We start from the raw sequence: 57,671 nt of genomic DNA, 5'->3' as shown, positions 1-57,671 counted from the left end.
GCCCGGCTTCAGGTTGATCAGGCCGACATGGAACGGGGCAACCGACTTGTGCCAGATGATTCCGTTCTCATCGTGGCTGGCCTCGATCAGCGCACCGAGAAGACGTGAGACCCCGATACCATAGGACCCCATGTGGACGGGCACTTCGGTACCGTCCGCCGTCGCGACCTTTGCCCCCATGGGCTCGGAATACTTGGTGCCGAAATAGAACGTCTGGCCGACCTCGATACCGCGCGCGACAATGCGCTTGTCTTCCGGAACGGCTGCCTCGAACTCCGCCTTGTCGACAACGTCTTCCGTCGCCGCGTAATGCGACGTCCAGTCGTCGACGATGGGCCGCAGGTCGGCGTCGAAATCGACTTCCTCGCCCGGCGTCGCCTTGCTCAGATAATCGGCATGGCAATAGACCGCGCTCTCGCCGGTCTCCGCCAGCACGATGAACTCGTGGCTGAGATCGCCGCCGATCGGTCCGGTTTCCGCCCGCATCGGGATAGCGGTCAGGCCCATGCGCTTGTAGGTGCGCAGATAGGCGACGAACATGCGGTTATAGGCCTCCACGGCCTTTGCCTGATCCAGATCGAAGGAATAGGCATCCTTCATCAGGAATTCGCGGCCGCGCATGATGCCGAAACGCGGACGCGTCTCGTCGCGGAACTTCCACTGAATGTGGTAAAGGTTCAGCGGCAGGTCCTTGTAGGAGCGCACGTATCCACGGAAGATGTCGGTGATCATCTCCTCGTTGGTCGGGCCGAAGAGCATGTCCCGCTCGTGCCGGTCCGTGATGCGCAGCATCTCCTTGCCGTAGGCATCGTAGCGCCCGCTTTCGCGCCACAGATCTGCGGACTGGATGGTCGGCATCAACAGCTGAATGGCCCCGGCGCGTGCCTGCTCTTCTTCCACGATCCGTTCAATCTTCCGCAAGACCCTGAATCCCAGCGGCAGCCAGGAATAGATCCCTGCCGACTGCTGGCGGATCATGCCGGCCCGAAGCATCAGGCGGTGGGAAACAATTTCTGCTTCCTTGGGAGTTTCCTTCAGGATGGGTAGAAAATATCGGGAAAGACGCATGAAGTTTCTCTCAATTTTGGCAACGCCAGTTTGATGCGCAGTCAAAGCGCAAGCCACGCCCAAAAACAAGCCCCCGTCCCGCATTTCTCATATTCTGTGCCACGCTTGGATAATGAGCGCTCGCCCGGCCTCACCCCGTGCCTGTCTGGTCGCTCTATCCCATGGGTGGCGGGGCACTTCCCGGGCGCACAACTTGCAGGAAAAAGAAGCCGGAAAATGGAAAGCGAACCGCTTTGCCGGCTCATTTTAGACGGTTAAACAATCGAGCCTTGAGTACAATCGCCAGCATACAAACTAGGCAGGCAAAAAAAATAGGCGAACCGCGACAAATAGGTGACAATCCTGATTCAATCGGCTAGTTTCCATTCTCATAAAAAGAAGATGCCTTGGCAGAAATGCTAAGAAGCTCAAGGACATCGCGGTCTGAGTCTTGGGAGGAAGGACCCTCAGGCGCACCTTTCGGTTTGCAGCCGCCCAGCCAGATTGAAATATCAGTCGGTAAGGGATCAGGGTCAATTTAGACGCGGAACTTTATAAAGGCAGAGCTTGGCTCTGCCTTTTTCTTTTGTAATACTCCGGCCGAATGGCGGGCTAATTTCCAGGACTGTTGTAGCTGTTCGCGGGCGGCTTGAGGAATGGAATATCGTCCAGCCCGAACCCTGACTGCCGAAGCGCCACATAGCTGGTGAAAATCACGGTTGTGACGATGGTTGTCAGGATGATCACTCTGAGGAATTGCGGTCTGTCCGGAGCGCTTGGCTCGGAACCCGGCACGACTTCGCCTGCCTCCTCCTGTGTCCGGCGCAGGCCGAACGGCAGGATCGCGAACAGAATGATCCACCAGATCATGAAATAAACCGCCAGGCCGAACGCCACGGACATTGCCTTAAGCCTCTTCCAGTTCCGTCAGTGTGCCCAGGAAATCCTTCGGATGCAAAAACAGCACCGGCTTTCCATGGGCGCCGATCTTGGGTTCCCCGTCGCCCAGAACCCTGGCGCCGCTTGCCACCAATCGGTCGCGGGCCGCGATGATGTCATCGACCTCGTAGCATACGTGATGGATGCCCCCGGACGGGTTCTTTTCCAGAAACTTCACGATCGGCGAATTGTCGCCGAGCGGCTCGAGCAGCTCGATCTTCGTATTCGGCAGGGTGATGAATACCGTGCTGACACCGTGATCCGGCTGTTCTTCCTTCGCCGACACTTCGGCCCCGAGCGTATCCCGGTATACCGCCGCCGCGGCCTCGATATCCGGCACCGCGATTGCCACGTGATTAAGCCGTCCGATCATTTGCACACTCCTCCGCGTGGGAAGCACCGACACTTCGACGTCGACCCGTTGTCGGACGTCCAGCCGCTCCCGGTCGAACGTCCGCCGATCCCGCCCCCGAGGCCAACTATAGTTGGGTCACCATCACCTTGCAGAGCGGCTTTTTGCCCCAGACCTCCAGGATACCGGCCCGGGCACCGCGCCGCGCGGCTTCGGCGATAACGTTCTTGTCCTTCCGCCGGGCTTTCGGAATGCTCGTCACCGCACCGGTCACCGCCTTGGTGACGACGTCTTCCATCGGCACGCCGTCATCGTCCGTGTCCGGCAGTCCCATGAGCGTCACGTCCGGATCGGCGAGCAACGCCCCTGCCCGGTCGACGACCAGGGCAATCACGGCAGCACCTGCAAAGGACAGCTTGCGCCGTTCCTTGACACCGGTAACCTCCGGATCGTCCAGGATATCCCCGTCCTTCACCAGAATGCCGGACGGCGCTTCATCGATGATCGCGGCCCTGCCCGCATTCAGGCGGATGATGTCGCCGTTCTTGCCGCGAACCACTTCGGGAATGCCGTGTTCCTTGGCAAACGTGGCATGGGCGGCAAGATGCAACGGTTCGCCATGGACCGGAACCAGGACTTTCGGCTGAAGCAGCTTGTAGAGCTGCGCCAGTTCCCCGCGGCGCGGGTGGCCGGAAACGTGGACCAGCGCATCCCGGTCGGTGATGATTTCGACGCCCTTGTCCGAAAGGTTGTTCATGACCTCGCCGACGGCCTTCTCGTTGCCGGGAATGGTGCGCGAGGAAAAGATCACCATGTCGCCCGACGAAAGGGCCACATTGCGGTGTTCGCCGGCAGCGATCCGCGCCAGCGCAGCACGGCTTTCCCCTTGCGACCCCGTACACAGCAACACCGTCTTCTCCCGCGGAAGGTAGCCGTAGGCTTCCTCCTCGTGAAACGCCGGCAGGCCCTCCAGGTAACCGAGTTCGCGTGACACATCGATCACCCGGTGCATCGACCGGCCGACCACCACCACATCCCGCTGGTTGAGGGCGGCGGCGGCGGCAATCGCGCGGATACGGGCGACGTTCGAGGCAAAGGTCGTCACGGCGATCCGGTGTTTGGCCCTGGCCATCACCTTGCCGAGTTCTTCCGCCACTTCCGTTTCGCTCGGGCTGACGCCGTCGCGCACCGCATTGGTGCTGTCGCCGATCAGCGCCATGACGCCTTCCCGGCCGAGCGCGGCCAGGCGGTCCATGTTGATCGGCAGGCCAACGCCCGGCATGTTGTCGATTTTCCAGTCGCCGGTATGGAAGACCAGTCCGGCCGGCGTGCGGATCGCCAGCGCACAGGGTTCCGGAATCGAATGGGCCATCGCGACGAACTCGACATCGAACGGCCCGATCTTGTGCCGCTCACCCTGTTGGACGATCGTTACCGGAACCTCTTCCGCGCCTGGCTCGCTTTCGATTTTCGATGCAAGCATGGCAGCCGTGAAAGGTGTTGCATAAACAGGCACCTTCAAGAACGGCCACAGATGCATGATGGCCCCGTAGTGGTCCTCATGGGCATGAGTGATCACCATGCCGGCGATGTTGTCGACTTCCTCTTCCAGGAACTTGATGTCCGGCAGGACGAGATCGATGCCCGGAAGTTCCGGCCCGGCGAAACTGACGCCGCAATCGACGATCAGCCAGGTGCGATCGTCCTCCGGGCCATAGCCGTAGAGAGCCAGGTTCATGCCGATCTCACCGACACCACCCAACGGCAGAAACACTATGTCATTTTTATTGGCCGAAGCCATTGATTGCTCCTTCAAAACCTGTTCTCAGGCCCGCAGTCAGTCCCCGGTCAAAAACACGTCGCCTGCGTAAATCGTACGCTGGCGGCCATCATTCTGTTTCAACACCAGATGTCCGCGGGCATCCAGATCGGCAAAAACGCCGGTAATCTCTTCCTGGGCGGTTTTGATCGTGATCGCCTTGCCCAGGTGTGCCGCCCGGCTCAGCCAGGTACGGCGAATAGTCTCGAATCCGCCCGGCTGCCCCCAATGGGCGAGTTGTTCCGCCATGGCGGCCGCAAGGGCATCGAACAGTCTTTCAGCGGTCACCTGAAAACCAAGGCTCCTGAGGTCCGTTGCCTCATACAGCGAAAGCGGCGGGTGGGAAACACAGTTGACGCCAAACCCGATGACCACCGCCTGGCGGCCATCGCCCAGGGTTTCGGCCTCCAGCAGGATGCCGGAAAGCTTTGCCCCGTCGACCAGAAGGTCGTTGGGCCATTTCAGCGATACCAGTTGCAGTGTACCGGCCGATTTGTCAACGGCTTCCGACAGCGCAACAGCGGCAACAAGCGGCAGTTCGCCTATTCTGTCGGCCGGTTGCGGGTCGATCAGCAGCAGACTGGCAAACAGATTGCCCCTGGGCGACTGCCAGTCCCGTCCCCGGCGCCCGCGGCCCTCGGTCTGCATCTGTGCGCGGATCCAGAGCCCTCCCGCATGTCCGCTGCGCGCCCGCTCAAAACAAAGATTATTGGTCGAGCTGACGCTCTCGTGCTCTTCAATGCGAAAGTCCGGCGCACCCGGCGCCGGACGTTCAAGACCCTTCTCGCTCATGCCCGGCGTCAGAACAGCGACTGCGCCGCGGCACTGGCGGCAGTGACCACCTGGCCGGGCGCAAGCCAGAAGAAGACGACAAGGAGGCTGGAAAGTCCCAGCACGACCCGCAGTTCCATTGGCATCTTCTCAAAGGCTTCCACGGGCTCGTCAAAGAACATCACCTTGACGATGCGCAGGTAATAGAAGGCCCCGACCACCGACATGACGATACCGATGATCGCCAGCGGATAAAGACCCGCCTCGACCGCGGCCGCGAACACGTACCACTTGCCGAAGAAGCCGATCAGCGGCGGAATTCCGGCCAATGAGAACATCATCAGTCCGAGAAGGATCGCCATCGGCAGGTTGGTCTGCGAAAGGCCAGCAAGATCGGTGATTTCCTCCACCATGCCGTCCTTGCGGCGCATGGACAGGATGCAGGCGAAGACGCCGAGCGTCATGCCGAGATACGCGATCATGTAGAAGATGACGCCCTCGACGCCGGTCTGCGTGCCCGCGGCAAGGCCGACAAGCGCGTAGCCCATATGACTGATCGAGGAATAGGCCATCAGCCGCTTCAGGTTTCTCTGGCCGATCGCCGCGAATGCGCCAAGCGCCATGGAGGCGATGGATACGAACACGATGATCTGCTGCCAGTCGCTGGTCACCGGCTGGAAGGCTTCCACGACGATCCGCACCAGCATGCCCATGGCAGCCACTTTCGGTGCGGCGGCAAGGAAGGCCGTAACCGGCGTCGGTGCGCCTTCATAGACGTCCGGCGTCCACATGTGGAACGGTACCGCGGATATCTTGAAGGCAAGGCCGGCCAGAATGAAGGTCAGGCCGATAACGAGGCCGATCGTGGCGCCGCCTGCGGACAGGGCTTCGGCGATCTCCCCGAAACCGATCTGGCCGGTGAAGCCGTAGACCAGGGACATGCCGTAGAGAAGCATGCCGGAGGAAAGCGATCCGAGAACGAAATATTTCAGGCCCGCCTCGGTGGAGCGGACGCTGTCGCGGTTGATTGCAGCCACCACGTAAAGCGCAAGGCTCTGCAGCTCGAGGCCCAGATAGAGCGCGATCATGTCGTTGGCCGACAGCATCAGCATCATGCCGAGCGTCGCCAGGACGATCAGGATCGGATACTCGAAATGATCGAACGACTGGCTCTTTGCGTAGGCCCAGGACATGGCAATCGCAAAAAACGAGCCGGCCAGGACGAGCAGCTTGAGGAGATAGGCGAACTCGTCGAGAATGAAGGAGCCGCCAAAGGTTTCGCCGTAGGTTGGCACCAGCAGCAGCACCATGAAGGTGCCGCCGAGCAGGCCCATCGCACCGCCGAATACGGCATAGCTGACGCTTTTGCCGCCAAAGGCGCCGACCATCAGCAACGTCATGGCTCCGAGGGCAAGGATGATCTCCGGCAGGACCGGCATGAGATCTGGCAATTGGGTCATATCTGACATAGCTCTGTCTCGTCCTCGAAACCTTAGTGAGACACGGCGGCGGCAGCCGCGTGCTTGGTGATCCCGGCAGCATCAAGGGCCGCAGTGTATTGCGTGATCAGATTGTCGACCGCTCCCTGGGTCACATCCAGGATCGCCATCGGATAGAAACCGAAGAAGACGGTCAGCAGCACCATCGGGATCAGGATGGCCTTCTCCCGGAAATCCAGGTCGAGGATCGACTTGAGGCTTTCCTTCTCCAGCGCACCGAAGATCACGCGGCGATAGAGGTAGAGCGCATAGGCGGCGGACAGGATCACGCCGAAGGTCGCAAAGAACGCAACCCACGTATTCACCTGGAACACACCCATCAGCGTCAGGATTTCGCCGACGAAGCCGGACGTGCCGGGCAAGCCGACATTGGCCATTGTGAGAACCAGGAATACCACCGCGTATTTTGGCATCCGGTTGACCAGACCGCCATAGGCGGCGATCTCCCGGGTGTGCATCCGGTCGTAGATCACCCCGACGCATAGGAAGAGCGCCCCGGACACGATACCGTGGGAGAGCATCTGGAAGATGCCGCCCTGCACGCCCTGATGGGTCATCGTGAAGATGCCCATGGTCACGTAGCCCATATGGGCGACGGAGGAATAGGCGATCAGTTTCTTGATGTCTTCCTGCGCCAGCGCCACCAGCGAGGTATAGATGATGGCCACCACGGACAGCGTGTAGATCATCGGCGCGAACAGGTCGGATGCGATCGGGAACATCGGCAGCGAGAAGCGCAGGAAGCCGTAGCCTCCGAGCTTCAGCAGAACGCCCGCCAGGATCACCGAACCGGCCGTCGGCGCCTCCACGTGCGCGTCCGGCAGCCAGGTGTGCACCGGCCACATGGGCATTTTCACCGCGAAGGACGCGAAGAACGCCAGCCAGAGCCAGGTCTGCATGCCTGCCGGGAACGAATGCGCCAGAAGCTGTTCGATATCCGTGGTGCCCGCGTTCCAGTACATCGTCATGATCGCGATCAGCATCAGAACCGATCCGAGCAGCGTGTAGAGGAAGAACTTGTAGGACGCATAGACGCGCCGTGCGCCGCCCCAGACGCCGATGATCAGGAACATCGGGATGAGGCCGGCTTCGAAGAACACGTAGAAGACCACCAGATCCAGCGCGCAGAACACGCCAATCATGAGCGTTTCCAGCACCAGGAACGCGATCATGTATTCCTTGACGCGCTTCTGAACGCTTTCCCACGACGCTAGGACGCAGAACGGCATCAGGAAGGTCGTCAGGATGACGAACAGCACCGAAATGCCGTCCACGCCCATCCGGTAGGAAATATTCCCGCCCAGCCAGTCGCGCTGTTCGACGAACTGGAAGCCGGGGTTGGTATAGTCGAAGAACGCCCAGATCGCCAGCGACAGCACGAAGGTGACCCCCGTGGTCACGAGCGTGACCATGCGGATGTTCTTCTTGCTGCCCTCATCCTCGCCCGGAACAAGCAGAATGAAGAGCACGCCGAGCAGCGGCAAAAAGGTAGTGAGTGACAGAATTGGCCAGTCAATCATTAGTGTGCACCCCCGCCGGTGCCGGCACCGGTGAACATCGACCAGGTGATAAGCAAAGCCACACCGATCAGCATCGCAAATGCATAGTGATAGAGATATCCGGTCTGCAGTCTGACGACCCAGGTCGTCACGTTCTGGACGCGGGAGGCGATCCCGTCGGGGCCGTAGCCGTCGATGACGGCGCCGTCGCCCTTCTTCCACAGCACGCGGCCGAGCCGCATTGCAGGACGGACAAAGAGGAAATCATAGAGTTCGTCGAAGTACCACTTGTTGAGCAGGAACTGGTAGAGCCCGGAATGGCGCTCGGCCAGCCGCTTCGGCATTTCCGGCGAGCGGATATAGAACTGATAGGCGACCAGGAGACCGAGCACCATCATCACGAACGGCGACACCTTCACCCAGGCCGGCACTTCATGCATGTCGTGCAGGATATGGTTGGCTTCGGACGTGAACAGCGAAGCCTGCCAGAACTCCGCGTATCCTTCGCCGAAGAATGGCCCGTAGAACACCATCCCCGCGAAGATCGCACCGATCGACAGCACCAACAGCGGAATTGTCATCACCAGCGGCGATTCGTGCACGTGTTTCATGACATCGACGGGCGCGCGCGCCTTGCCGTGGAAGGTCATGAACGCCAGGCGCCACGAATAGAACGATGTCAGTCCGGCTGCGATCACCGTCAGCCAGAAGCCGTAGATCGCCATCGGGTTGGGATGTTCGCCCATCGATCCGGCAAAGGCGGCCTCGATGATCGCATCCTTGGACACGAAGCCTGCGAAGCCGAGATGGGTGAACGGAATGCCGACACCGGTAAGCGCGAGCGTGCCGATGATCATCGTCCAGTAGGTGATCGGGATGTGCTTGCGAAGCCCGCCCATCTTGCGCATGTCCTGTTCGTCGGAGACCGCATGGATCACGGAGCCGGCACACAGGAACAACAGCGCCTTGAAGAAGGCGTGCGTGAACAGGTGGAAGATGCCGATGGAATAGGCACCGACACCGAGCGCCACGAACATGTAGCCAAGCTGCGAACAGGTCGAATAGGCGATGACACGCTTGATGTCGTTCTGGACGAGACCGACGGTTGCGGCGAAGAACGCCGTGGTTGCGCCGAAGAAGACGATCACCGTCAGGGCGGTGGGCGACAGTTCCATCAGCGGCGACAGGCGCGCCACCATGAACACGCCGGCGGTCACCATGGTGGCGGCATGGATGAGCGCGGAGACAGGCGTCGGGCCTTCCATCGCGTCCGGCAACCAGGTGTGCAGCAGGAACTGGGCGGATTTGCCCATCGCGCCCATGAACAGCAGCAGGCAGATGGCCGTCAGCGCCGCTTGCGGATCAAGGTGATAGCCGAGGAACGTCATGGCTTCGCCCTGGCCTTCGACGAAGGACGGCGCGTCATTGAAAATGGTCGTGAATTCGATGCTCTGGAAAACGTAGAACACGCCGAAGATACCGAGCGCAAAGCCGAAGTCGCCGACACGGTTGACGACGAAGGCCTTGATGGCCGCCGCGTTCGCGGACGGCTTCTGATACCAGAAGCCGATCAGCAGATAGGATGCCAGGCCGACACCCTCCCAGCCGAAGAACATCTGCAGTAGGTTGTCGGCCGTCACCAGCGACAGCATCGCGAAGGTGAACAGGGACAGATAGGCAAAGAAGCGCGGCCGGTGCGGATCGTGATGCATGTAGCCGATGGAATAGACATGCACCAGGGCCGAAACCGTGTTGACCACGACGAGCATGACGGCCGTCAGCGTGTCGACGCGGATCGACCAGGAAACGTTCAGGTTGCCCGTGTCTATCCAGCGGAACAGTTCGACGATCTGCGCCTCGGACCCGCCGAGCCAGAAGCCGAAGAAGGTTATCCAGGACAGGAGAGCCGCCAGCAGCAGCAGGCCGCTGGTAATATATTCACAGGCCTTGGCTCCGATGGCGCGGCCGAACAGGCCGGCGATCAGGAAGCCGATAAGCGGCAGGAACAGGATTGCGGAATACATCAGCTCCTACCCTTTCATCATGTTGATGTCTTCAACCGCGATCGAGCCGCGGTTCCGGTGGAAGACCACCAGGATTGCCAGGCCGATCGCCGCTTCGGACGCGGCCACGGTAAGCACCAGCATCGTGAAGATCTGCCCCATCATGTCGCCGAGGAACGACGAAAAGGCGACGAAATTGATGTTCACCGACAGCAGGAGCAGTTCGATGGACATCAAGATGACAATCACGTTTTTCCTGTTCAGAAAGATCCCGAAGATCCCGATCGTGAACAGGATCGCCGCGACCGACAGATAGTGCGACAGACCGATTTCCATGGGCGCCTCGCCGTGCTCCCCTCGTTTAACCCCAACCGGAAACCGCACGGAGGAGCGTGCCGGTATCCGGACTATCTCGACAAACGCAGACGTCCTGCGTCAGATACCCTTGCCCGTCTCCACCTTCCGGACCTCGATCGAAGTTTCGCGTGACCGCGCAATCTGGGTCGGAATGTCTTGACGTTTGACATTCGGCTTGTGGCGCAGCGTCAGGACGATCGCCCCGATCATCGCCACCAGCAACACCAGGCCGGCGACCTGGAAGAAGTAGATGTATTTCGTATAAAGGACGGACCCGAGCGCCTGGACGTTGCTCATCGTGCTGAGCGCCGGCGTCGGCTCAGCACCTTGCCCCAGCATTTCCGGCGCGATGACCCAGGCTCCAAGACCCATCAGGATTTCGACCAGCAGAATGAGCCCGATCAGGGCACCGATCGGCATATACTGCAGGAAGCCCTGCCGAAGCTCCGCGAAATCGACGTCCAGCATCATGACGACGAACAGGAACAGCACCGCCACCGCGCCGACATAGACCACGATCAGAATCAGTGCCAGGAATTCCGCCCCCAGGAGAATGAACAAGCCGGCGGAGTTCACAAAGGCCAGGATCAGGAACAGAACCGACGCCACCGGATTGCGCGACGCGATCACCATGAAGGCGGACGCCACCGTGACGCCCGCGAACAGGTAGAAAAAGAGGGCTTCCAGGATCATTTCAAAGACCTGCCTGTCGTGTGGCCGGTTCCGGCCGGAAATGCGGGGCCCGGCCGAATTGCCGGGCTGAATTCGAAGTGTTCGATTAGCTCCTAGCGGTAAGGAGCGTCCATTTCAATGTTGCGGGCGATTTCACGCTCCCACCGGTCGCCGTTGGCGAGCAGCTTGTCCTTGTCGTAGTAGAGCTCTTCACGGGTTTCCGTGGCGAATTCGAAGTTCGGCCCTTCAACGATCGCATCCACCGGGCAGGCCTCCTGGCAGAAGCCGCAATAGATGCATTTGACCATGTCGATGTCGTAGCGCGTGGTGCGGCGGGTGCCGTCGTTGCGGCGCGGACCGGCCTCGATCGTGATCGCCTGCGCCGGGCAGATGGCTTCGCACAGCTTGCAGGCGATGCAGCGTTCTTCACCGTTCGGATAGCGGCGCAGCGCGTGTTCGCCCCGGAAACGCGGGCTTACCGGGCCCTTTTCAAACGGATAGTTGATCGTCGGCTTCGGCTTGAAGAAGTAACGCATCGCCAGAAAGAATGCCGAAACGAACTCCTGCAGAAACAGCGATTTGACGGCTTGACTAAGTCCCATCGCTTTTTGCCTCTCTTTCCTCAGCCAGCCAGCGCACTGGCGGCCCAATAGCCGATGATCGGAAAGCCGATCACCGGAACCACAAAAATCACCGCGCTCAACAGCGCCTTGTATTTCGCGGCGGCGCCACCGTCGCCGCCCGCCTGTCTGTTTTTCGTCTCGGCCGCCTGAAGCATGCCCTTCAGGATCCTGTAATCGAGCCAGCCGACGTAGAGCCCGATGGCTGCGCCGATCACACCGGCGAGCGAGATACTCACGCCGCGCCCGGCGCCCAGCCCATGACCATCAGCACGGCAGCGACGACCACGACCATCCCCAGCGACAGCGGCAGGAACACTTTCCAGCCCAGGCGCATCAGCTGGTCATAGCGGTAACGCGGCACCATTGCCTTCACCATGGCGAACATGAAGAAGCCAAGCAGGCACTTGAGCAGGAACCAGACCACGCCCGGCACCCAGGTGAACGGTGCGAAATCGAACGGCGGCAGCCATCCGCCCATGAAGAAGATGGTCATCAATGCGCACATCAGGGAAATGGCGACATATTCCCCGAGCATGAACATCATGTACGGCGTGGAGCCGTATTCGACCATGAAACCGGCAACCAGTTCCGACTCCGCTTCGGCCAGATCGAACGGCGGACGGTTCGTCTCTGCGAGCGCGGAGATGAAGAACACGACGAACATCGGGAAAAGCGGTAGCCAGTACCAGTTCAGGAACGACAGCCACGGCACGCCGAGCAGGTCCGCAAGACCGGTCTGCTGTGCATTGACGATACCGGAAAGGTTCAGCGTTCCGGCGCACAGAAGCACGGTGACGATCACGAAGCCGATGGAGACTTCATAGGACACCATCTGCGCGGCCGAGCGAAGCGCCGAAAGGAACGGATATTTGGAGTTCGAGGCCCAGCCACCAATGATCACGCCGTAGACTTCAAGCGAGGACACCGCGAAGACGAACAGCACGCCGACATTGATATTGGCAATCACCCAGCCGTCCGCGACCGGGATCACCGCCCATGCCGACAGGGCAAGAAGCACGGACACCAGAGGCGCCAGCAGGAACAGGATCTTGTTGGATCCGGCCGGGATCACCGGCTCCTTCAGCACGAACTTCAGAAGATCGGCGAAGCTCTGCAGAAGGCCCCAGGGGCCGACGACGTTCGGGCCGCGGCGGATCTGGACGGCGGCCCAGATCTTGCGGTCGGCGTAGAGAATGTAAGCGACGATCACCAGAAGCACGACCATCAGCAGAACGCTCTGGAACGCGATCCAGAGGAACGGCAAGCCGTAGGTCGTCATGAACTCAGCCATATCGGTCCCCTACCCCCTATTCTGCTGCTTCTGCCGCTCGCGTCCGGGCGAGCGCCGAACACTCGGCCATTACCTTGGAAGCGCGAGCGATCGGGTTGGTGAGATAAAAGTCCCGGATCACATTTGCAAATCCGGCACTGTTCGTTTTGGCCGATCCCTTGCCCAGCTTTCCGAGATCGGCCGCATCACCGGCCTCGATCTCGTCGATGGCGGCCATATGCGGGACAGCTTTGAACAGTTTCGCACGGAGCTGGCTGAGCGAGATCGTAATCCAGTGTCGCGCCGAGGCTGGCAGACAGTGCCCTGAGGATCGCCCAGTCTTCCCGGGCATCGCCCGGCGGAAACGCCGCGCGTTCGCACATCTGGACCCGGCCCTCGGTATTGACGTAGATCGCGGATTTTTCCGTATAGGCTGCCCCCGGCAGGATGACGTCCGCACGGTGCGCGCCGCGATCCCCATGGGTGCCCTGATAGATGACGAATGCGTCCTCCGGCACCTCGACCTCGTCGACACCCAGCAGGAACAGCACGTCGAGCGCACCCGGCTCCAGCATGGCGCCCGTGTCCTTGCCGCCCTCGCCCGGTACGAAACCGATATCGAGAGCGCCGACCTGGGAAGCTTCCGTGTGCAGGATGTTGAAGCCGTTCCAGCCGTCCTTGACGACCCCGAGCGCCTTGGCAGCCGCTGCGGCCGCGGCCAGGACCTGTGCCCCGTCCGGACGGTTGAGCGCGCCCTGTCCGATGATGAACATCGGGCGCTCGGCCGTGACGGGCATGTGGTCGGCCAGCTGTTTCAGGCTTTCCGGGCCGGCACCGATATAGTTCACCGGATAGGTCAGTTCGGCCTTCTCGCCAACGACACCGATCTGAATGTCGCCGCGCGTCCAGCGCTTGCGGATGCGTGCATTCAGGATCGGCGCTTCCTGGCGCGGATTGGTGCCGATCAGCATGATCGCATCGGCATCTTCAATTCCCTGGATGGTGGAGTTGAAGATGTAGCTGGCGCGGCCTTTGCCGGGGTGCAGCGGCGAGCCCGGGAAGCGGCTGTCGATGTTGGCGACGCCGAGCTTCTCCATCATGCTCTTCAGGGCGAACATTTCCTCAACGCCGGCCAGTTGCCCGGCCAATGCGCCGATCCTGTCGGCCGAAACGTCTTTCACCTTGTCGGCTATGATCTGGAAGGCTTCGGCCCAGGAGACCGGCTGGAGCTTGCCGTCCTTCTTCGCATAGGGCCGATCGAGACGCTGGGTCTTCAGCCCGTCCCAGATGTAGCGGGTCTTGTCGGAGATCCACTCTTCGTTGATCTCCTCGTTGAGCCGCGGCATGATGCGCATGACTTCCTTGCCGCGCGTGTCGATGCGAATCGCGGATCCGAGCGCGTCCATCACATCGATGCCTTCGGTCTTGGTCAGTTCCCACGGACGCGCATTGAAAGCATAAGGCTTGGAGGTCAGCGCGCCGACCGGGCAAAGGTCAACCACGTTGCCCTGCAGTTCGGACGAAAGCGCCGCTTCCAGGTAGGTAGTGATCTCCGCGTCTTCCCCGCGGCCGACCAGGCCCATATCCGAAACACCCGCGACTTCCGTGGTAAAACGGACGCAGCGCGTGCAGTGGATGCAGCGGTTCATGATGGTTTTGACGAGCGGACCGATTTCCTTGTTTTCGACCGCACGCTTGTTTTCGGCAAAGCGCGACGCGTCGACCCCGTAGGCCATGGCCTGATCCTGCAGGTCGCACTCGCCGCCCTGGTCGCAGATCGGGCAGTCCAGCGGGTGGTTGATGAGCAGGAACTCCATCACCCCCTCGCGGGCCTTCTTGACCATTTCGGACCTGGTTTCCACCACCGGAGGTTCGCCGTTCGGGCCGGGACGCAGGTCCTTCACGCCCATGGCGCAAGACGCGGTCGGCTTGGGCGGTCCGCCCTTCACTTCCACAAGGCACATGCGGCAGTTGCCGGCAATCGACAGCCGTTCGTGGTAGCAAAAGCGCGGAACCTCGGCGCCCGCCTCTTCACAGGCCTGAAGCAGCGTGTAGTCCGCCGGGACATCCACTTCCTTGCCGTCGATGATGAGCTTCGTCATCCGTTGCTCTCCAAATCCCGTTCCGCTCACTCAGCCGCCACCATGGTCGAAGGTGCCTTCGACTTGGTGACATAGTCATCGATGCGTTGCTCGATGACCGGCCGGAAATTCCTGATCAAGCCCTGGATCGGCCAGGCGGCCGCATCCCCGAGCGCACAAATCGTGTGGCCTTCAATCTGCTTGGTCACGTTGAACAGCATGTCGATTTCCTCATAGGAGGATTCGCCCTTGACCATGCGTTCCATGACGCGCCACATCCAGCCGGTGCCCTCGCGGCACGGCGTGCACTGGCCGCAGCTTTCGTGCTTGTAGAAGTAAGCCAGCCGCGCGATCGCCTTGATGACGTCGGTGGACTTGTCCATGACGATCACCGCCGCCGTGCCGAGGCCGGAGCCCATGCCGCGCAGCGTGTCGAAATCCATCGGCGCTTCCTTGATCTGCTCCGCCGTCAGGCACGGAACGGAGGAGCCGCCCGGGATTACCGTCAAAAGATTGTCCCAGCCGCCGCGGATACCGCCGCAGTGTTTCTCGATCATGTCGTCGAACGGAATGCCCAGCTCTTCCTCGAAGGTCGCCGGCTGATTGACGTGGCCGGAGACGCAGAAAAGCTTCGTACCGGTGTTGTTCGGCCGGCCGAGTGCGGAAAACCAGGCCGCGCCGCGGCGCAGGATGGTCGGCGCCACTGCGATGGATTCGACGTTGTTCACCGTGGTCGGGCAGCCATAGAGGCCGACATTGGCCGGGAACGGCGGTTTCAGCCGCGGCTGACCCTTCTTGCCTTCCAGGCTCTCCAGCAGTGCGGTTTCCTCACCGCAGATATAGGCGCCGGCGCCGTGGTGAACGTAGATGTCGAAATCGTAGCCGTTCTTGTTGTTCTTGCCGATCAGACCGGCATCATACGCCTCGTCGATGGCGGCCTGCAGGCGCTCCCGCTCGCGGATGAACTCGCCGCGCACATAGATGTAAGCTGCAATCGCCCCCATCGCGAAACCGGCGACCAGACACCCTTCGACCAGCGTGTGCGGATCGTGGCGCAGGATTTCGCGGTCCTTGCACGTGCCCGGCTCCGATTCGTCGGCATTGACGACGAGATAGGCCGGCCGGCCATCGGATTCCTTGGGCATGAACGACCATTTCAGGCCGGTCGGGAAACCCGCGCCGCCACGGCCGCGCAGTCCGGAATCCTTCATTTCCTGAATGATCCAGTCGCGCCCCTTGTCGAGCAGACCCTTGGTGTTGTCCCACTGGCCACGCTTTTGCGCGCCCTTGAGGCCCCAATCATGCAGACCGTAGATATTGGTGAAGATCCGATCCTGATCCTTCAGCATCTCTTCCCCCTACTCTTCGCTCTTGCTGGAGGCCACATCGCCGGCTTCCACGCGCTTGGAAAATTCCGTTTCCCCGCCGGAAGCGAGGGTCTTTGCCTGCTCGATCCAGCCGTCACGCTCGATCCTGCCCTTGAATTTCAAGCGGCTGTCGACCCAGGTGATTTCCTGCGGTCCCCAGCTCGCCACCTGGTCGAAGTGGAATATGCCGAGCTCGTTCAAGGTGGCTTCGAGCTTCGGACCCACGCCCTTGAGCATTTTCAAATTGTCCGGATTTCCGCCGCGGGCTTTCTTCAGAAGCTCCGGCTCTTTTTCGTCCGCGCCGGACTGAGGTTCACCGGCCGTGGGCGCACTGGCCTTGGACGGGGTGCCGGCATCCGGCTTCGACGCCTTTTTCTTTGCTGCGGCGGGCTTCTTCTCAGATTCGGCTTCGGCCTTCTTGGGGGCCGGTGCGACCGCTGGCGCCTTGGCCGCCCTTGCGCCAAACGCCACTCTCACCTTCTCGACGGCATCTTCAGCCGGGGTCGGCACACCATTGAAATCGTGGCCGCCCGCGTTAATCGCGGCTCCGGCGAAGCTGTGCGACGCATTCTCGGCACCGTCGACGACCTGTGGGACGGGCGTTTCGCCCTTGGTGTTGTCATCAATTTCGGTCAGCGTCGTCTGTCCGCCTTCGGCCATCGCAAAACGGCGGCCGTTCTGCGGACCGGGCGTGACTTCCTTGCCCGCGGCAATATCGTCGATCAGCTGATTGAAGCTTTCTTCGGTCAGGTCTTCGTAGGTGTCCTTGAAGATCTGCACCATGGGCGCGTTCACACAGGCGCCCAGGCATTCGACCTCTTCCCAGGAGAAGTTTCCGTCTTCCGAAATCTCGTGCATGTGCTGGGCGATGCGCGACTTGCAGATCTTGATCAGATCTTCAGAACCGCGAAGCTGGCACGGCGTGGTCCCGCATACCTGGATATGCGCCTTCTTGCCGACCGGCTGCAGCTGGAACATCGTGTAGAAGGTCGCCACTTCCAGCACGCGGATATTCGGCATGTCGAGCAGGTCCGCGACGTAGCGGATAGCCGGCTCGCTTACCCAGCCTTCGTTCTGCTCCTGGGCACGCCACAAGAGCGGAATGACCGCGGAGGCCTGACGGCCTGCCGGATAGCGGTCTATCACTTTCTTCGCCCACGCGAGATTGCGCTCGGTGAACTCGAAGCTTTCTGGTTGTTCCGCGGCAAGTCGGCGAACTGCCATGGTTTTATCCCCGTTCTGTCAAAGTGACCGGAGCCGGACAGGCGGCTGCCAGGGTCGAAAATTGGTGGCGGGCCGCCCGCATCAGCGGTCGACCTCGCCGAACACGATGTCCAAGGAACCCAGCACAGCCGAGACGTCGGCGAGCAGGTGACCGCGGCAAAGGAAGTCCATCGCCTGGAGATGAGCGAACCCCGGCGCCTTGATCTTGCAGCGATACGGCTTGTTGGTGCCGTCGGAGACCAGATAGACGCCGAACTCGCCCTTGGGCGCCTCGACCGCGGCATACACCTCCCCGGCCGGGACGTGATATCCTTCGGTATAAAGCTTGAAGTGATGAATAAGCGCTTCCATCGAGCGCTTCATTTCGCCGCGCTTCGGCGGCACGACCTTGCCCTGGGCCGATGACACGGGTCCGGTTTCGACCGTCAGCTTTTCCAGGCACTGCTTCATGATCCGGACCGACTGGCGCATTTCTTCCATGCGGAGCAGGTAGCGGTCATAGCAGTCGCCGTTCTTGCCGATCGGAATGTCGAAATCGAGCTCGGAATAGCATTCATACGGCTGCGACTTGCGCAGGTCCCAGGCGGCACCGGAACCGCGGACCATCACGCCGGAAAAGCCCCAGGCCCAGGCATCGTCCAGATCGACCACGCCGATATCGACGTTGCGCTGCTTGAAGATGCGGTTTTCGGTCAGAAGGCCTTCGATGTCGTCGAGCGTGTGCAGGAACGGATCGCAGAAATCCCAGATGTCATCGAGCAGATCACGCGGCAGGTCCTGGTGCACCCCGCCCGGGCGCACGAAAGCGGCGTGCATGCGCGACCCTGAGGCGCGCTCATAGAACACCATCAGTTCCTCACGCGGCTCAAAGCCCCAGAGCGGCGGCGTCAGGGCGCCGACGTCCATGGCTTGGGTGGTCACGTTCAGAAGATGGGACAGCAGGCGGCCGATTTCGGAATAGAGCACCCGGATCAGCTGGCCGCGCTTGGGCACTTCGATGCCGAGCAGGCGCTCGATCCCCAGGGCGAATGCGTGTTCCTGGTTCATCGGCGCCACGTAGTCGAGGCGGTCGAAATAGGGAATGGCCTGCAGGTAGGTCTTCTGTTCGATCAGCTTTTCCGTGCCGCGATGCAGAAGGCCGATATGCGGGTCGACACGGGTAACGACTTCGCCGTCCAGTTCCAGAACTAGGCGCAGCACGCCGTGCGCAGCCGGATGCTGCGGACCGAAGTTGATGTTGAAATTGCGAACCTGAGCCTCAGCCATGTTCAGGATCCTGCTGTTGTGCGAAATAGGCAAAGACTTCCGGGCCGGTCATTTTGCTCGTGTCATTGGCAAATGCGTAATTGGCCGGCTGTTCGTCGACGAATATTTCCGAGGTGAACTTGAAGATGGACGGGTCGTCGAAGGCCTGGGCGGAAACGCTGGTGTGGGATCCGTCGGCCATACGCCAGAACAGGGTCGATCCGCACCTGCTGCAGAAGACGCGCTCGCCGTAATTTGAGGACTTGTAAACGCCCAGGGCATCTTCTCCGTCGACTTCGACGCTTTTGCCACAGCCGACCGCCATGAAGGTGCCGCCGGTCCAGCGCCGGCACATGGCACAGTGGCAGACGCCCATTTCGGTCTTCTCCGGCACTGCCGTGAATTTCACCGCACCGCAAAGACAGCTGCCTGAAAGCCGTTCGTTCATCCCTGCCCCGCCCTAACTCGTCGTTGCCTTCTCGTCGCCCGGAAGCACGTAGTCCGTGCCCTCCCATGGCGAGAGGAAATCGAAATGACGCATCTCCTGGGTCAGACGGACCGGCTCGTAAACGACGCGTTTCTTCTCGTCGTCGTAACGCACTTCCACAAAACCGGTGACCGGGAAATCCTTGCGCAGCGGATGGCCGTCGAAACCGTAGTCGGTGAGAATGCGGCGCAGGTCCGGATGACCGGAAAACAGGATCCCGTACAGGTCATAGGCTTCCCGCTCGAACCATTCAGCGCCCGGAAACAGAGGCGTCAGCGAGGCGACCGGTGTCGTCTCGTCGGTCGCGATCTTGACCCGGATGCGCTGGTTCTGCACTGGAGACAGGAAGTGGTACACCACTTCGAAGCGCCTTTCGCGCGCGGGATAATCGACGCCGCAAATGTCCGTCAGATTGACGAATTTGCACGAGCTGTTGTCGCGCAGGAAGCGGACCACGTCGAGAATTCCGGTCGCGTCCACGGTCAGCGTCAGCTCACCATATTCGATCTTCCAGGACACAAGGGACTCACCCAGGCCGAGCTCGATATGCTCAGCGAGTTCCTTCAAAGTCTCGTCCATCGTGTTCGACCTCACTCCCCTGGAGCCAGTTTGCCGGACGCCGGGCGTCCAATTCGTAGTAAATCCACCGCCTCTCCCGCGGCAGATTTTTACCGTTCGATCGTGCCCGTGCGGCGGATCTTCTTTTGCAGCATCAGGACGCCGTAAAGAAGAGCCTCGGCGGTCGGAGGGCATCCGGGGACGTAGATGTCGACCGGAACAATGCGGTCGCAGCCGCGGACCACCGAATAGGAATAATGATAGTACCCGCCGCCATTGGCGCAGGACCCCATGGAAATGACGTAGCGCGGTTCCGGCATCTGGTCATAGACCTTGCGCAGGGCCGGCGCCATCTTGTTGGTCAGCGTGCCGGCGACGATCATCACGTCGGACTGGCGCGGAGAAGCGCGCGGCGCAAAGCCGAACCGCTCGGCATCGTAGCGCGGCATCGACATCTGCATCATTTCGACGGCGCAGCAGGCCAGGCCGAAGGTCATCCACATCAACGAACCCGTGCGGGCCCACTGGATCAGGTTGTCGGTCGAAGTGACGAGAAAGCCCTTGTCGGCCAGCTCATTGTTCACTTCGAGGAAAAACGCGTCATCGGCACCGACCGGCTTGCCGGTGTTCGGGTCCACAATGCCTTTGGGCTGTTGCGTGACGAGCGGTCCTGTCGTGGTCAATCCCATTCCAGCGCTCCTTTTTTCCATTCATAGATGAAGCCGACGGTCAAGACACCAAGGAAGACCATCATGGACCAGAACCCGTACCAGCCCAGTTCCCCGAACACCGTTGCCCAGGGGAACAGGAACGCCACCTCGAGATCGAAGATGATGAACAGGATCGAGACCAGATAAAAGCGCACGTCGAACTTCATGCGCGCGTCATCGAATGCGTTGAACCCGCATTCATAGGCGGTCAGCTTTTCCGGATCCGGGTTCTTGTAAGCCAGGATGAACGGGGAAACCAGCAGCGCGAGGCCGATCACCAAGGCAATGCCGACGAACACGGCAATCGGGAGATATTCCCGCAAGAGTTCTTCCATGTCTTTCGCGTCCTTGCATATGGAGGCGGATCGGGAGGTGATCCGTTGCCGGGGCCGCAGACCCCGTGGCCACATCGCCAACCGGTCACGCTCGGCCCGTCGGCCAATGAAACCAACATGCGAGCGCACGCTTATCTTACGACCTGCTGCAACGCAAGACCCCAAGCCAGCCAAACTCTTGCCATCGTTGGACCAACTTCCGGCCTCGCACCAACAATTCCTTCATTTCAGCCGCTTTGCGGCAAGGTATTTTCTTTGCACAAAGTGCCCGGAAATATGCCGCACCCGAGATGGAAATCCACCTCCAGGCTAGAATCGTTTTCGATCAACGAAAACTGCAAAAAACAAGCGATTTGAAGACGCTGCGCCGATCCGCATTCACATGCCGGATCGGGTGCGTCAATGGGAAGCATACCGCGTCAAGCATGCCGCTCAATCAGCCGGTAAGCTTACATTCTGCTTTAACTGTTCAAGATAAGGGCTTTACGCCAAAGATCAATCCGTGAGTGGCGCGAGTGACGGGGCTCGAACCCGCGACCTCCGGCGTGACAGGCCGGCACTCTAACCAACTGAGCTACACCCGCACATTCACGGTATCTTGCACCATTCCACGGTCACATGCCAAGAACGTCTTGGTCAAGGGCGACTGGGGAAATGGCGCGAGTGACGGGGCTCGAACCCGCGACCTCCGGCGTGACAGGCCGGCACTCTAACCAACTGAGCTACACCCGCTTCGCAAGGCGACGTGCTGTCGCCCTGAAGTGGCGCTGATGTACGGCGGCTGGATTGCGAAGTCAAGCACCCTGGAGGCTTCGAATTGCCGTTTTTTGACAAAGCGGCAAGCATGCTTGGTTTTCCTCTTCAAAGAGCGCGCCGTTCAATGTGGATAACTCACTGTTTCCCAACGTCAATAACGGTGCCTTTCGGCAACGCCTGCACTGTCTGGCAAGGTACCCGACCCGTTTTGCGATCGACTCCGGCACCCCGGCCCGGCACTCCGGGGCTGCGTCGCCTGCCGCCCTATTCGGCCGGCACCAGCCGCGTATCGCGCAGCAGGCCCTCGCGGGCCAGTATCGGCACCGCCACGGCGGCGAACAGCGAATTGATCTCCTTGAGGCTCCGCACCACTTCCAGGTGGGCGTTGCTGGTCTCCATGCTTTCCGGCGTTCTTGATTTGAGCCGCTCAAGATGCCGGTTGTGACATTCGCGCTCCATCTCCCGCATCTTGTCCTTTTCGGCAATCAGTTCCCGCGCCGACGCAACGTCCCCTGACACCAGGACGTTCAGGGCCAATTGCATGTTCGCCAGGACACGATCATGCATCCGTGCCAATTCTTTCAGCCCCTGCTGGGAAAAACTGATCTTCCTCTGGTGAAGCTCCAGCGCCTGTTCCAGCAGGTTTTTGGCAACCAGGTCCCCCGCCCGCTCCAGGTTCACGGCAAAACTGACCAGTTCCATGCTCCGCTCCGCCTGGTCGGCGGTAAGCTCACCCCGGTTCACCTCGGCGATGTAGAGCTTTATGGCCGAGTGAATCGCATTGACGTTGCGATCCATCAGTTGCAGGCCCGTGATTTCCTCCGGGCTCCCTTTCTCCAGCATGATGACGATCGGCCTTGTCATTGCCTCGACCAGCTCTCCCATGCGCAGCAGTTCACGGGTCGCACTGGCCAGCGCAAGCCGGGGATTGCCGACGACGCGCTGATCCAGCGCACTTTGCGGCATGAGGCGCGCCTCGCCCTCCGCCCGGCGGTCTTCCGGCACCACCTTTTCCACCAGCCATGCCAGAGGTTTTGTCAGCGGGAGGCAGCACACGACCAGCAGGACATTGAAAAGGACGTGGACGGCCACGATCAGCAGCGCCGGCTCGGCGTCAATTCCTGCAAAAGGATTTTCAATCGCGCTCACCGCAAGCAGCACCGCTACCGCGCCAACCGTTCTGAAGACGAAATTTCCAAGGGGCAGAAGCTTGGCCTTCCGGTCCATTCCGCGCGTCAGCCAAATGGCGACCAGGCCGGCGCCCACATTCGCCCCCAGGACGAGCGGAACGGCCGCCTCCATCGACAGGCCCGCTTGTTGAACGAAGGCGGCCACCATCAGCACGGTGGCGACACTGGAATGCAGCAGAAAAGCCAACAACGCTCCCACGGCAAGCGCGGTCGACGCATCCTCGGCCAGATAGCCGGCCACCTGCGGCATGAAGCGCGCCTCCTTCAAAGGCGCTGTCGCCTCGCCGATCATCTGCAGTGACAGCAGTATCAGCGCGATCCCGATCATGATCTCGTCCCGCCTGTTTCGCCATGCGAGCTTCTATCTTCAGGAACAGCCAGGCTCCGGCAGCCAGCAGCACCGGGATCAGCCAGCTGAGGTCGAAGACCAGGAACTGTACAACGAGGGCGGAACCGAGGTCGGCGCCGAGCAGGACGGCGAGTCCGGACGCGGTCGTGATGAAGCCGGATGTCGCGAAGCCGGCGGCAAGGATCGCAACGGCCGTGGCGCTCTGCAGCAGGATGGCAACCAGCATGCCTGAGACCGCCCCTGACAGCGGACCGGACGAGGCCTTGCCTATGGTTCTGCGCAGCGCTGACCCCGAAGCCCGTTCGAAGCCCGTCCGAACCATGCGGACCGCATAAAGGAGCAGCATCACTGCCCCCAGCATCTTTATCAGAACCAGAATAGCCATCGACGTAAGCTTTTACCTTGCAACGGTTTTTTTGTTTAGCCGAGCAAGTGTATCGAAGCGATCGAAGAAAGGAAACCAGGCGCTCCGTGTTGCCGGGCCAAGCCATCACACTGCCCCAAAATTGTGGCAAAGCGCCAGTCGTCGGCCGGAAAACACACAGCATGCTCCGTGCGCACGCCGGCAAACGTCAACCACGACCTGCGGCGCTCGCCGAAGCAGAGGGCACACGGCACATGCACGCAGACCCGAATCTGCGGCGCAAACCGGCCGTCAAAGACACGGGCCATCCGCCAAGCGGCTGCATTCGTTCAGGATTTTTGGGAGAATGGTGGGCGATGAGAGACTCGAACTCCCGACATCTTCGGTGTAAACGAAGCGCTCTACCAACTGAGCTAATCGCCCTCAACGAGGTGAGACGCCTTTTAGGTGGTCCCATTCCGCTTGGCAAGTGCAAATCGAAAGAAAATCCTCTCGCTCAGACCGGCCTGTGGATGATGGAAACCGCCAGTGTTTGAAGGCCCGGGGCCACGTCTGTCCGAGCCCTGCCCGGCCGTTACGCGGAACCGAATTCAGAGCGCCGCAAACAATACCGGACAACCGCAAAGGCCAGCCCGCCATGCCTCTTGCAGAGGCCTCTCGGCCTATTGAAAGCGGTATGCAAATTCCAGCATCTCCGTCAGGCCGCGCTGCGGGTTGTCCGCTGCCAGGCCATTCCGATTGAAAAACTGAACGAGCCGCGCGATGCCATCGTGGTCTCCTGGTCCTCGCGGCGGTGACTGCTCCATGAGCTTGGCGGCAATGATCCAGGACATCGTCCGCCGGAAACGCTTTTGATTTGCGCTGAAATCCGGATTGCTTGCCGCCCGTTCGAACAGGCGGCCCCAGTCCTGATTGACCGCGTCGTTAATCGCCTCGATCCGGATGAAACCGGCCTTGTCCGGACTGCGTGCCTTGTTGAGCAGGTGATCGATATTGTAGCCGGCGAGATCGTTGGCTGTCGCCTTTATGCCGTAGACCTGTTCGACGAATCCCAGCCAGGCCTTCTGATAGGACGAATAGCCCGCCCGGACCCAGACGCTGGTGTTCACATCGGGATTGCCGGGTTTGTTGACGATGGCGACGTTCTTCAGGCTTCGCCTCCCCGCCTGCGCGGTTTCTACGGTGTCATCGAAATCGCCCAGAAAAACCAGGCGGCCGAGATACTCCGGATGTTCCACCTGCACCTGAACCAGCGGATTGCGCACCCAGGCCTCGAACAGCGCCCGCTGGCGGCGTTTGATGAGAGCATTCAGCGTCATTCACCACTCCCGTCCATCGCGTCGGAACACGGATTGCATTTTACAGCGCACCGGCCAACTCGAACGATAGAATGCAATACGGACAAGGAACAACCAAAAGCTGATTCTGCTCAAGAAAAAACCCCGCACCTGAAATGCAGGTACGGGGTCCTTGTCGAAACTGTCTTCGAACGATTAAGCGTTCACAGCGTCTTTCAGGCCTTTACCAGCCTTGAACTTCGGCGTCTTAGAAGCCGGGATCTGGATCGTTTCGCCAGTCCGCGGGTTGCGGCCTTCGGTTGCAGCACGTTCAGAAACCGTGAAGTTGCCGAATCCGATGATACGGACTTCATCGCCGCCCTTCAGGGTTTCTGTGACAGCTTCAAAGGTTGCGTCAACTGCTTCGCCCGCCTGCGCCTTGGTGAGGCCGGTCTTTTCTGCAACAGCTGCGATCAAATCGTTCTTTATTCATAGCAGATACCTTTCTAAGAAACGGCAGAGTGCCGACGATTCCTGTCAGCGCCGTTGCGCGAAATTCGTGCGAATTGAACTGAAACGCAAGTGGTTTTTTCGCAGAAAACCGCCATTTTGACCGATTATTCAAAAGAAAAGCCCCGGATTTCCCGGGGCTTGACTTCTTTTGCAGTGCAAAATGGCCGTCAGTGGGCCAAAAGGCCTGCCTTTTCGTCGTCCGACTCACGTGCCTTGGCGGCTGCCTCGGCGGCGGTTTCATCCCATTCGATCGGGTCCGGCAGCCGGACGAGAGCATGTTTCAGCACCTCTTCCATGCCGGAAACCGGGATGATTTCGAGCGAGTTTTTGACCGAGTCCGGAATCTCTGCCAGGTCCTTGGCATTGTCTTCCGGGATCATCACCAGCCTCATGCCGCCACGCAGTGCAGCAAGCAGCTTCTCCTTCAACCCGCCGATCGGAAGGATGCGGCCGCGCAGGGTGATCTCGCCGGTCATGGCCACATCACGGCGTACCGGGATGCCGGTCAGGGTCGAGATCACCGCGGTCGCCATCGCAATACCGGCGGACGGACCGTCCTTCGGCGTTGCGCCCTCCGGCACGTGGACGTGAATGTCCTTCTTGTCGAAGGTCGGCGGCTCGATGCCGAAGTCGATTGCACGCGAGCGGACATAGGAGGCCGCTGCCGAAATCGATTCTTTCATCACTTCCTTCAGGTTGCCGGTCACGGTCATCTTGCCCTTGCCCGGCATCATCACGCCTTCGATGGTCAGGAGCTCACCGCCAACCTCGGTCCAGGCAAGACCGGTGACAACACCGACCTGGTCCTCCAGTTCCGCTTCACCGTAGCGGTAGCGCGGAACGCCGAGATATTTCTCGACCACTTCCGTCGTCACCGTGACGCTTTCCTTGTCGCTCATCAGGATGTCCTTGACCGCCTTACGGGCCAGGGTCGCCAATTCGCGCTCAAGGTTACGCACACCGGCTTCGCGGGTGTAGCGGCGGACGATGAACTGCAGGGCCTCGTCCTCGATGGAGAACTCACCTTCGCGCAAACCGTGATCCTTTTCCGCTTTCGGAATGAGGTGACGGCGGCAGATTTCCACCTTTTCCTGTTCCGTGTAGCCGGCAATGCGGATCACTTCCATACGGTCCATCAACGGACCTGGAATATTCAGCGTGTTGGCCGTGGTCACGAACATCACGTCCGAAAGGTCGTATTCGACTTCCAGATAGTGGTCCATGAACGTCGAGTTCTGTTCCGGATCGAGCACCTCAAGCAGAGCCGAAGACGGATCGCCGCGGAAATCCATGCCCATCTTGTCGATCTCGTCGAGCAGGAAGAGCGGGTTGGATTTCTTGGCCTTCTTCATCGACTGGATGACCTTGCCGGGCATCGAGCCGATATAGGTGCGGCGGTGACCGCGGATTTCCGCTTCATCGCGCATGCCGCCAAGCGACATACGGACGAACTCACGGCCGGTGGCCTTGGCGATCGACTTGCCGAGGGAGGTCTTGCCGACGCCGGGAGGACCGACTAGGCAGAGGATCGGGCCGCGCAGCTTGTTCGCCCGGCTCTGGACCGCGAGATACTCGACGATCCGCTCCTTGACCTTTTCGAGGCCGTAGTGGTCGGTGTCGAGCACCTTCTCGGCATAAGCCAGGTCGAGCTTGACCTTGGACTTCTTGTTCCACGGAATGCCGACCATCCAGTCAAGGTAATTGCGTACCACGGTCGCTTCCGCGGACATCGGGCTCATCTGCTTGAGCTTCTTGATCTCCGCAGCCGCGCGCTCGCGGGCTTCCTTGCTCAGCTTGGTCTTCTTGATCTTTTCCTCAAGCTCCGCGATTTCGTCGCGGCCGTCCTCGCTGTCGCCGAGCTCCTTCTGAATGGCCTTCATCTGCTCATTCAGATAGTACTCGCGCTGGGTTTTCTCCATCTGCCGCTTGACGCGGGAGCGGATGCGTTTTTCCACCTGCAGGACGGAGATCTCGCTCTCCATCATGCCGAGCACGCGCTCCAGCCGTTCGGCAACGGAAACGATGCCGAGGATCTCCTGCTTTTCAGGGATCTTGATGGCAAGATGCGACGCGATCGTATCGGCCAGCTTGGAGTAATCGTCGATCTGATTGATGGCTCCGAGCACTTCCGGTGAAACCTTCTTGTTCAGCTTCACATAGTTCTCGAACTCGGAAACGACGGAGCGCGCCAAAGCTTCTATTTCAATGTTCTCGCCGTCGCGTTCAGGCAGAACCGTTGCCGAGGCTTCGAAATAGTCGGCCCGGTCGGTGTAGTCACCGATCTGCGCGCGTGCGCCGCCCTCAACCAGGACTTTCACGGTATTGTCCGGCAGCTTGAGCAATTGCAGAACGGTGGCAAGCGTACCGACATTGTAGATCTGATCCGGATTCGGATCGTCATCCGCCGCATTCATCTGGGTCGCCAGAAGGATGTGCTTGTCCGTGGTCATCACCTCTTCCAGCGCCTTGATCGATTTTTCGCGGCCGACAAACAGCGGCACGATCATGTGCGGGAAGACGACGATATCGCGCAGGGGCAATACGGGATAGACAGCGGTGCTGTCCGAGTCGGTGGCGCGGGTTGGTGCGTCGCTCATGTTTTTATCCTTTCTCGACGTGCCCTGGCCCCACTCGATAAAAGGCAGCCTGGACACTGGATAACGGCTTTCGGTTCAGAAGTCCCGATTGGCCGGACCGCAGAACCCCAATTGGGCGTACTGACGATCCGCACGAGCCGTCCTTTCGGTCTATTAGGTGGACACCTGAACTGCCCGTGTCAAGGTAATGCGGCGCAATAGAGAGGTCTTGTCTGTTGACGACTCGCAACGCTGGTGGATATCGCCGCCGGCACCGCACAAACCTGCCAGGAAGGCAAAATGCCGCTCACAGGGAGCGGCATTTATTCACTTCTCATATCAGGACCGGATGGATCAGCCTCAGGCGCTGGTCGCGGAGGTTTCTTCCCGGTCCTCGTAGATATAAAGCGGGCGTGCCTCGCCTTTCACCACTTCCGGCGAGATCACGACTTCCTTCACGCCTTTCAGTCCCGGCAACTCGTACATGGTGTCGAGCAGGATCGACTCCAGGATGGACCGCAGGCCGCGGGCACCGGTCTTGCGGTCGATCGCCCGGCGGGCAATGGCCTTGAGGGCTTCGTCGTGGAAGGAAAGCTCCACCTGTTCCATTTCGAAGAGACGCTGATACTGCTTGACCAGGGCGTTTTTCGGCTCGGTCAGGATCGTCACCAGGGCTTCTTCGTCCAGGTCTTCCAGCGTTGCGATCACCGGCAGACGGCCGACGAATTCCGGGATGAGACCGAATTTCAGCAGATCTTCCGGTTCCAGCTCCGCGAACAGCTCGCCGATACGGCGGTCTTCCGGGGCATGGACCTGGGCCTGGAAGCCGATGGAGGTCTGGGTACCGCGATCGGAGATGATCTTGTCCAGACCGGCAAAGGCGCCGCCGCAGATGAACAGGATATTGGTCGTGTCCACCTGCAGGAATTCCTGCTGCGGGTGCTTGCGGCCGCCCTGCGGCGGAACGGAAGCAACCGTGCCTTCCATGATCTTCAGGAGCGCCTGCTGCACACCTTCGCCGGACACGTCCCGCGTGATCGACGGATTGTCGGCCTTGCGGCTGATCTTGTCGACCTCATCGATATAGACAATGCCGCGTTGCGCGCGTTCGACATTGTAGTCGGCGGACTGCAGGAGCTTCAGGATGATGTTTTCAACGTCCTCGCCCACGTAGCCTGCTTCGGTCAGCGTGGTGGCATCGGCCATGGTAAACGGCACGTCCAGGATGCGGGCAAGCGTCTGCGCCAGAAGCGTCTTGCCGCAACCGGTCGGTCCGACCAGCAGAATGTTGGACTTCGCCAGTTCGACATCGTTGTTTTTCGATGCGTGGTTCAGGCGCTTGTAGTGGTTGTGAACCGCGACCGACAGAACCTTCTTCGCACCGCCCTGGCCGATGACATAGTCATCGAGAACATCGCGAATTTCCTGAGGGGTCGGGATCCCGTCCCGTGACTTCACCAGCGAGGATTTGTTTTCCTCGCGGATGATATCCATGCACAGCTCGACACATTCATCGCAAATGAAAACAGTCGGGCCGGCGATCAGCTTGCGAACCTCATGCTGGCTTTTGCCGCAGAAGGAGCAGTAGAGCGTATTCTTGGAATCGCTGCCGCTGGCCTTTGTCATGTAGTCAACCTCGCGTTTACGGGGAGTATATCCCCTTATCTTTCCGGTTGGGGCCAAATTATGACCGAACCGGCAATGAAGCGACGCAACGGCGCGCCACTTCAAAGTCTGATGTCACCATGCTTCGCCATTAAAAATCAATATAGGTTTAAGGCGAAGATGAAAACCCGGCACCAACCTTGGTTTTTCCGGCGTTTCCCCCGGAATCTCAATCCATGATTAAGACCGGGTTTCTCTGTTCAGTTTAGCTGTCGTCGCCAAGAGTTGCTCGGTCGGTGATCACTTTGTCCACGATTCCGAATTCCTTGGCCCGGTCAGCAGTCATGAAGTTGTCGCGTTCGAGCGCTTCTTCAACCTGGTCGAGGGTCTGACCGGTATGCTTCACGTAGATGTCATTGAGCCGGCGCTTCATTGCCAGGATTTCCTGTGCATGAAGCATGATATCTGCGGCCTGGCCGCGGAACCCGCCCGACGGCTGGTGCACCATCACCCGCGCATTCGGCAGGCTGAACCGCATGCCCTTTTCACCGGCGGCCAGAAGCAGCGAGCCCATGGAGGCAGCCTGACCGATACACAACGTCGACACCGCCGGTCGAATGAACTGCATCGTATCGTAGATCGCGAGCCCGGAGGTAACAAGACCGCCCGGGGAATTGATGTAGAGCGCGATCTCCTTTGACGGGTTTTCGGACTCCAGGAACAGTAGCTGCGCGCATACCAGGGTCGCCAGGTGATCTTCGACCGGACCGGTCATGAAGATGATGCGCTCCTTCAGCAGGCGCGAGTAGATATCGAAGGCCCGCTCGCCCCGGTTTGTCTGTTCGACAACCATCGGCACGAGTGTGTTCATATAGATATCGACAGGATCCTTCATACCTCATCCATAAGCTTGAGATGACGCCCGGCATTCGGCCGGACTGGACACAGGCCCTGAGCGCATCGATCAGGGCCTGACTCGAAAAAAGCGACATCCCGTATATACGGGATGTCGCCCTCAACGCAATGACATGACAGATGCGGCATGAAGGCAAAGTTAAATCTGCCACCGCATCCGGGGATTTCGGGGAGAACGCGATTACGCGTCGTCCTCATCCTCCGCGACCAGCTTTTCCAGCTCTTCCTTGGTCACCGTCTTGTCGCTCACCTTGGCAAGCTCCAGAATGTAATCGACGACTTTTTCCTCGTAGATCGGTGCCCGCAGGGACGCAAGGGCCTGCTGGTTGTTCTTGTAGAATTCGAACACCTGCTGCTCCTGTCCCGGGAACTGGCGGACGCGATCGTAAAGAGCGCGCTGCAGTTCTTCGTCGGTGACCTGGATGTCGTTCTTCTCACCGATCTCGGACAGCACAAGACCGAGGCGGACACGGCGCTCGGCGATCTTGCGGTATTCCGCCTTCGCCTCTTCTTCCGTGGTCTCTTCGTCCTCGAAAGTCTTTTCGTTGCGCTTCATGTCTTCTTCGACCTGGCGCCAAACGACGTCGAACTCGGATTCGAGCAGTTTCTCCGGCAGGTCGAAGGAATAGTGCTCGTCAAGCTTGTCGAGCAGCTGGCGCTTGACGCGTTGGCGGGTCAAGGCGCCGAACTGGCTTTCGATCTGGCCGCGCACGATTTCCTTCAGCTGGTCGAGGGACTCAAGGCCGAGCCCTTTCGCGAAGTCATCGTCAACGGTGGCTTCGCCGGGCGCCGCAACGTCCTTGACGGTCACGTCAAAGGTGGCTGCCTTGCCGGCGAGATGCGCCGCCGGGTAGTCTTCCGGGAACGTCAGTTCGACGACCTTCTCGTCGCCGGCCTTGAGGTTGATCAGCTGATCTTCAAAACCCGGGATGAACTGGCCGGAGCCCAGTACCAGCATGCCGTTTTCGTCGGCACCGCCCTCAAACGGCTCGCCGTCGATCTTGCCGACATAGGACATGGTGATCCTGTCGCCGCTTTCGGCGGGACCATCCTTCGTGTCGAACGGCGTGTTGTTCTTGGCGATTTCGGCAATCTGCTGGTCGACTTCCTCGTCGGCGATTTCGACGACCGGGCGCTCGATTTCAATGCCGGAGAAATCCATGATCTCGAATTCCGGCAGCACGTCGTAGGTCATCGTGAAGGACAGATCGGCGTCGCCGGCCAGGATCTTTTCCGCATCTTCTTCCGGCAGGTCGATTTCCGGCGTCAGCGCCGGGCGCTCGGAGCGCTCCTCAACGGCCTTCTGGGTGGATTCCTGGATCGTGTTCGACAGGATCTCGGCCATGGCCTGGCGGCCATACATCTTTTTCAGGTGCCCGACCGGAACTTTGCCCGGGCGGAAGCCCTTGATGTTAGCCTTGGTTTTAAGCTCGTTCAGATAGTCATCGAGCTTGCTGGCGAGATCGTTCGCCGGAACATCGATTTTGAGCTCTCGCTTGAGGCCCTCGGCGAGGGTTTCGGTTACCTGCATGGGTTTTGTCGTCCTCGGTCCCGAGCGGCAATCCGCCCCGGAGGTTTTGTTTTTAGAATTCCGTGTGCCGCATTGCCAGCACTTCCCTTTTGCCGGAAGCGTTCAAACGGCAATGCATCGCCCTGGGAAAGCTCCAAGACGCACGATGGGAGCGCGATAAAGCTTGGGCCCCAAAGTGTCAAGGGGATTAGGGGATTTGGCGCAAAATCGCTGCCGGGACCCGGAACGCCTGCAACGGAACATGAACAACGCTGATGGTGCGGATGGAGGGACTTGAACCCCCACGCCTTGCGGCACCAGAACCTAAATCTGGCGTGTCTACCAGTTTCACCACATCCGCATCTTAAGGGCACGGGCAGGCCCTGTATTTGAAGCGGGGCCTCTATAGCACCGCAGATTTCCCCGTCAAAGGAAAAAGCGGCAAGGTGCTCTCAAGCCTCCCCGGATTTGTCCACAAGTGCACGGATCGGCGCCATCAGGGCGGGCGCCAGGTCTTCCGCCGTCAGGCCCGGACCGGCTGCGTTGCCGGCTTCTCCGTGCAGCCAGACGGCCTGGCAGGCAGCCTCGAAGCCGGGAACGGCCTGCGCCAGCAGGCCGGCAATGATGCCGGCAAGAACGTCTCCCGCCCCGGCCGTCGCCAGCCAGGGGGCGCGTTGCGGTTGATCGCGGCCCGGCCGTCAGGCGCGGCGACAACCGTGTCCGGCCCTTTCAGAAGGACCACTGCTCCCGAACGCACTGCCGCCTCACGGGCGCGCTTGAGTTTGTCGCCCTCGATGTCGGGAAACAGCCGGGCGAATTCTCCATCATGCGGCGTCAAAACGGCCGGCGACCGGGCCGCCTTGATGCGCGCGAATAGCGCATCCGGATCCGCCGCAAAACTTGTCAGTGCGTCGGCATCGAGCACCACGGCCCTGCGGCATTCCAGAATGGCAGCGATCGCCGCACAGGTTTCATCGCCTACCCCGTAGCCCGGCCCGATCAGGACGGCGTTGAGCCGCTTGTCGGCAAGAAATCCGGGGATGGCATCCACATCCGCCACTTTATTCAGCATCACCACCGTCAGGTGGCTGGCATTCACCATCATCGCATCGGGGGTGATGCCAGGGTGACCAGTCCGGCTCCGGCTCTGAGCGCTGCCCCCGCCGCCAGCCTTGCGGCCCCGGTTCTGGCCATCGGCCCGCTGAAGACGACCGCATGGCCCCTGGTATATTTGTGACCCGCCGGATCAGGGCGCGGCCAGGAGCTCAACCAGAGGTCCGGGCAATTGTGAAAGGTCGCGGGCGCGATCTGATCGAGCACGTCCGGCCGGATGCCGATATCGGCAACGCTCACCCTGCCGCACAGGCCCCGGCCCGGAAAGAGCAGATGCCCCGGCTTTTCGCGGAAAAACGTTATCGTCGCGCGCGCCTTTATCGCCCCGCCCAGGATCGCGCCGTCCGCTCCATTGAGGCCTGAAGGCAGATCGACGGCAAGGACAGGAACGCCGGACCGATTAACCGCTTCCACAAGCGCAAGCACCGCTCCCGACAGCGGCCTGTCCAGCCCTGCACCGAACAAGGCGTCGATGACGAGTTCCGCGCGTTCAAGCGCCGGGGTCAAATCGCTTGCGACACCATCGCCCTCCAGCGCCGCGGCGTACGGCAACTCCATATGACCGAAGGCTTCGAGCGCATCTCCCTTGAGATGTTCCGCCGGCCTGATCAGCCGGACATCGACAGAGTGACCGGCGGCCGCGAGGTACCGCGCCGCAACAAAGCCGTCGCCGCCGTTGTTTCCCGGACCGCACAGCACGAGGATGGGCCGGATGCCGGAGACCATACGTTCAGCCGCGCGCGCAACGGCCTGGCCGGCCCGCTCCATCAGGTCGATGCCCGGCACGCCCCTTTCAACGGTCAACCGGTCGGCCCGCCCCATTTCCTCCGGCGTCAGCAATACCGCTTCCGATTTATATCTGTTGCTTGTCATTGCCTGCCGATCTCACATACTCCTGTGCCGGTACTGTGCACAGGCGCCTGATTTTTGTCGAGCGGAAGCGTGGAACACGAATGGAGGTCGCATTTGCGCTCATTTTTTAGGCGAGGTGCATATTTTTTGATCAATATCTCGCGCAGGGCAGTGCTACAGTGCGGCCCAAGGCGAGAAAGTTGCCGCTTTTAGTGGCGGAATTCCCGGCTCCGAAAGAAATTGGGATCATTGTTCCCGGATTGGCACGCATCATGCTTTGAAGCCTGCAACGGTCCCCAACGGCCTCCGGGTCTGTTGGACCTTAAGCCTGCCTGAGGCAAGGGCCTGCGAACACTTCCGGCCAGATATGGAGAGAGACACAAGGTGATGAAAAAGATCGAGGCGATCATCAAACCCTTCAAACTGGACGAGGTCAAAGAAGCTCTGCAGGAGGTTGGCCTTCAGGGCATAACCGTGACCGAAGCCAAGGGTTTTGGCCGTCAGAAGGGCCACACGGAATTATACCGCGGCGCGGAATACGTCGTGGACTTCCTGCCGAAGGTTAAGGTGGAAATCGTGCTTGGCGACGAAATGGTCGAAAAAGCCGTCGAAGCGATCCGCTCCGCCGCGCAAACCGGTCGCATTGGCGACGGCAAGATCTTTGTATCCAATATTGAAGAAGCTGTGCGCATCCGGACCGGAGAGTCCGGCATCGACGCTATCTGACCCCCATTCCGGCGCCTGCCGGTAATCCGAATTCCGGTCTGCGCAAAGGAGCCGAAGGTATGACGCCCTGCCTGGCCGGAACCAAACCCAACTGTTCACACGAAAAACTAAAGGGATGGACAATATGACCACTGCCGCTGAAGTCCTGAAGGAAATTCAGGAAAAGGACGTGAAATTCGTCGACCTGCGATTTACCGACCCCAAGGGTAAGATGCAGCACGTCACCATGGACGTTGGCCTTGTTGACGAAGACATGTTCGCAGAAGGCGTTGCTTTCGACGGCTCGTCCATTGCCGGCTGGAAGGCCATCAACGAGTCCGACATGATGCTGATCCTTGATCCGGAATCCGCTCACATCGACCCGTTCTTCGCCCAGTCCACAATGGCGATCTTCTGCGACATCGTCGACCCGGTCACCGGCGAGGGCTACAACCGCGATCCGCGCATGACCGCCAAAAAGGCCGAAGCCTACGTCAAGTCCGGCGGATTCGGCGACACGGTATATGTCGGTCCGGAAGCCGAATTCTTCATGTTCGACGACGTTCGCTTCAATGCGGACCCGTACAACACCGGCTTCATTCTGGACAGCATGGAACTGCCGTCCAACATGGGCTCCGAATACGAGACCGGCAACCTCGGCCACCGTCCGCGCACCAAAGGCGGCTACTTCCCGGTTCCGCCGGTCGACAGCGCCCAGGACATCCGTTCCGAAATGCTGTCGGTCATGGCCGAAATGGGCGTCCCGACCGAAAAGCATCACCACGAAGTGGCTGCTGCCCAGCACGAACTCGGCATGAAGTTCGACAACCTGACCAAATGCGCCGACAACATGCAGATCTACAAGTATGTCGTGCATCAGGTTGCGCATGCCTATGGCAAGACCGCAACCTTCATGCCGAAGCCGGTCTTCGGCGACAACGGCACCGGCATGCACTGCCACCTGTCGATCTGGAAGGGCGGCGAGCCGACCTTTGCCGGCAACCAGTATGCCGATCTTTCCGAGACCTGCCTGTACTTCATCGGCGGTATCCTGAAGCACGCAAAGGCACTGAACGCCTTCACCAACCCGTCCACCAACTCCTACAAGCGCCTGGTACCGGGTTACGAAGCACCGGTTCTTCTGGCCTATTCCTCGCGTAACCGGTCGGCATCCTGCCGCATCCCGTTCACCGCTTCTCCGAAGGCGAAACGCGTCGAAGTCCGCTTCCCGGATCCGTCCGCGAACCCGTATCTGTGCTTCTCGGCTCTGCTCATGGCCGGCCTTGACGGGATCAAGAACAAGATCCATCCGGGCGACGCCATGGACAAGAACCTCTACGACCTTCCGCCGGAAGAACTCTCGGAAATCCCGACCGTTTGCGGATCCCTGCGCGAAGCGCTGGAAGCTGTCGATGCCGACCGCGAGTTCCTGAAACTCGGCGGCGTGTTCGATGACGACCAGATCGACGCTTACATCGAACTGAAGATGGAAGAGGTCGAGCGCTTCGAAATGACCCCGCACCCGGTCGAATTCGACATGTACTACTCCGTCTAAGACCTCCGGTCTTGCGGCAACGAAAACCCCGGCGAAAGCTGGGGTTTTTTGTTGCAGTCCAGACGGTCCCGCGCTGGATGTGCGTCGCGATTGAACGACCTGCTGCGAGCCCCGCCTAACCGTTTGCCGCCAGCCAGTCGGCCAGCGACGGCCGCTTGTTTCTCCCTCGTCCGCGCATGGCGGGTGACGCGATCATCGCGTTGAGCACCGCTTCCTGCGTCGTCTCTGCGGCCGCCTGGAACAGAATGTCGATCCTGTCCTCCACGAGTATCTCGCGCACGACAAAATCGCTCGAAGCAAAATGGGCGACGCGCCCTGCCGTGGTGAACGCCAGCGCGATGTCGCCGCTGCCATTGCCGTAAAAGGCGCCCAGACGCGCAAGGCCGGCCCCGGCGCGCTTTGCAATCCGTTTGAGTTGCCTGCTTTCCAGCGGCACATCGGTGGCTAGGACGACAATGACGGAGCCGCGCTCCTCCGCCCGTTTCAGATCCTTCGGATGCGGCCTCCTGCCATCCGGCAGGACCAGGTCGCCCGGCCGGCCGAAATTTGCCAGCACAAGCGCGCCGAGCGTGAACCTGCGCCCATCCAGTTCATACACGCGCGAAGCCGAGCCGATGCCGCCCTTGAAGCCGAAGGCGCTCATCCCGGTGCCTGCCCCCACGCTGCCCTGTTCGAAGCTCTCCGACGCCGCTTCGATCGCCGCGACCACATGCGCTTCCGTCAGGGCCATGGCCTGGATGTCGCTGAGATAGCCGTCATTGCATTCCAGGACCACCGGATTGACGGTTCCGGTCGAGCGGCCGATTTCCGGGTTCTCCGAAATGGCCCGGCGGATCAGTGCATTGACGCCAGTGCCGACCCCGAAAGTGTTGGTCAGAAGCACGGGCGTTTCCAGCGTGCCCAGTTCATCCACCTGTACGAGCCCGGCGCTTTTGCCGAATCCGTTGATCACCTCGACCGCAGCGGTAAGCTTTTCGCAGAAGAGATTGCCCTGATGAGGCAGCAGCGCCGTAAATCCGGTCCGTAAGTCTCCGTCTCTCAAGGTGAAATGACCGACAGTCACACCCGCAACATCTGCAATCGTGTTGCCCTTCCCTGCCTCCAGCGTTCCACAGGCAAGACCATAAGAGCTGCAAGGGGAGCGGGATTTGGAAGACATGGGCACCTGACCTCAGATTCGAGCTTGCTCATTAAACAGGCAGACCCGGAGCAGGCTCAACACGAAAAAACCTCCACAAGGAGGCTCCTTCGTTTTGGACTTTGGGTTTTGGGCTGACTTAGAAACAAACCTGACGGTAGCCGACGACGATATATTGGCCGTGATAGGGGCTCCAGCGCTGGACCGGCTCGTTGTGGCAGCGCACAGGGGCGTAAACAGGGGCGTAATAGCGGGGTTTGGCCTGCGAGGCGATGATCGCACCGGCGGCAAGGCCGATGATGGCGCCGGCTGCGAGGGCTCCCCCGCGGTTCCTGTTCCCGGCGAAGGCTTCGTTCGGCGTGATGGTGACTGCGGCGGTTGCCAGAGTGGCAACGGCAACGGCGGCGATGGCAAACTTGCGAAACATGACGGCTCCTCTCGAATGATCTTCAACAGCAGGCTCATTGCTGATGAAAACCACCTTATGCCGCCGTTGCGTCCCAGGCTGTGACCACCATCACGTTGGGTCACTTTCACGCAATTGTGGTATGGAGGCGTGTAGTCTTCTGCTGTTTCGCTGACCTTGACCTACGTGAAAGGAGTTGCCGATGTGGGTGATCATGGCGGTTTCCATCCAGTTGCTGGCCGGGCCGAATGTCTGGCCTGTGACCGAAGAAGGCACCTTCGAAGATGAAGCCGCCTGTCAGGCCGCGCTCGACGAAGCCGTGCCGCGAACGCTGTCGGAAACCATGCGTCTTGCGTGGGAAGCGGGGGAACTGAAATACATCTGCGTCAAGGCGCGCGGCGCCGGCCCGTCCGCAAACTGACCGCCCCCGCACCGCATTTCCCCCGGCTGGCCGGTTTTCCGGGCAGCCGCAATTTACAAGTCACCCCGCACGCGCTAGAGCACGTCCGCAGAAACACCAGACGGTGGGCAAGAAAATACGGACGGACAGGCAGGCATGAGCGAGTTCAAATCGGACTTTCTAAACGTTCTTTCAGAACGCGGTTTCATTCATCAGATTTCCGATCCCAAGGGGCTCGATGACCTGTGCGCCACCGATACCGTAACCGCCTATATCGGCTTTGACTGCACGGCCCCGAGCCTGCATGCCGGTTCGCTCGTTCCGATCATGATGCTGCACTGGCTGCAAAAGACCGGACACCGTCCGATTGCGCTCATGGGCGGTGGCACCACCCGCGTCGGTGATCCGTCCGGCAAGGATGAATCGCGCAAGCTGCTCACCGACGAAGCGATCGAGGACAACAAGGCCGGCATCAGGAAGGTCTTCGAAAAGCTGCTGACATTCGGCGACGGCCCGACCGATGCCATGATGCTCGACAATGCCGACTGGCTGTTGAAGCTCAATTATGTCGACTTCCTGCGCGAGATCGGCCGGCACTTCTCCGTGAACCAGATGATCCAGCGCGATTCCGTCCGCCTGCGCCTGGAGCGCGAACAGCATCTGTCCTTCCTGGAATTCAACTACATGCTGCTCCAGGGCTACGACTACCTGGAAATCTACCGGCGCACCGGCTGCCGGCTGCAGATGGGCGGTTCCGACCAGTGGGGCAACATCCTTTCCGGCACCGACCTTGTCCGCCGCCTGGCTGATGTCGAGGCTTTCGCCCTCACCTCGCCGCTTCTGACCACAGCCTCCGGTGCCAAGATGGGCAAGACCGCGGCCGGCGCGGTCTGGCTGAACGAGGAACAGCTCGCCTCCTATGACTATTGGCAATATTGGCGCAACACGGAGGACGCCGATGTCGAACGCTTCCTGAAGCTGTTCACCGTACTGCCCATGGACGAAATTGCCCGCCTTGCCGCACTGGAAGGCTCCGAGATCAATGACGCAAAGAAGATCCTCGCTACCGAGGCGACGGCGCTGATCCATGGCCGGGAAAAGGCGGAAGCGGCAGCGGAGACCGCCCGCAAGGCCTTCGAGGAAGGCGAGTCGGCTGAAGGCCTGCCCACGGTGGAGGTTCCGAAATCCGACCTTGAAGCGGGGCTCGGCGTCCTGTCGGCTTTCGTCATCGCAGGCCTTTGCGCATCCAACGGCGATGTCCGGCGCAACATCAAGGGTGGCGCCGTCAGGATCAACGATCGCGGCGAACAGAACGAAAAGCGCCAGCTTTCCCTCGCAGACCTCACCGATGACGGCATCATCAAACTGTCGCTCGGAAAGAAGAAGCATGTGCTGCTGAAGCCGGTTTGACCACAGCCGGCAGGAGGCGCCGGGCTCGCTGCCCGGCCCGTCATGTCAATTCGATTGGAACTCGAACATCTTGCGGAAAATGCCCGGTGCGATCGCGGAGATCGGATTGACCGACAGAACCGGATCGGAGATGGAGCCGGAGAGCCGGTAGGTCACTCCGATCAGGCCTTCGCCGGAGCTGCCGCCAAGCGCAAATCCCAGCAGCGGAATTTTGGCAAAGAAGTTGTTCAGTGCATAGATCGGCACGAAGGTGCCGGTCAGGTTCAGCGTCTGCTGATTGAGATCCACCATCCCGCTCACCGTACCGCCCAGGGCGTTGCCCTGGAGGGTCCCGCGGATGACGGTCAAGGTGTCCACTTCGCGCGTGAAACTCAGATCGAGCGTATCGAAACTCGCTGAGCCTTCCGGCTCGCGGATGGCGACGGAGGTCGATGCGTCCAGATTGGAATTGACCCGGCGGTTTTGCTGGCGGATGCGCTGGATCGCCGGGTCTTCCGTGATGCGCAGGGAGCGCACTGTGAAATCGCCGACCCAGCTGTCTTCGTCGGCCATCGCGACGTTCAGCAAGCCGGTGCCGCCGCGCATGCGCTGATAGACATCAAGGAACCTGAGCGTTGCGCCCGTATTCGCAAACCGGCCGTTTGCGACCTGCGTGTCGTCCTCGTCGGTTACGGTGAATTCGAAATTGGCCCGGCCGTTGACGAGCCCCTTCAAGTCCGCAGTAACCAGGCCCTTCGCACCGGTCTCGACCTTGCCGGAGAACTTCTCGATGGTCTGCTTGTTGAACCCGGTCACCCGGTCGATCGTTGCAGCGATTCTGGCGCCCTTCGAGAAATCACCGCCGCCCTTGCTGCCGCCGGGGCTGCGCATGCTGCGGATGAGGCCGCGCGCATCAAAGGCGGAACCGGCGAAGATGATGTCGTAGCGCCCGTCGCCGGCCCGCTGGATGTCCACCTCGGCGTCGTCGCCCGGCCGCAGCCTGAATGTGTCGAAGGATGCGTGGGTAAGGTTGCCGTCCGCGGACAGCCGCATGGAGCCGCTCACGCGCGCGCCTTCCGCATCCAGCTTGAAATCCTTGATGCGGCGTTCGTCTTCCGTCTCGACCAGTTTGAACGAGGCTGTTGCCGGAACCCCCTTGGCCTTTTGCCAGCCAAGCGCCTGCAAGCGCACTTCCGTCTGCTGCAGGTCGACGACGAACTCCTGGCCGTCGCTCGCCTTGGTAACGCTCAAGGTCATGGCACCGTTCAGGAACGTTGTCAGGTCGATGCCCTTGTCCTTCAGCTGTTTGGCGGTGACCGACACGATCACGTCCTGCCTGGCCGCCACGCCGGATTCGCCGAGCGGCACGACAAGATCGATGTCGGCCCGCAGCCCGTCGAGAACCCCCTTGCCCGTGATGGCGACCTGGTTCCGGTCCGCTTCAAGCGAGACGTCCGCGTCCGCGACCGTGTGCCCCATGATCGGGTTGGTGTCGGTAAAATCCGTCAGCTCGCCGGTCGCACGCCAGTCGACATCGGCCAGATCGATCTCGTTGCCGAGCGGAAACTTCGCCTCGACATCCACGCGCCCGGAACCACTGACCCCGTCGTTCTTGAGGTCGGCACGGTCGAGAACGAGAAACGGCGCACTGTTCATGACCGCACCGAGATCCTCAGCCTTCCCTTTCATGCGTGTGGTGATCTGCGCGGTCTTGCCGTCCCGGAGCGGCAGGTCGAAGATCTTGAACACACCGGACGGCAACGCGATCTCGCCGCCTTTTGATGACGTCGCAGTGCCGTCGGTGGCAGCCACGGTCAGCACTTCATCCTGAACGGTAAGCGTCCCCTTGAGACCCCGGATCTGCGGAATGTTGCCGATCGGCGTGACCGCCGCATCGGAGAAAGTCATGTCGACACGCATGTCGTCGCCCGACCAGCCCGGGTCCGGGTTCCGATGATCGAAGCCGGGAGGCCGGATTGCGCCCGTATAGGAAACGCTGTCGATCGTCCCGGCGTCGATTCTGCTCGATGATCCAGCGCCGCGCGGGCGGAACGAGCGTGATCGGCCAGACCTGTTTGGCGAGCGCAACCGGGATTTGCTCTCCCTCGGCCGCCAGGGCCAGATTTGGCCCTTCAGACGTCAGCTGCAGCGATCCCACGCCGTGAATCACGGCCTTGCCGGACCTGGCCGTGAAGCGGTCGATGTTCAGCATGCGCTCTTCGGGATCAAAGCGGCCGCGCAACTGTATGCCATCGAGCATATGCGGCGCCTCGGCGACATCGGCGGGACCGAATTGCGGATATTTGGAATCCAGCCTGATGCCCCACTCTGACGTGCCCTCGACGTCCGGCTCGACCTCACCGGTAAAGAAGACCCGCGTATTGCCGCGAATGACGTGGGAGGTGGTGATGTCGACCGCCTTCTCCCCCTTGAACAACAGCGACAAGGCGGCATCGTCAAAAGCAACAAGTGTCTTGCCCAGCTGAAACCAGCCGTTACGGACACGGGCAACCGCATTGGCCGAAAGAAATTGGCCGCTGGCGTTCAGCGTGGCTTCGATCTTTGCAGATGCCGGAAGCCCGAGCCCCTTGCCGTGTTTGGAGGCCGCCTCGGGGTCGAGCAACTCCGCCAGGGTGATGCCGTTGACCACCACGCCGATGCTCTTGTGCTCGGCTCCTTGCGGCGCGCTACGGGCGAGTTCCATCCGCCAGTTCGAGACTTTTCCCGAAACCTTGGCAAAGGCTCTGATGACGCGATTGTTCCTGCGGAAGACGTCCGCATCGATCCCCTTGAAACGACGCGGTGTCTTGCCCGCCAGCTCGAACTCGCCGTCGCTGATCCGGACGAACTCCAGGCCGCGTCGGGCAAACTGGTCGTCCACCACATCGCTTATCCGGTCGACCGCCTCCATGAGCGGCTCCATGTCCGGCACTCGCGCAATCTTGCTGGTCAGTTGGACTTTGACGCGGGGCTTTTCAAATGCCAGCGACGAGAAATGGATCTTGCCAGCGTAAAGCGCATCCACATTTATGGGAGCAACGAGTTTTGGCAGGCGGACACTGACCGGTGACGGCCCGTCTATCTGCGCTTTGGCATCTTCAAGGATGATCTCCACGCCGCCGCGCGCGGTGAAATCGACGCTGGCGCGCTCAACCGAGAGCTCGACCGCCCCTCGGGTTCCCTGCATGGCCAAAAGGCTGCCCAGGAACGGAATGCGCACAGGACCGGTGGTGAACAGAACGGCCAGTGCGGCGATGGCGCAGACGACCGCGGCCGCCGTGAATAGCAGCAGCGCACGCTTGCCCCTGGACTTTTTTTGTGGTGCTGTCGCTGGTCCTGATGATCCGCCGGTCTTGGGCAAGTATTTCAGTCCAATCTTCCGCCTGTGAATACGCAACAGGCCTGTCAGAGCAAGCCGGAAAAAGGCGCCTGAACTGTCCTGCACAGCATTGAACGAGTCGCCGAGCAGCTTATGATACTGCGAAACCGGCAACTTTGCGACTGCTGCGAATTGTCAGACGGCCATTTCCCGGCATAAACGCGTAAACTGTGACGGAAGGAAGGCATGATGAGCGAGTTATCCCTCGGCGATGCGGCACCGGATTTCGATCTGGAAAGCGATGGCGGCAGCCGGGTCTGCCTCAGTGCTCTGAAAGGAAAACCCGTGGTGGTCTATTTCTATCCCAAGGACAACACGCCGGGCTGCACCAACGAGGCGATCTCATTTACGCAGCTCATCGGAGAATTCAACAAGTTAGGCGTCACAATAATCGGCGTGTCTCCCGATTCGGCCAAGAAGCATGACAACTTCATCGCCAAATATAATCTGGCCGTCCGGCTGGGTGCCGACACGCAAACCAGCACCGCGCAAGCCTACGGCGTCTGGGTCGAGAAATCCATGTATGGCAAGAAATACATGGGGGTCGAGCGCGCCACGTTTCTTGTGGATTCAGACGGAAAAATCGCCGGAATCTGGCGCAAGGTGAAAGTGCCGGGCCACGCCGAAGCCGTTCTTGATGCCGCCAGGTCACTTTGAGATCCGCCCGAACCAAGATTGCAGCCTTCAGGAACAGCATGCCGGACCCCGCCACGTCCCTGCCCTCCAGCCTCGTTGCCGGAGCCCGCGCCATCGTTTCCTCGCCGGATACGCAAGAAAAGGTCAGACTGGCCTATGCGGTTTCCAAAGCCTGGTTTCAGCGGGGACTGGCGCTTGGTTCCCCCTCGAAGGACGGGCTCATGCCCGACAGGCCGGGCAGACCTGACCATCCGGTGCTGCTGGCGCCCAGGGACATGCCCAAGCGCAGCCTCACCGGCAAGGCCGGCCGCCTGGCGCTCCTTCATTCCCTCGCCCATATCGAGCTGAATGCGGTCGACCTGACCTGGGATCTGATCGGCCGGTTCGCCCATGTGCGCCTGCCGCGGTCCTACTATGATGACTGGGTTCGGGTGGGGCTGGAGGAAGCCAAGCATTTCTCCATGCTTCAGGACCGCCTTGCCGGACTGGACGCCCGCTATGGCGACATGCCCGCCCATGACGGACTGTGGCAGGCCGCGCAGGACACCGGCCATGATCTGGCAGCGAGGCTCGCGATCATTCCGCTGGTGCTCGAAGCGCGCGGGCTCGACATAACCCCGCCGATGATCGAAAAGGCGCGCCAGATCGGCGATGAAGACACCGCCAAATGTCTGGAGGTCATCTACAGGGACGAGAAGAACCACGTCGCCTTCGGCGCCAAGTGGTTCCGGTTTTTGTGCGACCGGCAGGGAATCAGTCCCGAACCGGCCTTTCACCTCTTCGTCCGCAAACATTTCCGCGGAGCGCTGAAACCGCCCTTCAACGACCGGGCACGATCGGAAGCTGGCTTAACCCCCGGTTTTTACAAGCCTCTTGCGCCGTTGATCGGTTGATTTTCGCGCTCGTGCAGACGAATTATTAACCTTACCAAACTCTAATCACACTCAGTTCAATTGCAGAATGCAGCCAGCGACTGAGTGACCATGCGACAGCGCCAAGAAACGACGCGATACTACCAGGCTCCCCGGACGGCGCCACGTCATCCCGTTCCGGATCAGGGGACCAGGGCCACGACTTATGCCCTGCGGCCGGTGCATCTTGTCTGCGGTGCCCTGGCCTGCGCCACGGCAACGTTGGCGATTGCCGGAAGCATCGGCTACTACGTTCTGCGCGGCGACATGATGGCCGAGGCCAGGGCAGAGCGCACCGAACTGGTCCTGCAGTACAGAAATCATATCGACCGTCTGCGGGCGGAAATCGAGAACCTGACGAGCCGCCAGATGGTCGACAGGGAAACCGTCGAAATCCAGGTCATGGACGTACTGCGCCGCCAGCAGGATCTCAATCAGCGCCACGCGATCGTTGCCGATCTCGTTGCCCGCGCCGAGAGCAACGGCATTTATCTCGGTGACGGCAAACCGCTTCCCCCGCAAAACCATCCCTCGACGCACGCGGCCTCGCGTCCCTCGAGAAAGAGGATAAGTTCGCTATCGGCGGCGAAAGCCAGCTGATCGATGAACCGGTCAAGGCTCTGGGGCTACGCGATACCACCACCGGACCCTTCGACCCGCTGAGCATCCTGCAGCAGCCGGCCGCAAACGCTCCCGAGTCAGATCCCGACGCAAAAAAACTCTGAAAAACAAGCCGCTCTCAGCGCGGTAAAAGCGCATATCTCCGAAATGGGCGACGAAAGCACCGCGGCGGTGGATGCCATCACCATTGCCACGGAGAGCCGCATCGAGGACATTCTCGACATCACCCGTTCTCTCGCGCCATCTGTCAACGAGGCACTGCGCGAGACGGCTGCCATCGGCGGCCCGTTTCTGCCGATATCGGAAGAGAATTTTTCAGATCGCCTGAACAGGGCGAACAGCGCGGTCGAGATACTGCGGCGCGTCAGGTTCACGGCCCTGCGCCTGCCGGTCAAACGTCCCGTCCACAACGGCGCGGCAGTGTCCAGCAGCTACGGTCCGCGAGTGGACCCCTTCCTGGGCCGCCTCGCCATGCATACGGGCATCGACTTCAAGGCCCCCTACGGCGCCCGCGTTTTCGCCACGGCGCCCGGCACCGTGATCAGCGCGGAACGTCACGGCGGCTATGGCAAGATGGTCGAGATCCATCACGCAAACGGGTTCACCACCCGCTATGCCCACCTCAGCCGTCTCCAGGTGAAGGAAGGCGACCATGTGCTGGCAGGAGACCTGATCGGCAATGTCGGCTCCACCGGCCGCTCGACCGGACCACACCTGCACTATGAAATCCGGCGGCACGACAAACCGAGCAATCCGGCCGCGTTTCTTTCCGCGGGCGACCGGCTGGCGGCCCTGTAAGAACGGGGCCAAAAGGCCCCGTGCTGTTCAAACTGCAATGTCGGATGTCCGGGCGCGGGCCGTTCTAGTCCACGTCTTCGACTTCGACCGGATCGCCGCCAAACACCCGTTGTGCCAGCGCCGCCTCCATGAACTTGTCGAGGTCGCCGTCGAGAACGTCGCCGGGAGACGTGCTTTCCACGCCCGTTCTGAGATCCTTCACCAGCTGATAGGGCTGCAGCACATAGGACCGGATCTGGTGGCCCCAGCCGATATCCGTCTTGGACGCAGCTTCGGCACTTGCAGCTTCTTCCCGCTTCTTCAGTTCCGCCTCGTAAAGCCGGGCCTTCAACATGCCCCAGGCAGTCGCGCGGTTCTTGTGCTGGGAGCGCTCGGACTGGCACTGCACCACGATCCCGGTCGGCTGGTGCGTGATACGCACCGCAGAGTCCGTCGTGTTGACGTGCTGGCCGCCCGCGCCCGATGCGCGATAGGTATCGATGCGGCAATCGCTTTCATTGATATCGATATCAATGGAATCGTCGACCACCGGATAGACCCAGGCACTTGAAAAGCTCGTATGCCGGCGCGCATTGCTGTCATACGGCGAAATGCGTACCAGGCGGTGAACGCCGGATTCGGTCTTCAGCCACCCATAGGCATTTTCACCCTTGACCAACAGGGTCGCCGACTTGATGCCGGCTTCTTCGCCGTCATGGTACTCCAACAGTTCGACCTTGAAGCCATGCTTCTCCGCCCAACGGCGGTACATGCGCAGCAGCATAGAGGCCCAGTCCTGGCTTTCTGTACCGCCCGCACCCGAGTTGATTTCCAGGTAGGTGTCGTTCGCGTCGGCTTCCCCGGACAAAAGCGATTTCAGCTGGAGTTGGGTGACCTTGTCGCGCAGCCCGCGCAGCGCCTGTTCGGCTTCCGCGACGACAGACTTGTCATCTTCCATTTCACCGAGCTCGATCAGCTCGACATTGTCGGACAGATCCCGCTCAAGTTCCTTGACCCCACTGATGCCGTCGTCCAGTTGCTGGCGCTCGCGCATTAGTTTCTGTGCTTTTGTCGGGTCGTTCCACAGTTCCGGATCTTCGGATAGGGCGTTCAGCTCCTCCAACCGGACCAGTGCCTGATCCCAGTCAAAGATGCCTCCTCAGCAGGCTTATGGCCTGCTTGATTTCATCGACGATCGCTTCCATTTCGGCGCGCATCGGATACCTCGCTTTGATTTACGTGGAGCGGCCCGGCCTCCTTGAACAGAGGCCCGGGCCGGGAATTGGAGCGGGAATTTAGCCGGGCCGCCTGCCGCTGTAAACCAGGACGGGCGTTTAAGCTCCGCAAACCTTTCCCGGCCGGGAATGGCCGGGTCAGTAAAGGCCGCCGGTGCCGTTGAGAACGGCCTGGCCGGCCTCGGGCGAAACCGTGTGCGACACGCCCATGGATCTCGTCGAAACCGATGACGGAGTAGCTGTCCGGCGGTGCCATGCCCGGCTTGAAGGCTTCCAGTATCGCACCCGGCGTCCCCGCAGCGGTTCGGAGCCCCGTGCCGCGGTTGATCGGGATCAGTTCCAGGCCGCGCGGGACGCGGAATTCGACCGGCGGCTTGCCTGCCAGCGCCTTTTTCAGGAAATCCGTGAAGATTGGCGCGGCAATCTGACCGCCCGTCGCCCCGCGACCCATCGGTTTCGGATCATCGAAACCGACGAAGACACCGACCGCAATATCCGGGGTATAGCCCACGAACCAGGCATCCTTTTCGTCATTGGTCGTGCCGGTCTTGCCGGCAACCGGACGGCCCAGGGCCCTGACGGATGTTGCCGTGCCACGCTGAACCACGCCTTCCATCATGGAGGTGATCTGGTAGGCGGTCATCGGATCGAGAACCTGTTCGCGGTCATCGATCAGGTTCGGCTCGTCCTGATTTTCCCACACATCCTGCGTGCAGCCGTCACAAATGCGGCTGTCATGCTTGTAGATGGTGCGGCCGTAACGGTCCTGGATCCTGTCGATCAAAGTCGGACGCACCTTCTTGCCGCCATTTGCGATCGTCGCGTAGGCGGTGGTCAGGCGCAGTACGGTGGTTTCACCGGCGCCGAGCGACATGGCAAGGACCGGGAGCATATTGTCGTATATGCCGAAGCGCTTGGCGTACTCGGCCACAAGCGGCATGCCCATGTCCTGCGCGAGACGGACCGTCATCACGTTCCGGGAAAGCTCGATCCCGGTGCGCAGGGTCGACGGGCCGTAGAACTTGCCGCCGTAATTCTGCGGCCGCCATGTTCCAAGACCCGGTCCCTGGCTGACTTCAAGGGGAGCATCCATGACGACGGACGACGGCGTATAGCCGTTGTCGAGGGCCGCGGCATAGATGAACGGCTTGAAGGATGAACCGGGCTGGCGGTAAGCCTGCGTGGCACGGTTGAACTCACTCTGTGCAAAGCTGAATCCACCAACCATCGCGCGAACGCGGCCCGTATAGGGGTCCATGGCCACCAGGGCGCCGGATACTTTGGGGATCTGGCGCAGTTCATATGTGCCGGGAGCAACCGGGCTCTCCTCCACATAGACGACGTCGCCCGGCGCAAGAACATCCGAAACCGAACTCGGCGTCTTGCCGTCGACCCGCGCCCATTTCATGGTCTCCAGGAACAACGGGCCGGTCTTGCGCTCATCGGACAGCTCGCCGCTGACCTTGCGCTCAGGCTGAATTCCAACCTTGGCCTCCGAGTCGCCGCTTTCCAGAACCACGGCGAGCTGCCATTCCGGCAGATCGCTCAACGCTTCGATCTTTGCCAAGTCGACACCCCAGTCGGCGTCGAGCGTTATCCGCTCGACGGGACCGCGCCAGTTGCCGCGCTTGCGGTCGAAGTCGATCAACCCGTCCATCAGAGACTTGCGCGCCAGGTTCTGAAGTTCGGGATCCAGGGTCGAGCGGACCGACAATCCACCTTCGTAGAGGCGCTCATGTCCAAAGATTTCCGCAACTTCACGGCGGACCTCCTCGGTAAAGTATTCGGCGGCAAAGAGACGTGAACCGGTTTTGCGCGGTTTGACGACAATCGGCTTCTGCTTGGCGGCCTCGCCCTCCTGCGTGTCGATATAGCCATCAGCCATCATGCGATCGAGCACGTAGTTGCGCCGGCCGACAGCCGCTTCCGTCTCCTTGTAGGGATGATAATTGCTCGGCCCCTTGGGAAGTGCGGCCAGGTAGGCGACTTCCTCCAGGGACAGCTCATGCACCGACTTGTCGAAATATATGAGCGAGGCGGCCGCGACACCATAGGCACCGAAGCCGAAATAGATCTCGTTCAGGTAAAGCTCGAGGATCTGGTCCTTGGTATAGGCCTGTTCGATCCGCAGGGAGAGAATGGCTTCCATGACCTTGCGCTCATAGGCGGCAGAGCGCCGGTTCTTCTCCTCGCTCACCAGATCGGAAAGCAGGAAGTTCTTGGCCACCTGCTGCGTGATCGTCGACGCGCCCTCGGGGCGGCGTCCCGAACCGTAATTCTGGATGAAACGAACCGCCGCGCGGGCAATACCCTCGGGATCGACACCGATATGCGAGTAGAAATTCTTGTCTTCCGCCGCGATGAACGCCTCTTTCACCCGATCCGGAATTGCCTGGATCGGCAGGAACATGCGCCGCTGGGTCGCATATTCGGCCATGAGGCTGCCGTCGGAGGCGTGAACTCGGGTCATGACCGGCGGCTCATAGTTCTTCAGTGCGGTATAGTCCGGCAGGCCATCATTGAGATGCTGCAGATACATCCAGACCCCCGCGGCAGCAAGCAGTCCGAGAACTGCGCCGATGCCGAACAGATAGCCAAAAAACTTCACCAAGAATTTCATACTGCGGGCTCGTCTTTCCCCGTCTGGGCTTCCAGGATTTTAACATGGAAACATTATTCCGGCACCATGGCCGTCTGACACACGCTTTAACCGACTTCCTCATCCACCAATATGGCGATGCTGAGGCAGAAGTCAGCCAAGATCTTCAATTTCCGTTGCAATACATGATATTACTGAGAGGGCATCTCTTGCTGCCGGGCAAGCCTTGGCCGGAAAAATCCATGGATCGCCTCGGACACCGCCAGAGCCATCCGTTCGCGCCACTCTGCCGAGACCAGAAGCTTCTCGTCGTGCTCGTTTGACAGATAGCCGAGTTCGAGGAGAACGGAAGGCACGTCATGCGCCTTCAAGACCCGAAAGCCGGCTGATCTGTGCGGATTGTTGATCAGCCGCACGGCGGTTTTCAATTCGCTCACCAGCGTTTTGGCGAAATAGACCGAAAAGGTCCGTGTCTCCCTGCGCGCCAAATCCAGCAGAATATCGGTGACTTCCTCCGGCTCATCATGAAGGTCTACTCCGGCGATCACATCGGACATGTTTTCCGATTCCGCAAGATTTTCGGCCAATTGGTCGGATGCTTTGTCCGAAAGCGTGTAAACGGTCGATCCGCGCGCCAGCTTGCGGCCCCAGCGCACCGAGTCGGCATGGATGGAAACGAAAAGGTCGGCAGCGAGCTCATGACCGATGTCGACCCGCCGTCCCAGCGGGATGAACCTGTCGTCATCGCGGGTCAGATGCACGGTGTAAAGCCCGCTTTCGTCCAGCTTGGCTTTCAACAGCTTGGCAAACTCCAGGACGATTGCCTTTTCCAGCGTCCCGTCGACACCGGTCGCTCCGTCGTCGATGCCGCCGTGACCGGGATCAAGAACGATAACCGGCTTGTTGCTGTCCACCGGCGTCCTCAGCTTGTCGGTCTTGGCTGCCTTCTTTTCGTCTGCAGATTTCCGGGCCCGCGAGCTTTCGACAAACGCGGCAAAACCCTCTGGCGTGGACTTTACCAAGTCGACCACCAGGCGCGCCGGCTGGTCATCCACGGCCGGCAGAAAGAATGTCTTGTCGACAGTCACCGGACCGGTCAGGTCCATGACGATGCGCGATTTCCCGCGGGCAAACAGGCCGAAGCGCCAGTCCGCGACCAGTCCGCGCCCGGTCTCGCCCGCGTCATCGGGAATTTCGAACGACACTTCCGGCAGGTCGATGATCAACCGATAGGGGGCGGCAAGACCGGAAATTGCAGGTTCGATCTGGGTATCCACGTCCAGAACGAATCGCGTGCGCTCGCCATCTCCCGCCACTCTGGCCCCGGTGATGACGGGTTTAGCGGTCTCGGCCGCGACAGTCACCGTCTGTCCGGCGAGCGCGATCGCACCAACTGCGAAGACCGCGCATGCCACGCCCAGAGCCCGGCCCAAGGCATCACAGATCCTGCCAACCTGCGGTTTAATCCCGTTTTTCAATTCAATTATTCCGGCCATCTCGCTCGCAAACCGTCCGCACTGAGCCCGTCCAAGCCTTCTCATACGCTATCTGCTCAAAGAGGAAAATGCTTTAGGCACTTCACATTGCTTGCAATGCGGAGCATCGGATCGTAAAAGTACCTTACGGATTTTGGTTCGAAACCGATACCTTCCCAGGTGACGAAAAAGGGTAGCTATCCACAACGTCATCGTAATCCAGGGCCTTCGGGCGGCGGAACAGAGGCCGTTCTGCCGGTTTTCCGGATGTCAGGATTACAGAGGACTGCATATCGGCCCTCGTCGAAACCGCCCGTCTCGCAGCATCATGCCTGAGTTTTATCGGCTGATTCCCGGCGAGGTCAACGGCGGAACTTTTCGAGCGGACCCATTCCGGAACCGGAAGCAGATGAAGCGGCGAAGCCAACCTGCATACCGGCCGAGGTACAACGACTTAACTCCAAGGGCCTGCGTTGCCCCGATAGGACCCGCGCGATGCACATGATGATCAACATACAGCAAGGTTCCGCTTTTGCGGCCGCTTGCGTTGATCATACGACCGCGCCGGGCGCAGACGCCCTTCCCCATCTTAGCAAAACAAATACGGCAGCCTTCCTCCTTTCGGGCGATGCGCGTTCTGGATACGCGCCAAGCGCTGCCGTGGAGACGTTCAATAATGGCAAACAAAATGCTGATCGACGCGGGCCACCCGGAAGAAACCCGGGTCGTCGTCGTGCGTGGCAATCGGGTTGAAGAATTCGACTTTGAGGCAGCAAACAGAAAGCAGCTGCGCGGGAATATCTATCTTGCAAAAGTAACGCGGGTCGAACCGTCACTCCAGGCGGCTTTCGTGGAATATGGCGGCAACCGCCACGGCTTCCTCGCCTTCAGCGAAATTCACCCTGACTATTACCAGATCCCGCTGGCGGACCGCGAGGCATTGCTCGCCGCCGAAGCGGCCGAGCGCCAGCGCGACGAGGGAGATGCGGAGGAAAAGCCGAAGCGCCGCCGCCGCTCGCGCGCGGCCAAGAACGAAGCCTCCGAAACGGTCTCCAGCGAAAAGGTCGGCAACGGCTCGGACGAGGACAACGCGTCGGCAGAAGACGACGACGAGGCGCTCGCCGCCCGGGCTCCGGACGACGCTGAAGGCGATGACGCCTCCGGTTCGACCGACAATTCCGCCGATGAAGACGACGAGGACGAGGCGCCGGTCCGGTCCCGCGGCCGCCGTGGACGGCGCAGGAAGGACGAGGACGACGACGAAGCGGACAACGACGACGACGCAGTTGAATCCGTCGGCGCCGAAGATGCGATGGAAGAGGTTCCCGAGCGTCGCGCTCCGATGCGCAAGCATTACAAGATCCAGGAAGTCATCAAGCGCCGCCAGATCATTCTGGTTCAGGTGGTCAAGGAAGAGCGCGGCAACAAGGGCGCTGCTCTGACGACTTACCTGTCGCTGGCCGGCCGCTATTCGGTCCTGATGCCGAACACGGCACGGGGCGGCGGCATTTCCCGCAAGATTACCCAGCCGACCGACCGCAAGCGCCTGAAAACGATCGCTTCGGAGCTCGATGTGCCGGAAGGCATGGGCGTCATTCTGAGAACCGCGGGCGCAAGCCGCACAAAGGCCGAGATCAAACGCGATTTCGAGTACCTGATGCGGCTCTGGGAAAATGTCCGCGAGCTGACGCTGAAATCCAGTGCCCCCAGCCTCGTCTACGAGGAAGGCAGCCTGATCAAGCGCTCGATACGCGACCTTTACAACAAGGACATCAACGAAGTCCTCGTCGCCGGCGAGGAAGGCTATCGCGAGGCCAAGGATTTCATGCGCATGCTCATGCCGAGCCATGCCAAGAACGTCCAGCCCTATCGCGATCCCTCGCCGCTGTTCATCCGTTACGGGGTCGAGCCGCAGCTTGATGCAATGTTCTCGCCGCAGGTCACGCTCAAGTCGGGTGGCTATATCGTCATCAACCAGACCGAAGCGCTGGTTTCCATCGACGTGAACTCCGGCAAGTCGACCCGCGAGCATAATATCGAAGATACGGCGCTGCAGACCAATCTGGAAGCAGCGGAAGAGGTTACCCGCCAATTGCGCCTGCGCGATCTGGCCGGCCTGATTGTCATTGACTTCATCGATATGGAGGAGTCGAAGAACAACAGGTCCGTCGAGCGCAAGCTGAAGGATTGTTTGAAGAACGACCGGGCACGCATCCAGGTCGGCAGGATTTCCCATTTCGGCCTTCTGGAGATGTCGCGTCAGCGCATTCGGACGGGTGTCCTGGAAAGCTCCACGACCCCCTGCCCGCACTGCCAGGGCACGGGCATGATCCGCTCCGTCGAATCGGTCGCGCTGCACGTGCTGCGTTCCATCGAGGACAATCTGCTCAAGGGCGCGTCTCACAACCTGATCATCCGCACGACGACACAGGTCGCGCTCTACATCCTGAACCAGAAGCGCTCCAACCTGGTCGATCTGGAACGCCGCTTTGCCATCGGCATCGAGGTGCATGCGGACGACACGGTCAATGGCCAGCTCTACGTTCTGGAGCGCGGCACGCCGGTGGACCGGGAGCGCTTCCCGGTTCCCTCGCCCTATGTGCAGCCTGATACCGTCGACCTCGCCGACGAAATTGACGACATCGAGGAGGTCGACGAGACCGAAGAACAGCCCGAAGTCGAAAAAGCCGCTCAACAGGATGACGACGATGGCGACCGCCGGCGCAAACGCCGCCGCAAGCGCCGCCGGGGCGGTTCGGATAGCCAGACTGACGACAGCGGTGAAACCCGCCAAGCAACTGCCGACGGCGAAAACAGCGACGATGACGGCGGCCGGACGGCAGAAACCCGTTCGGGCGACGAAGACGGCAGCGATGATGAACCACGCCGCAAGCGCCGCCGGGGCCGCCGGGGCGGGCGCCGGGGCCGGCGCGGTGATGGCGCAGAGGCGCAAGGCGACTCCGGTGAGAGCGATACCACCGGCGATGGCGAGGCGCAGGAAGCCCCCGAGACCAGAGAGCCCCAAACCGAACAGCCGTCCCTCCAGGCGGATGAAGCCGAGGCTCCGGCTCAGGAAGCAGCCAGCGGCGCCGAGGCTGAGGCAGGCGAGCAGGTGCAAGCTGCCGAGGTGAACACGAGTGAGGCCCCTGAACCTTCCGTCGAGGATGTGGCAGCGGCTCCGGAAGCCGTCACAAGCAGGGAAGACATCGTTGTCGAGACGCCGACTTCCGAACAGCCGGTGGCATCTGAAACGCCCGAGAAGACTAGTTCGGCACCCGCGGAACCGGTGGTGACCAGCGAATCTTCTGACGACGACGAGGACAAGGAAGACAAGCCCAAGCGCGTCGGTTGGTGGCAGCGCGGCCGGTCGTTCTTCTGACAGGATCGTAAGGCGACAGAATAAGAAAAGGCGGCCAACTCGGCCGCCTCAGACTGCTGACAAACCCCTGGCATTGTCCAGGGGTTTTTGATTCACTGTTTAGATGTTGAAGAAGCCCGGCCCCGATCAGACAGCGCTCGAGATGGTTACACTCGAGCAGCTTGTTCCCGCCGATCACCTTTTGCGCAAGATTGACGCGGTGATCGACTTTTCGTTCGTCCATGACCGTGTCTCGGCGCTCTACTGCGCAGACAACGGCCGTCCACCGCTGGATCCGACGTTGATGTTCAAGGCGTTGTTCATCGGTTACCTGTTCGGCATCCGCTCGGAGCGCCAGTTGGTGCGCGAGATCGAGGTGAATGTCGCCTACCGCTGGTTCTTGCGGCTGAAGCTGACGGACAAGGTGTTCGACGCCTCGACACTGAGCCAGAACCGGCGGCGTCGCTACAACGACGCGTCTGTCGCCCAGGATATCTTCGACCACATTGTCGAGCAGGCGATCGCTCATGGCCTTGTAGACGGCACGGTGCTTTATACGGATCTCGACACATCTGAAGGCGAATGCCAACAAAGGCAAATACGATCTGGCTCAAATCGAGAAGTCACGGGCCGATTATTGGGCGGACCTGGACCGGGCGGTTGAGGCGGAACGCAGGCTGCATGGCCAGAAGCCGCTAAAGGAGCAGGAGCGCTCTCCTGAGGTCAAGCAAACCAAGGTGAGCCGCACGGATCCGGACAGCGGCTACATGGTGCGTGAGGGCAAGCCAAAGGGCTTCTTCTATCTGGACCACCGCACGGTGGACGGTAAATTGGGGATCGTCACGGACACCTTCACCACACCGGCCAATGTCCATGACAGCATTGTTTATCTGAACCGGCTGGACCGTCAGGCACACCGCTTCAGCTTCCAGGTCAAGGCGGTTGGTCTTGATGCGGGCTATGCCACTTCAGCGATAGCCCGGGGACTGGAGGAGCGGGATATTCTGGGGGTGACCGGATACCGCCGCCCGTCTGCCCCAAAGCCCGGCATGATGCGCAAATCAAGCTTCGCTTACGAGGAGCAAACCGATGGCTACCGTTGTCCCGAAGGCCGGCTGCTGACCTATGCAACGACGGACAGGAACGGCTACAAACACTACCGCTCCGACCCTGCCATCTGCAAAAAGTGTCCGCTTCTGGCCTCCTGCACCTCCAATGCCAGGGCTGAGCGCACCATCACCCGCCATGTCTGGCAGGAGAGCAGGGAGCGAAGCGATACATATCGCCTGACACCCTGGGGCAAGGCTGTTTACAAGCGTCGAAAGGAAACCGTGGAGCGTTCGTTTGCCGATGCCAAACAGCTCCATGGCCACAGATACGCCAGGTTCCGAAGTCTGGTGCGCGTCCAGATGCAGTGCCTCCTCGCCGCCGCCGCCCAGAACATCAAGAAGATCGCGATGGCCCTCACCAAACCACCCAAACAAGTACGGGCCTGACAGGCAAAAAGCCCGACCACGCTAAATTCAAAACCCAGAAATAACGGCAAAACAAATCTCAAAAAACAAACCCGCCGAAATCGGCGGGTTTGTCAGCAGTCTGAGGCGGCCAACTCGGCCGCCTTTTTCATTGGCTTGTTCGCAAGCCCCTATTTGAGAAACCCCGAGAGCCGGTCGAGCGCCTCTTTCATGTCGGCTTGAGAGCCCGCAAAGGAAAAGCGGAGGAATTCATTGCCGTGCTCAGGGTCGAAATCAACGCCGGGCGTCGCCGCGACACCCGCCCCGTGCAGCATTTGACGGGCAAATTCCAGACTGTCAGCGCTGAAGCGGCTGATGTCGGCGTAGATGTAAAAGGCGCCGTCGACGGGCAAAAGCCTGTCCAGGCCGATCTTCGGCAGGCCGTCCAGAAGCAGCGTCCGGTTCGCCGCGTAGCCGGCCTTCACCGCCTCCAGTTCCTGCACCGCGCCGAGCGCGGCCGTTGCCGCGATCTGGGAGAGTTCGGGAGGTGAGATATAAAGGCTCTGCGCGATCTCGCTCGACCGGGCGGACAAGCTGCCCGGGCAGCACCATCCAGCCGATCCGCCAGCCGGTCATGCAGTAATACTTGGAGAAACTGTTGATGATGATCGCGTTCGCTGAGGTCTCGAGCGCGGTTTTCTGTTCCCCCGCATAGTCCAGGCCGTGGTAGATCTCGTCCGAAATGAACCAGATGCCGGCGTCTTCACAGTAGCGGATCAGATCCTCGAGGGCATCCGCGGTCATCATCGTCCCGGTGGGATTGGCGGGGCTGGCCACGAGAACCCCTTTGATCGGCCCCTGACGCTGCGCCTCTTCCAGATGACCGGGCGTCAGGCTCCAGCGGGTTTCAGCGCCAACCTCCACTTCCACCGGCACAAGTCCGAGAGCCTTCAGGATGTTGCGGTAGGCCGGATAGCCCGGAACCGTCAGGACGACCCGGTCGCCCGGATCGAACGCGGCCAGGAAGGCAAGGTTGAAACCCGCGGAAGACCCGGTGGTTGCAACAATCCGTTCAACCGGAACGTCAACGCCGTAGGTCCGCCTGTAGTGATCCGCAAGAGCCGAGCGCAGCGGCCTGATGCCAAGGGCTTCCGTATACCCCAGCCGGCCGTGTTCGAGGGCTTGCCTGGCGGCGGCGAGCGCCACCCGAGGCGCGGGAGCCGAAGGCTGGCCAACCTCCATGTGGACGATCCTGCGGCCTTCCGCCTCCAGTTTTGCCGCCTCGGACAGTACGTCCATGGCGATAAAGGGAGCCACGTCGCTGCGGCGGGACGGCAGAAAAGCATTCGATGTCATCGGAACCTGTTATTGCGGCAATGAAGGTGAGCGCGCGAAGTGTCTCGTATCGCGGATTTTCCGAAAGGATGCAACGTGGCACAAAGCGCGGGCCGTAACGCTGCCGGCGTCTCTCCCGGGAACCTTGCCGTTTTGTCATCTGGGTTTTCTTGACCGGCGGCTTCCGCCTCCATACCTTCGCCACACATTCATGCGCATCGACCTTGATCTTGTGGTTCCGCTTCGGAGGTTTGCAATTTGCCGCGTTTAGTGTCCGCCCCTGCTCTGCCTGACAGGCAGTCCGGCGCCCGCCTCGTGCGCAAGGCCGTTGCCCTGGCCTGTTCCGCCGCCATCGCGCTGCCGATGGCGATTACCCCGGCCCATGCGCAAAGCCGAAATCTGCCGGTGGTTCGCGACGCG

General features: G+C 60.6%; 43 protein-coding genes, 4 tRNA genes and 6 pseudogenes (2 of these 53 running past the window's edge). 11 read left to right on the top strand and 42 right to left on the bottom strand.

Features of this window, described 5'->3' with window-relative positions:
* The 34 genes and pseudogenes from proS to ON753_RS08925 all read right to left on the bottom strand — a co-directional run.
* Positions 1 to 1,068 carry the 5' portion of a proline--tRNA ligase gene (proS, locus tag ON753_RS09090; RefSeq protein WP_265962208.1) on the bottom strand. The gene continues 264 nt to the left of window position 1, outside the view, so only the first 1,068 of its 1,332 coding nucleotides appear in the window; it begins with the start codon at positions 1,066 to 1,068; its stop codon lies beyond the left edge, outside the window.
* A gap of 591 nt (positions 1,069 to 1,659) precedes the next feature.
* Positions 1,660 to 1,950: a DUF1467 family protein gene (locus ON753_RS09085; protein ID WP_265962207.1), complete on the bottom strand. Its 291-nt coding sequence runs from the start codon at positions 1,948 to 1,950 to the stop codon at positions 1,660 to 1,662.
* Between the two features lie 4 nt (positions 1,951 to 1,954).
* Positions 1,955 to 2,359: a methylmalonyl-CoA epimerase gene (gene mce / locus ON753_RS09080; protein WP_265962206.1), complete on the bottom strand. Its 405-nt coding sequence runs from the start codon at positions 2,357 to 2,359 to the stop codon at positions 1,955 to 1,957.
* 106 nt (positions 2,360 to 2,465) lie between these two features.
* On the bottom strand, positions 2,466 to 4,139 hold the full coding sequence (locus ON753_RS09075) for a ribonuclease J (protein WP_265962205.1): 1,674 nt from the start codon (positions 4,137 to 4,139) through the stop codon (positions 2,466 to 2,468).
* 36 nt (positions 4,140 to 4,175) lie between these two features.
* Complete coding sequence (locus tag ON753_RS09070; protein ID WP_265962204.1) at positions 4,176 to 4,949, bottom strand: biotin--[acetyl-CoA-carboxylase] ligase; 774 nt, start codon at positions 4,947 to 4,949, stop codon at positions 4,176 to 4,178.
* A gap of 8 nt (positions 4,950 to 4,957) precedes the next feature.
* Positions 4,958 to 6,397: an NADH-quinone oxidoreductase subunit NuoN gene (gene nuoN, locus ON753_RS09065; RefSeq protein ID WP_377047045.1), complete on the bottom strand. Its 1,440-nt coding sequence runs from the start codon at positions 6,395 to 6,397 to the stop codon at positions 4,958 to 4,960.
* A gap of 23 nt (positions 6,398 to 6,420) precedes the next feature.
* The gene (locus ON753_RS09060) at positions 6,421 to 7,947 is read right to left on the bottom strand and encodes an NADH-quinone oxidoreductase subunit M (protein ID WP_265962203.1); all 1,527 of its coding nucleotides are present in this window, start codon (positions 7,945 to 7,947) and stop codon (positions 6,421 to 6,423) included.
* Positions 7,947 to 9,950: an NADH-quinone oxidoreductase subunit L gene (gene nuoL, locus ON753_RS09055; protein ID WP_265962202.1), complete on the bottom strand. Its 2,004-nt coding sequence runs from the start codon at positions 9,948 to 9,950 to the stop codon at positions 7,947 to 7,949. Before nuoL ends, ON753_RS09060 begins: the two co-directional genes overlap by 1 nt.
* A gap of 6 nt (positions 9,951 to 9,956) precedes the next feature.
* On the bottom strand, positions 9,957 to 10,265 hold the full coding sequence (nuoK, locus tag ON753_RS09050) for an NADH-quinone oxidoreductase subunit NuoK (RefSeq protein ID WP_265962201.1): 309 nt from the start codon (positions 10,263 to 10,265) through the stop codon (positions 9,957 to 9,959).
* A 99-nt stretch (positions 10,266 to 10,364) separates the two neighbouring features.
* A complete protein-coding gene (locus ON753_RS09045; protein WP_265962200.1) occupies positions 10,365 to 10,979 on the bottom strand; it encodes an NADH-quinone oxidoreductase subunit J in 615 nt (204 codons plus the stop codon).
* 92 nt (positions 10,980 to 11,071) lie between these two features.
* Complete coding sequence (gene nuoI, locus ON753_RS09040; RefSeq protein WP_265962199.1) at positions 11,072 to 11,560, bottom strand: NADH-quinone oxidoreductase subunit NuoI; 489 nt, start codon at positions 11,558 to 11,560, stop codon at positions 11,072 to 11,074.
* A gap of 20 nt (positions 11,561 to 11,580) precedes the next feature.
* A complete protein-coding gene (locus ON753_RS09035; RefSeq protein ID WP_265962198.1) occupies positions 11,581 to 11,817 on the bottom strand; it encodes a hypothetical protein in 237 nt (78 codons plus the stop codon).
* Positions 11,814 to 12,872, bottom strand: coding sequence for an NADH-quinone oxidoreductase subunit NuoH (gene nuoH / locus ON753_RS09030; RefSeq protein ID WP_265962197.1), 1,059 nt, complete (start codon positions 12,870 to 12,872; stop codon positions 11,814 to 11,816). The genes ON753_RS09035 and nuoH overlap by 4 nt, the downstream gene beginning before the upstream one ends.
* Positions 12,873 to 12,888: 16 nt before the next feature.
* Positions 12,889 to 14,953: pseudogene (nuoG, locus tag ON753_RS09025) on the bottom strand (NADH-quinone oxidoreductase subunit NuoG).
* A 26-nt stretch (positions 14,954 to 14,979) separates the two neighbouring features.
* Entirely contained in the window at positions 14,980 to 16,281 is a 1,302-nt protein-coding gene (nuoF, locus tag ON753_RS09020; RefSeq protein ID WP_265962196.1) for an NADH-quinone oxidoreductase subunit NuoF, read from the bottom strand.
* A 9-nt stretch (positions 16,282 to 16,290) separates the two neighbouring features.
* Complete coding sequence (locus ON753_RS09015) at positions 16,291 to 17,523, bottom strand: NADH-quinone oxidoreductase subunit E (RefSeq protein ID WP_265962195.1); 1,233 nt, start codon at positions 17,521 to 17,523, stop codon at positions 16,291 to 16,293.
* Positions 17,524 to 17,604: 81 nt separating this feature from the next.
* The gene (locus tag ON753_RS09010; protein ID WP_265962194.1) at positions 17,605 to 18,789 is read right to left on the bottom strand and encodes an NADH-quinone oxidoreductase subunit D; all 1,185 of its coding nucleotides are present in this window, start codon (positions 18,787 to 18,789) and stop codon (positions 17,605 to 17,607) included.
* Positions 18,782 to 19,216, bottom strand: coding sequence for a GFA family protein (locus ON753_RS09005; protein ID WP_264417547.1), 435 nt, complete (start codon positions 19,214 to 19,216; stop codon positions 18,782 to 18,784). The genes ON753_RS09010 and ON753_RS09005 overlap by 8 nt, the downstream gene beginning before the upstream one ends.
* A 12-nt stretch (positions 19,217 to 19,228) precedes the next feature.
* Complete coding sequence (locus ON753_RS09000; RefSeq protein ID WP_265962193.1) at positions 19,229 to 19,834, bottom strand: NADH-quinone oxidoreductase subunit C; 606 nt, start codon at positions 19,832 to 19,834, stop codon at positions 19,229 to 19,231.
* Positions 19,835 to 19,923: 89 nt separating this feature from the next.
* A complete protein-coding gene (locus ON753_RS08995) occupies positions 19,924 to 20,502 on the bottom strand; it encodes a NuoB/complex I 20 kDa subunit family protein (protein ID WP_264417549.1) in 579 nt (192 codons plus the stop codon).
* Positions 20,493 to 20,858, bottom strand: coding sequence for an NADH-quinone oxidoreductase subunit A (locus tag ON753_RS08990; RefSeq protein WP_264417550.1), 366 nt, complete (start codon positions 20,856 to 20,858; stop codon positions 20,493 to 20,495). Before ON753_RS08990 ends, ON753_RS08995 begins: the two co-directional genes overlap by 10 nt.
* A 507-nt stretch (positions 20,859 to 21,365) precedes the next feature.
* A tRNA-Asp gene (locus ON753_RS08985) sits at positions 21,366 to 21,442 on the bottom strand.
* A 71-nt stretch (positions 21,443 to 21,513) separates the two neighbouring features.
* Positions 21,514 to 21,590, bottom strand: a tRNA-Asp gene (locus ON753_RS08980).
* Positions 21,591 to 21,878: 288 nt separating this feature from the next.
* On the bottom strand, positions 21,879 to 23,132 hold the full coding sequence (locus ON753_RS08975; RefSeq protein ID WP_265962192.1) for a Na/Pi cotransporter family protein: 1,254 nt from the start codon (positions 23,130 to 23,132) through the stop codon (positions 21,879 to 21,881).
* 67 nt (positions 23,133 to 23,199) lie between these two features.
* A pseudogene (locus tag ON753_RS08970) lies at positions 23,200 to 23,475 on the bottom strand (Na/Pi cotransporter family protein); the annotation flags it as partial.
* Positions 23,476 to 23,864: 389 nt separating this feature from the next.
* Positions 23,865 to 23,940 (bottom strand) — tRNA-Val (locus ON753_RS08965).
* A gap of 239 nt (positions 23,941 to 24,179) precedes the next feature.
* Positions 24,180 to 24,836, bottom strand: a complete 657-nt coding sequence (locus ON753_RS08960; RefSeq protein ID WP_265962191.1) for a hypothetical protein — start codon at positions 24,834 to 24,836, stop codon at positions 24,180 to 24,182.
* A 174-nt stretch (positions 24,837 to 25,010) separates the two neighbouring features.
* Positions 25,011 to 25,271, bottom strand: coding sequence for an HU family DNA-binding protein (locus ON753_RS08955; protein WP_323054708.1), 261 nt, complete (start codon positions 25,269 to 25,271; stop codon positions 25,011 to 25,013).
* A 203-nt stretch (positions 25,272 to 25,474) separates the two neighbouring features.
* Positions 25,475 to 27,904 carry an endopeptidase La gene (lon, locus tag ON753_RS08950; RefSeq protein WP_265962190.1) on the bottom strand — a complete coding sequence of 810 codons (2,430 nt, stop codon included), beginning with the start codon at positions 27,902 to 27,904 and terminating at the stop codon, positions 25,475 to 25,477.
* A gap of 339 nt (positions 27,905 to 28,243) precedes the next feature.
* On the bottom strand, positions 28,244 to 29,509 hold the full coding sequence (clpX, locus tag ON753_RS08945) for an ATP-dependent Clp protease ATP-binding subunit ClpX (protein ID WP_265962189.1): 1,266 nt from the start codon (positions 29,507 to 29,509) through the stop codon (positions 28,244 to 28,246).
* A gap of 244 nt (positions 29,510 to 29,753) precedes the next feature.
* Positions 29,754 to 30,383 (bottom strand): ATP-dependent Clp endopeptidase proteolytic subunit ClpP, encoded by a 630-nt coding sequence (clpP, locus tag ON753_RS08940; protein ID WP_265962188.1) that lies wholly within the window; start codon positions 30,381 to 30,383, stop codon positions 29,754 to 29,756.
* A 201-nt stretch (positions 30,384 to 30,584) separates the two neighbouring features.
* Positions 30,585 to 31,934, bottom strand: a complete 1,350-nt coding sequence (gene tig, locus ON753_RS08935) for a trigger factor (protein WP_265962187.1) — start codon at positions 31,932 to 31,934, stop codon at positions 30,585 to 30,587.
* Between the two features lie 255 nt (positions 31,935 to 32,189).
* Positions 32,190 to 32,274 (bottom strand) — tRNA-Leu (locus tag ON753_RS08930).
* Between the two features lie 91 nt (positions 32,275 to 32,365).
* Positions 32,366 to 33,899, bottom strand: a pseudogene (locus ON753_RS08925) (NAD(P)H-hydrate dehydratase).
* 366 nt (positions 33,900 to 34,265) lie between these two features.
* Between ON753_RS08925 and ON753_RS08920 the strand changes: the two are divergent.
* Positions 34,266 to 34,604, top strand: a complete 339-nt coding sequence (locus tag ON753_RS08920) for a P-II family nitrogen regulator (RefSeq protein ID WP_265962186.1) — start codon at positions 34,266 to 34,268, stop codon at positions 34,602 to 34,604.
* 124 nt (positions 34,605 to 34,728) lie between these two features.
* Positions 34,729 to 36,138, top strand: coding sequence for a type I glutamate--ammonia ligase (glnA, locus tag ON753_RS08915; protein WP_265962185.1), 1,410 nt, complete (start codon positions 34,729 to 34,731; stop codon positions 36,136 to 36,138).
* 115 nt (positions 36,139 to 36,253) lie between these two features.
* Here glnA and ON753_RS08910 read toward each other — a convergent pair whose 3' ends face one another.
* The gene (locus ON753_RS08910; protein ID WP_265962184.1) at positions 36,254 to 37,297 is read right to left on the bottom strand and encodes a DmpA family aminopeptidase; all 1,044 of its coding nucleotides are present in this window, start codon (positions 37,295 to 37,297) and stop codon (positions 36,254 to 36,256) included.
* 118 nt (positions 37,298 to 37,415) lie between these two features.
* Positions 37,416 to 37,703, bottom strand: a complete 288-nt coding sequence (locus tag ON753_RS08905; protein WP_264417562.1) for a hypothetical protein — start codon at positions 37,701 to 37,703, stop codon at positions 37,416 to 37,418.
* A gap of 181 nt (positions 37,704 to 37,884) precedes the next feature.
* Between ON753_RS08905 and ON753_RS08900 the strand changes: the two genes are divergently transcribed.
* A complete protein-coding gene (locus tag ON753_RS08900; RefSeq protein ID WP_265962183.1) occupies positions 37,885 to 38,103 on the top strand; it encodes a hypothetical protein in 219 nt (72 codons plus the stop codon).
* 135 nt (positions 38,104 to 38,238) lie between these two features.
* Positions 38,239 to 39,492: a tyrosine--tRNA ligase gene (gene tyrS, locus ON753_RS08895; protein ID WP_265962182.1), complete on the top strand. Its 1,254-nt coding sequence runs from the start codon at positions 38,239 to 38,241 to the stop codon at positions 39,490 to 39,492.
* Between the two features lie 45 nt (positions 39,493 to 39,537).
* Here the strand turns inward: tyrS and ON753_RS08890 are convergent, their stop codons facing one another.
* Positions 39,538 to 41,391 (bottom strand): AsmA-like C-terminal domain-containing protein, encoded by a 1,854-nt coding sequence (locus ON753_RS08890; protein WP_265962181.1) that lies wholly within the window; start codon positions 41,389 to 41,391, stop codon positions 39,538 to 39,540.
* Positions 41,294 to 42,832, bottom strand: a complete 1,539-nt coding sequence (locus tag ON753_RS08885) for a translocation/assembly module TamB domain-containing protein (RefSeq protein WP_265962180.1) — start codon at positions 42,830 to 42,832, stop codon at positions 41,294 to 41,296. Before ON753_RS08885 ends, ON753_RS08890 begins: the two co-directional genes overlap by 98 nt.
* A gap of 207 nt (positions 42,833 to 43,039) precedes the next feature.
* Here ON753_RS08885 and bcp point away from each other — a divergent pair, with 207 nt between their 5' ends.
* From bcp to ON753_RS08865, 4 genes are all read left to right on the top strand, one after another.
* On the top strand, positions 43,040 to 43,507 hold the full coding sequence (gene bcp, locus ON753_RS08880) for a thioredoxin-dependent thiol peroxidase (RefSeq protein ID WP_265962179.1): 468 nt from the start codon (positions 43,040 to 43,042) through the stop codon (positions 43,505 to 43,507).
* A 38-nt stretch (positions 43,508 to 43,545) separates the two neighbouring features.
* On the top strand, positions 43,546 to 44,379 hold the full coding sequence (locus ON753_RS08875) for a ferritin-like domain-containing protein (protein ID WP_265962178.1): 834 nt from the start codon (positions 43,546 to 43,548) through the stop codon (positions 44,377 to 44,379).
* 90 nt (positions 44,380 to 44,469) lie between these two features.
* Positions 44,470 to 44,997 carry a hypothetical protein gene (locus ON753_RS08870; protein ID WP_265962177.1) on the top strand — a complete coding sequence of 176 codons (528 nt, stop codon included), beginning with the start codon at positions 44,470 to 44,472 and terminating at the stop codon, positions 44,995 to 44,997.
* A 168-nt stretch (positions 44,998 to 45,165) separates the two neighbouring features.
* The gene (locus ON753_RS08865; RefSeq protein ID WP_265962176.1) at positions 45,166 to 45,816 is read left to right on the top strand and encodes a M23 family metallopeptidase; all 651 of its coding nucleotides are present in this window, start codon (positions 45,166 to 45,168) and stop codon (positions 45,814 to 45,816) included.
* Between the two features lie 64 nt (positions 45,817 to 45,880).
* Here ON753_RS08865 and prfB read toward each other — a convergent pair.
* The 3 genes and pseudogenes from prfB to ON753_RS08850 form a co-directional block, all read right to left on the bottom strand.
* Positions 45,881 to 47,012, bottom strand: a protein-coding gene (gene prfB / locus ON753_RS08860) for a peptide chain release factor 2 (protein WP_265962175.1) whose coding sequence is annotated in 2 segments (ribosomal slippage) — positions 45,881 to 46,942 and positions 46,944 to 47,012 — 1,131 coding nt in all. Because the reading frame shifts where the segments join, the coding sequence is not laid out codon by codon here.
* A gap of 156 nt (positions 47,013 to 47,168) precedes the next feature.
* Positions 47,169 to 49,641 (bottom strand): annotated as a pseudogene (locus ON753_RS08855) (penicillin-binding protein 1A).
* A 179-nt stretch (positions 49,642 to 49,820) separates the two neighbouring features.
* Positions 49,821 to 51,062 (bottom strand): N-acetylmuramoyl-L-alanine amidase, encoded by a 1,242-nt coding sequence (locus ON753_RS08850; RefSeq protein ID WP_265962174.1) that lies wholly within the window; start codon positions 51,060 to 51,062, stop codon positions 49,821 to 49,823.
* Positions 51,063 to 51,780: 718 nt separating this feature from the next.
* Between ON753_RS08850 and ON753_RS08845 the strand changes: the two genes are divergently transcribed.
* Together ON753_RS08845 and ON753_RS08840 are read left to right on the top strand one after the other, a co-directional pair.
* Positions 51,781 to 54,483 (top strand): Rne/Rng family ribonuclease, encoded by a 2,703-nt coding sequence (locus tag ON753_RS08845; RefSeq protein WP_264417580.1) that lies wholly within the window; start codon positions 51,781 to 51,783, stop codon positions 54,481 to 54,483.
* A 103-nt stretch (positions 54,484 to 54,586) separates the two neighbouring features.
* A protein-coding gene (locus ON753_RS08840) for an IS1182 family transposase (protein WP_264417572.1) occupies positions 54,587 to 55,958 on the top strand; the annotation gives its coding sequence in 2 pieces (ribosomal slippage) (positions 54,587 to 55,024 and positions 55,026 to 55,958; 1,371 coding nt in all).
* A 149-nt stretch (positions 55,959 to 56,107) separates the two neighbouring features.
* Here the strand turns inward: ON753_RS08840 and ON753_RS08835 are convergent.
* Positions 56,108 to 57,272 (bottom strand): annotated as a pseudogene (locus ON753_RS08835) (pyridoxal phosphate-dependent aminotransferase).
* Between the two features lie 342 nt (positions 57,273 to 57,614).
* Here ON753_RS08835 and ON753_RS08830 point away from each other — a divergent pair.
* Positions 57,615 to 57,671, top strand: a pseudogene (locus ON753_RS08830) (M48 family metalloprotease) (its annotated part continues 258 nt past the right edge of the window); the annotation flags it as partial.

Origin of the sequence: Roseibium salinum, assembly GCF_026240905.1 — a bacterium.
Taxonomy (GTDB): Bacteria; Pseudomonadota; Alphaproteobacteria; order Rhizobiales; family Stappiaceae; genus Roseibium; species Roseibium salinum.
Note: the sequence above shows the minus strand (reverse complement) of the source record. Positions and strands in the feature narration are given on the sequence as shown.

Excerpts from the sequence above, each read along its gene's own strand:
- nuoN (WP_377047045.1), bottom strand. The coding sequence starts at position 6,397 with ATGTCAGATATGACCCAATTGCCAGATCTCATGCCGGTCCTGCCGGAG.
- ON753_RS08870 (WP_265962177.1), top strand. The coding sequence starts at position 44,470 with ATGCGACAGCGCCAAGAAACGACGCGATACTACCAGGCTCCCCGGACG.
- glnA (WP_265962185.1), top strand. The coding sequence starts at position 34,729 with ATGACCACTGCCGCTGAAGTCCTGAAGGAAATTCAGGAAAAGGACGTG.
- ON753_RS09005 (WP_264417547.1), bottom strand. The coding sequence starts at position 19,216 with ATGAACGAACGGCTTTCAGGCAGCTGTCTTTGCGGTGCGGTGAAATTC.
- ON753_RS08900 (WP_265962183.1), top strand. The coding sequence starts at position 37,885 with ATGTGGGTGATCATGGCGGTTTCCATCCAGTTGCTGGCCGGGCCGAAT.
- ON753_RS09060 (WP_265962203.1), bottom strand. The coding sequence starts at position 7,947 with ATGATTGACTGGCCAATTCTGTCACTCACTACCTTTTTGCCGCTGCTC.
- nuoK (WP_265962201.1), bottom strand. The coding sequence starts at position 10,265 with ATGGAAATCGGTCTGTCGCACTATCTGTCGGTCGCGGCGATCCTGTTC.
- ON753_RS08865 (WP_265962176.1), top strand. The coding sequence starts at position 45,166 with ATGGGCGACGAAAGCACCGCGGCGGTGGATGCCATCACCATTGCCACG.
- clpX (WP_265962189.1), bottom strand. The coding sequence starts at position 29,509 with ATGACAAAGGCCAGCGGCAGCGATTCCAAGAATACGCTCTACTGCTCC.
- ON753_RS09000 (WP_265962193.1), bottom strand. The coding sequence starts at position 19,834 with ATGGACGAGACTTTGAAGGAACTCGCTGAGCATATCGAGCTCGGCCTG.
- ON753_RS08920 (WP_265962186.1), top strand. The coding sequence starts at position 34,266 with ATGAAAAAGATCGAGGCGATCATCAAACCCTTCAAACTGGACGAGGTC.
- nuoH (WP_265962197.1), bottom strand. The coding sequence starts at position 12,872 with ATGGCTGAGTTCATGACGACCTACGGCTTGCCGTTCCTCTGGATCGCG.
- clpP (WP_265962188.1), bottom strand. The coding sequence starts at position 30,383 with ATGAAGGATCCTGTCGATATCTATATGAACACACTCGTGCCGATGGTT.
- ON753_RS08905 (WP_264417562.1), bottom strand. The coding sequence starts at position 37,703 with ATGTTTCGCAAGTTTGCCATCGCCGCCGTTGCCGTTGCCACTCTGGCA.
- ON753_RS09045 (WP_265962200.1), bottom strand. The coding sequence starts at position 10,979 with ATGATCCTGGAAGCCCTCTTTTTCTACCTGTTCGCGGGCGTCACGGTG.
- ON753_RS09010 (WP_265962194.1), bottom strand. The coding sequence starts at position 18,789 with ATGGCTGAGGCTCAGGTTCGCAATTTCAACATCAACTTCGGTCCGCAG.
- ON753_RS08845 (WP_264417580.1), top strand. The coding sequence starts at position 51,781 with ATGGCAAACAAAATGCTGATCGACGCGGGCCACCCGGAAGAAACCCGG.
- ON753_RS09075 (WP_265962205.1), bottom strand. The coding sequence starts at position 4,139 with ATGGCTTCGGCCAATAAAAATGACATAGTGTTTCTGCCGTTGGGTGGT.
- bcp (WP_265962179.1), top strand. The coding sequence starts at position 43,040 with ATGAGCGAGTTATCCCTCGGCGATGCGGCACCGGATTTCGATCTGGAA.
- ON753_RS08910 (WP_265962184.1), bottom strand. The coding sequence starts at position 37,297 with ATGTCTTCCAAATCCCGCTCCCCTTGCAGCTCTTATGGTCTTGCCTGT.
- ON753_RS08975 (WP_265962192.1), bottom strand. The coding sequence starts at position 23,132 with ATGATCGGGATCGCGCTGATACTGCTGTCACTGCAGATGATCGGCGAG.
- mce (WP_265962206.1), bottom strand. The coding sequence starts at position 2,359 with ATGATCGGACGGCTTAATCACGTGGCAATCGCGGTGCCGGATATCGAG.
- ON753_RS09085 (WP_265962207.1), bottom strand. The coding sequence starts at position 1,950 with ATGTCCGTGGCGTTCGGCCTGGCGGTTTATTTCATGATCTGGTGGATC.
- ON753_RS08875 (WP_265962178.1), top strand. The coding sequence starts at position 43,546 with ATGCCGGACCCCGCCACGTCCCTGCCCTCCAGCCTCGTTGCCGGAGCC.
- ON753_RS08960 (WP_265962191.1), bottom strand. The coding sequence starts at position 24,836 with ATGACGCTGAATGCTCTCATCAAACGCCGCCAGCGGGCGCTGTTCGAG.
- nuoF (WP_265962196.1), bottom strand. The coding sequence starts at position 16,281 with ATGCTGAAGGATCAGGATCGGATCTTCACCAATATCTACGGTCTGCAT.
- tig (WP_265962187.1), bottom strand. The coding sequence starts at position 31,934 with ATGCAGGTAACCGAAACCCTCGCCGAGGGCCTCAAGCGAGAGCTCAAA.
- ON753_RS08990 (WP_264417550.1), bottom strand. The coding sequence starts at position 20,858 with ATGGAAGAACTCTTGCGGGAATATCTCCCGATTGCCGTGTTCGTCGGC.
- nuoI (WP_265962199.1), bottom strand. The coding sequence starts at position 11,560 with ATGGGACTTAGTCAAGCCGTCAAATCGCTGTTTCTGCAGGAGTTCGTT.
- ON753_RS08995 (WP_264417549.1), bottom strand. The coding sequence starts at position 20,502 with ATGGGATTGACCACGACAGGACCGCTCGTCACGCAACAGCCCAAAGGC.
- lon (WP_265962190.1), bottom strand. The coding sequence starts at position 27,904 with ATGAGCGACGCACCAACCCGCGCCACCGACTCGGACAGCACCGCTGTC.
- ON753_RS09015 (WP_265962195.1), bottom strand. The coding sequence starts at position 17,523 with ATGGCAGTTCGCCGACTTGCCGCGGAACAACCAGAAAGCTTCGAGTTC.
- ON753_RS08890 (WP_265962181.1), bottom strand. The coding sequence starts at position 41,391 with ATGCGTGTCGACATGACTTTCTCCGATGCGGCGGTCACGCCGATCGGC.
- ON753_RS09070 (WP_265962204.1), bottom strand. The coding sequence starts at position 4,949 with ATGAGCGAGAAGGGTCTTGAACGTCCGGCGCCGGGTGCGCCGGACTTT.
- tyrS (WP_265962182.1), top strand. The coding sequence starts at position 38,239 with ATGAGCGAGTTCAAATCGGACTTTCTAAACGTTCTTTCAGAACGCGGT.
- nuoL (WP_265962202.1), bottom strand. The coding sequence starts at position 9,950 with ATGTATTCCGCAATCCTGTTCCTGCCGCTTATCGGCTTCCTGATCGCC.